Annotated in this window: 41 protein-coding genes and 1 pseudogene; 18 read left to right on the forward strand and 24 right to left on the reverse strand. The window is 44.2% G+C overall.

The genetic code is table 11. The features are described 5' to 3' along the window. Positions 1-124: 124 nt before the first annotated feature. Entirely contained in the window at positions 125-808 is a 684-nt protein-coding gene (locus A142_RS13620) for an SH3 domain-containing protein (RefSeq protein ID WP_019821929.1), read from the reverse strand. A 96-nt stretch (positions 809-904) separates the two neighbouring features. Here A142_RS13620 and A142_RS13625 point away from each other — a divergent pair, with 96 nt between their 5' ends. Further along, positions 905-1,480: a hypothetical protein gene (locus tag A142_RS13625; RefSeq protein WP_019821931.1), complete on the forward strand. Its 576-nt coding sequence runs from the start codon at positions 905-907 to the stop codon at positions 1,478-1,480. A 269-nt stretch (positions 1,481-1,749) separates the two neighbouring features. Continuing rightward, a complete protein-coding gene (locus A142_RS13630; RefSeq protein WP_017062621.1) occupies positions 1,750-1,992 on the forward strand; it encodes a hypothetical protein in 243 nt (80 codons plus the stop codon). Positions 1,993-2,161: 169 nt separating this feature from the next. On the opposite strand, the gene A142_RS13635 is transcribed toward A142_RS13630, so the two are convergent. Further along, positions 2,162-2,620: an Lrp/AsnC family transcriptional regulator gene (locus A142_RS13635; protein ID WP_019821936.1), complete on the reverse strand. Its 459-nt coding sequence runs from the start codon at positions 2,618-2,620 to the stop codon at positions 2,162-2,164. A gap of 149 nt (positions 2,621-2,769) precedes the next feature. Here A142_RS13635 and A142_RS13640 point away from each other — a divergent pair, with 149 nt between their 5' ends. Then, the gene (locus A142_RS13640) at positions 2,770-3,699 is read left to right on the forward strand and encodes a DMT family transporter (protein ID WP_029405425.1); all 930 of its coding nucleotides are present in this window, start codon (positions 2,770-2,772) and stop codon (positions 3,697-3,699) included. Positions 3,700-3,857: 158 nt separating this feature from the next. Beyond that, positions 3,858-4,322: a hypothetical protein gene (locus A142_RS13645; RefSeq protein WP_017062624.1), complete on the forward strand. Its 465-nt coding sequence runs from the start codon at positions 3,858-3,860 to the stop codon at positions 4,320-4,322. A 49-nt stretch (positions 4,323-4,371) separates the two neighbouring features. Here the strand turns inward: A142_RS13645 and A142_RS13650 are convergent, their stop codons facing one another. From A142_RS13650 to A142_RS13670, 6 genes are all read right to left on the reverse strand, one after another. Further along, entirely contained in the window at positions 4,372-5,745 is a 1,374-nt protein-coding gene (locus tag A142_RS13650; RefSeq protein ID WP_019821942.1) for a sensor histidine kinase, read from the reverse strand. Positions 5,746-5,811: 66 nt separating this feature from the next. Continuing rightward, the gene (locus tag A142_RS13655; RefSeq protein WP_019821944.1) at positions 5,812-6,543 is read right to left on the reverse strand and encodes a response regulator transcription factor; all 732 of its coding nucleotides are present in this window, start codon (positions 6,541-6,543) and stop codon (positions 5,812-5,814) included. An 81-nt stretch (positions 6,544-6,624) separates the two neighbouring features. Continuing rightward, positions 6,625-7,305, reverse strand: coding sequence for a spondin domain-containing protein (locus tag A142_RS13660; protein ID WP_019821946.1), 681 nt, complete (start codon positions 7,303-7,305; stop codon positions 6,625-6,627). A gap of 9 nt (positions 7,306-7,314) precedes the next feature. Next, positions 7,315-7,998 carry a spondin domain-containing protein gene (locus A142_RS13665; RefSeq protein ID WP_019821948.1) on the reverse strand — a complete coding sequence of 228 codons (684 nt, stop codon included), beginning with the start codon at positions 7,996-7,998 and terminating at the stop codon, positions 7,315-7,317. Then, the gene (locus A142_RS25170) at positions 7,991-8,131 is read right to left on the reverse strand and encodes a hypothetical protein (protein WP_162929959.1); all 141 of its coding nucleotides are present in this window, start codon (positions 8,129-8,131) and stop codon (positions 7,991-7,993) included. The genes A142_RS13665 and A142_RS25170 overlap by 8 nt, the downstream gene beginning before the upstream one ends. Before the next feature lie 263 nt (positions 8,132-8,394). Continuing rightward, positions 8,395-8,736, reverse strand: coding sequence for a YggL family protein (locus A142_RS13670; protein ID WP_008219317.1), 342 nt, complete (start codon positions 8,734-8,736; stop codon positions 8,395-8,397). A 254-nt stretch (positions 8,737-8,990) separates the two neighbouring features. Here A142_RS13670 and A142_RS13675 point away from each other — a divergent pair, with 254 nt between their 5' ends. Beyond that, positions 8,991-11,018, forward strand: a complete 2,028-nt coding sequence (locus A142_RS13675) for a PhoX family protein (RefSeq protein WP_019821952.1) — start codon at positions 8,991-8,993, stop codon at positions 11,016-11,018. A 238-nt stretch (positions 11,019-11,256) separates the two neighbouring features. Here the strand turns inward: A142_RS13675 and A142_RS13680 are convergent, their stop codons facing one another. From A142_RS13680 to A142_RS13690, 3 genes are all read right to left on the reverse strand, one after another. Further along, positions 11,257-11,877 (reverse strand): LysE family translocator, encoded by a 621-nt coding sequence (locus A142_RS13680; RefSeq protein WP_019821954.1) that lies wholly within the window; start codon positions 11,875-11,877, stop codon positions 11,257-11,259. Positions 11,878-12,013: 136 nt separating this feature from the next. Beyond that, on the reverse strand, positions 12,014-13,300 hold the full coding sequence (locus tag A142_RS13685) for a DEAD/DEAH box helicase (RefSeq protein WP_019821956.1): 1,287 nt from the start codon (positions 13,298-13,300) through the stop codon (positions 12,014-12,016). 182 nt (positions 13,301-13,482) lie between these two features. Further along, entirely contained in the window at positions 13,483-14,466 is a 984-nt protein-coding gene (locus A142_RS13690) for a CobW family GTP-binding protein (protein WP_017069160.1), read from the reverse strand. A 552-nt stretch (positions 14,467-15,018) separates the two neighbouring features. On the opposite strand from A142_RS13690, the gene clcA reads away from it, so the two are divergent. Both clcA and A142_RS13700 read left to right on the forward strand, forming a co-directional pair. Further along, complete coding sequence (gene clcA / locus A142_RS13695; RefSeq protein WP_029405426.1) at positions 15,019-16,425, forward strand: H(+)/Cl(-) exchange transporter ClcA; 1,407 nt, start codon at positions 15,019-15,021, stop codon at positions 16,423-16,425. A 239-nt stretch (positions 16,426-16,664) separates the two neighbouring features. Beyond that, the gene (locus tag A142_RS13700; protein WP_032545419.1) at positions 16,665-17,612 is read left to right on the forward strand and encodes a TDT family transporter; all 948 of its coding nucleotides are present in this window, start codon (positions 16,665-16,667) and stop codon (positions 17,610-17,612) included. Positions 17,613-17,771: 159 nt separating this feature from the next. Here the strand turns inward: A142_RS13700 and hmpA are convergent, their stop codons facing one another. Beyond that, entirely contained in the window at positions 17,772-18,968 is a 1,197-nt protein-coding gene (gene hmpA / locus A142_RS13705; RefSeq protein ID WP_019821964.1) for an NO-inducible flavohemoprotein, read from the reverse strand. A gap of 368 nt (positions 18,969-19,336) precedes the next feature. Between hmpA and norR the strand changes: the two genes are divergently transcribed. Then, positions 19,337-20,929, forward strand: coding sequence for a nitric oxide reductase transcriptional regulator NorR (norR, locus tag A142_RS13710; protein WP_019821966.1), 1,593 nt, complete (start codon positions 19,337-19,339; stop codon positions 20,927-20,929). An 89-nt stretch (positions 20,930-21,018) separates the two neighbouring features. After that, positions 21,019-21,378, forward strand: coding sequence for a glutaredoxin family protein (locus tag A142_RS13715; RefSeq protein ID WP_029405427.1), 360 nt, complete (start codon positions 21,019-21,021; stop codon positions 21,376-21,378). 109 nt (positions 21,379-21,487) lie between these two features. Here the strand turns inward: A142_RS13715 and A142_RS13720 are convergent, their stop codons facing one another. Then, complete coding sequence (locus A142_RS13720) at positions 21,488-22,123, reverse strand: OmpA family protein (RefSeq protein WP_029405428.1); 636 nt, start codon at positions 22,121-22,123, stop codon at positions 21,488-21,490. Between the two features lie 269 nt (positions 22,124-22,392). Between A142_RS13720 and A142_RS13725 the strand changes: the two genes are divergently transcribed. The 6 genes and pseudogenes from A142_RS13725 (at position 22,393) to A142_RS13750 (ending at position 27,812) form a co-directional block, all read left to right on the forward strand. Further along, positions 22,393-23,019 carry a thioredoxin domain-containing protein gene (locus tag A142_RS13725; protein ID WP_019821972.1) on the forward strand — a complete coding sequence of 209 codons (627 nt, stop codon included), beginning with the start codon at positions 22,393-22,395 and terminating at the stop codon, positions 23,017-23,019. A gap of 76 nt (positions 23,020-23,095) precedes the next feature. Next, a complete protein-coding gene (locus A142_RS13730; RefSeq protein WP_019821974.1) occupies positions 23,096-23,569 on the forward strand; it encodes an FKBP-type peptidyl-prolyl cis-trans isomerase in 474 nt (157 codons plus the stop codon). Positions 23,570-23,740: 171 nt separating this feature from the next. Further along, complete coding sequence (locus tag A142_RS13735; protein WP_019821975.1) at positions 23,741-24,331, forward strand: TetR/AcrR family transcriptional regulator; 591 nt, start codon at positions 23,741-23,743, stop codon at positions 24,329-24,331. Positions 24,332-24,406: 75 nt separating this feature from the next. Then, positions 24,407-25,333 (forward strand): annotated as a pseudogene (locus tag A142_RS13740) (NADP-dependent oxidoreductase); the annotation flags it as partial. A gap of 24 nt (positions 25,334-25,357) precedes the next feature. Next, entirely contained in the window at positions 25,358-25,978 is a 621-nt protein-coding gene (locus tag A142_RS13745; protein ID WP_019821977.1) for a glutathione S-transferase family protein, read from the forward strand. Between the two features lie 151 nt (positions 25,979-26,129). After that, positions 26,130-27,812 (forward strand): RluA family pseudouridine synthase, encoded by a 1,683-nt coding sequence (locus A142_RS13750; RefSeq protein WP_029405429.1) that lies wholly within the window; start codon positions 26,130-26,132, stop codon positions 27,810-27,812. Positions 27,813-27,978: 166 nt separating this feature from the next. On the opposite strand, the gene A142_RS13755 is transcribed toward A142_RS13750, so the two are convergent. The 3 genes from A142_RS13755 to A142_RS13765 form a co-directional block, all read right to left on the reverse strand. After that, positions 27,979-28,272: a YkgJ family cysteine cluster protein gene (locus tag A142_RS13755; protein ID WP_019821980.1), complete on the reverse strand. Its 294-nt coding sequence runs from the start codon at positions 28,270-28,272 to the stop codon at positions 27,979-27,981. Positions 28,273-28,438: 166 nt separating this feature from the next. After that, on the reverse strand, positions 28,439-29,623 hold the full coding sequence (locus A142_RS13760) for a D-alanyl-D-alanine carboxypeptidase family protein (RefSeq protein ID WP_019821981.1): 1,185 nt from the start codon (positions 29,621-29,623) through the stop codon (positions 28,439-28,441). A 178-nt stretch (positions 29,624-29,801) separates the two neighbouring features. Beyond that, positions 29,802-30,389, reverse strand: a complete 588-nt coding sequence (locus tag A142_RS13765; RefSeq protein WP_019821982.1) for a DUF4136 domain-containing protein — start codon at positions 30,387-30,389, stop codon at positions 29,802-29,804. A 268-nt stretch (positions 30,390-30,657) separates the two neighbouring features. On the opposite strand from A142_RS13765, the gene A142_RS13770 reads away from it, so the two are divergent. Then, positions 30,658-30,912 carry a YgjV family protein gene (locus A142_RS13770; protein WP_019821983.1) on the forward strand — a complete coding sequence of 85 codons (255 nt, stop codon included), beginning with the start codon at positions 30,658-30,660 and terminating at the stop codon, positions 30,910-30,912. A 135-nt stretch (positions 30,913-31,047) separates the two neighbouring features. On the opposite strand, the gene A142_RS13775 is transcribed toward A142_RS13770, so the two are convergent. Together A142_RS13775 and A142_RS13780 are read right to left on the reverse strand one after the other, a co-directional pair. Further along, the gene (locus tag A142_RS13775; protein ID WP_019821984.1) at positions 31,048-32,511 is read right to left on the reverse strand and encodes a sensor domain-containing diguanylate cyclase; all 1,464 of its coding nucleotides are present in this window, start codon (positions 32,509-32,511) and stop codon (positions 31,048-31,050) included. A 295-nt stretch (positions 32,512-32,806) separates the two neighbouring features. Then, positions 32,807-35,974, reverse strand: coding sequence for a chitinase C-terminal domain-containing protein (locus tag A142_RS13780; RefSeq protein WP_019821985.1), 3,168 nt, complete (start codon positions 35,972-35,974; stop codon positions 32,807-32,809). Positions 35,975-36,425: 451 nt separating this feature from the next. Between A142_RS13780 and A142_RS13785 the strand changes: the two genes are divergently transcribed. Further along, positions 36,426-38,012, forward strand: a complete 1,587-nt coding sequence (locus A142_RS13785; RefSeq protein ID WP_029405430.1) for a BCCT family transporter — start codon at positions 36,426-36,428, stop codon at positions 38,010-38,012. Positions 38,013-38,140: 128 nt separating this feature from the next. On the opposite strand, the gene A142_RS13790 is transcribed toward A142_RS13785, so the two are convergent. Next, positions 38,141-38,503, reverse strand: coding sequence for a RidA family protein (locus A142_RS13790; RefSeq protein WP_019821989.1), 363 nt, complete (start codon positions 38,501-38,503; stop codon positions 38,141-38,143). Between the two features lie 282 nt (positions 38,504-38,785). Between A142_RS13790 and A142_RS13795 the strand changes: the two genes are divergently transcribed. Continuing rightward, on the forward strand, positions 38,786-39,232 hold the full coding sequence (locus A142_RS13795; protein ID WP_019821991.1) for a DUF417 family protein: 447 nt from the start codon (positions 38,786-38,788) through the stop codon (positions 39,230-39,232). A 116-nt stretch (positions 39,233-39,348) separates the two neighbouring features. Here A142_RS13795 and A142_RS13800 read toward each other — a convergent pair whose 3' ends face one another. The 5 genes from A142_RS13800 to A142_RS13815 form a co-directional block, all read right to left on the reverse strand. After that, entirely contained in the window at positions 39,349-39,867 is a 519-nt protein-coding gene (locus A142_RS13800; protein WP_019821993.1) for a GNAT family N-acetyltransferase, read from the reverse strand. Positions 39,868-39,937: 70 nt separating this feature from the next. Continuing rightward, complete coding sequence (locus tag A142_RS13805; RefSeq protein ID WP_017082069.1) at positions 39,938-40,402, reverse strand: acyltransferase; 465 nt, start codon at positions 40,400-40,402, stop codon at positions 39,938-39,940. Between the two features lie 113 nt (positions 40,403-40,515). Next, positions 40,516-40,665: a hypothetical protein gene (locus tag A142_RS25175; protein ID WP_017082068.1), complete on the reverse strand. Its 150-nt coding sequence runs from the start codon at positions 40,663-40,665 to the stop codon at positions 40,516-40,518. A 93-nt stretch (positions 40,666-40,758) separates the two neighbouring features. Further along, positions 40,759-41,115 carry a hypothetical protein gene (locus tag A142_RS13810; RefSeq protein ID WP_019821999.1) on the reverse strand — a complete coding sequence of 119 codons (357 nt, stop codon included), beginning with the start codon at positions 41,113-41,115 and terminating at the stop codon, positions 40,759-40,761. Between the two features lie 214 nt (positions 41,116-41,329). Next, positions 41,330-42,461, reverse strand: a 1,132-nt coding sequence (locus tag A142_RS13815; protein ID WP_019822001.1) for a RidA family protein, incomplete at its 5' end; no start/stop codon positions are given.

The following is a 42,461-nucleotide window of genomic DNA, read 5'->3' on the forward strand; positions in this document are numbered from 1 at the left end:
TATATAACCTTCGATATAATTAACGTTCTAAATGGGGAGGATGAACATTATGAATAGACAAAAAATCCCACTCAACCTATGAGTGGGCTTTAGTAAATAGCATTATTAAATAGAGCGTGGGATCTTACTTCGTAAATATTTCATTTGTATTTACATCAAAATAAATTTTGTTTTCAAGGGATAACCCACCACAATAAATAAAATAAACATCTCGATTGCTGTACTTAACAGATTTCACCCATCCGCCCAATTCTTCAAAATCACTTGGGGCACACTCCCCTTCAGAGATCAGTTTAGCCACCGAATTACGGAATTTTTCTTGATGGATCTTGAGATCATCAGACTTAACCAAATAGGAATCCAATATCTCTTTGCTTTCTTTTTCCGAAATAATGACTTCATCATTCGATAAGCCTGATATAGAGACCCATTCCGCCGTCTGTGGGCCGCCATCTTTAAGGACAATATAGTCTGAGATACGAGCCCATTCGCCCTGCTTCTCGAGTACCTCAACCTTTTCCCCTTTATAGAGATAATCTGTTATCAAGCCATCAATTTCAGGTTGCTCGACCACTTCTAGTTTTCTCTCCAAAACGTAAAATTCCGTCTGCTCTGGTTCAGGCTGAAGATCCATGATGGGTACGAGGTCAGATTCAGATTGCTCGGTAGCTTCTAACGCCGGCTCTTCCGTTTTCTCTTGTGGGATTGGGTCTTTATTCATGACCAAGAAGTAGTATGCCGCTCCTCCCCCTCCGCCCAATATCAACAACACAAGTAAAGCGATCAGCGCTTTTTTCATCAAATCCACCAGCTGTTCCGTTATAGGTATGTCTCAAGTGTACATCAACTCATGCAGCTGCTCATCTATACTCTCAATAGAGCGCACGGTAAGTAGAGGAAAGTCATGAGTTTTTGGGGGAAGGTTATCATTGTAAGCGTAACTTTGAGTGCCAATGTCGCTCTAGCGAATCATTGTGACCGTGAAAACTGGCAAATGCTGCTGGATCGTCAGCTCTCTTTTGAAGGTCGCTATAATCAGTACACCAAAGAGTTCAACCAAGTTCTCTCAACCTATGAATCACAAACATTATTATCTAAACACTTTAATGAAAAGCAGATCATTGCTCTTTGGGCAAAGTACGAAGAAAGGTTTAATGTGCAGCTCAATAGTCATATGAATACCGCGTATGACGTCTCTGAGGTTTTGTTACAACAGGCATATGTTGTGTCTACAGAACTTGAAGGCGCTCAATCTCTAGCGTATTCATGGAAAGCCGTCGCCAAACACTGCACCAAAGCAAAACTCCCGCGCCAGGCAGAAAGCGCAAAGGTGCACGTACAAAGCTCACAATCACTCTCCCGAGATCTCCATACACTCAGTGAAAAATTCCGTCAGCTGTCTTCAAAATACCGCAGAGAAGCGACGATGATTGATGAAGCGCGCCACATAAACCAACCAGTAAACGATGCGTCAAACTGAAATCACCATTAGATTCTCTCACTCGTTCGACTGGACTTTTCCGATAAATATGCTCAATCCCATTCATAATATTCTAAGAACTCGTTAATCAAAGCTTTATCAATAGGTTGTAAAAGTAATGTGCTATCTATCAACAATGAAGTTCAATTTCCGACCAATGCAAGCGAGTATGTGAGATATTCATCACAAAATAGATTTACAAACGCCAGAAAATTGTTATCATGAATCTTCATATAACTTAATAACAAGAAACATTTTGGCTAGGTAATATGCAAAAGACTATGGCTTTCAACTGCTTGAGTAACACGGAATGGACTGCAGAGATAAGAGGTAAACTTTTATCTGTAGCTAAACACATGGAAGAGTTCGGTTCAGTAAGTGAGCTAGAGCTATGTAAGATATTTGGAGAGACAATTTGGAATGACGGCGTGGATTATCATTCACATGCTTTTTCATTCAGAATTAATGCACAAACTGGGGATTGTTCAATCTCTAACTTTAAGTATCACTAAGTTTTGCACCTATCATATACGGAGTACCTTTCACGAGGTGCTCCGTTTTTTATTGCCGTGAGTTTGGCATCTTGTGAAAGATCTTTGGTCATCTTCGCATTGTTATTCAAAGATCAAACCATTTCGTTTTCAGCTCATTCTGCCTTCGTGTTATTGCTCCGAGTTTGGCTTAATCGGTATAAATTGGCAGTGGTGCATTGCCTTTTACTTGTCTAATCGCAAGGTGAGTATGAATGTCTTTCACGTTAGAGAGCCTTTGAAGTTTTCTTGTAAATGCCTCGTAGGCCATCAAGTTCGGGCTAACCACTTCTAGCAAATAGTCATAAGCCCCAGATACGACGTGGCAACTGATCACCTCCTCCATCTCTACAATGGCCGCTTCAAACTTATCAATCGACACTTCTTGGTGGTTGTTTAGGCTCACTTCAACAAACACACTCATTGCGATGCCGACTTGTTCTCGTGACAAGCTCACACGATAACCGTCAATAATGCCCTTTTCTTCTAGCCTTTTGACTCGTCTTGCACAAGGCGAAGGTGATAACCCCACTTCATCAGCAAGTTCAGCCGTGGTTAACCTGCCATCTTTTTGTAGCAGTTCGAGAAGATGTCTATCAATTCTATCCATAGCAAATGCCAAACATTAGTTAAATCCGTTAATTATTTGGTTGATTTTAGCAGAAATCATCAACGATAGTTCAAGTTAGGCCAAAAATTGCCAACCTGTGGCACAACAACTATTCCATAATGAGTCATCACCCACTCTCCTTCAATATTATGAATCTTGGCTACTTATCTATTACTGTCACCCTACTCATTTGGGCGAGCTTTTTCCTGTCTCTTAAAGGCGGTGCAAATTCAGATTTAACACCTGCCGATATCGCTCTCACAAGATTTCTCATACCGGCTTTGGTGTTATTACCTTTGGTGTGGAAAGCACGCATCGCGATTGCCGTCGTCCCTAAACGATATCTAACGGGTATGTTTGTGGGTAGCGGGTTGCCTTATTTGCTTGTTGCAGGAACGGCGATGCAGTTTGTTCCAGTATCACATGGCAGTGCTCTTGTTCCGGGCACGCTCCCTCTGTTTGTCACAGGAATTGCGGTACTCTTTTTTAAGCAGCCACTCAGCCGACACCGTGTTATCGGTTTATGTTTGGTTTTGCTCGGCATACTGTTGTTTTTAGGGAGTAGCTTAAGCAGCTTCAACTTTGAATACACCAAAGGTCATTTGTTGTTTTTATGCGGAAGCTTAATGTGGGCGATGTTCACCATCTCAGCCCGTGTTGCTAATCTTAATGCGTTAGTCAGTGCCGGTTTTATTTCTCTCTGTTCTACTTTACTGTTACTCGTCCTAATCCTGACTGAAACCCTCCCAAGCCACCTAATGGACACACCAATCGATAATTGGCCCTTCACGGAGCTTGCCGTTCATTCAGCAGTGCAAGGCGTTGGGGCGGGTTTAATCGCGGCGTTCACTTACCTTTATGCGGTTAATACCTTAGGGGCTGAACGCTCTGCCGCTTTTGGCAGTGCAACACCCGCTGTAGCAACCTTGTTGGCGATCCCGCTCTTTAACGAGATTCCAGATGCGATGACTTGGCTCGCCCTTGGTTCTATTTGCATCGGCAGTTTGGTCGCGAGCAACATATTCATGAGAAACGATCAGTCCATGCAGTACCAACCGCCAAGCCAGAGCAAAGCCTGATACTGCGTTCAAACCTAAATACAGTTCCCCTAAGCATCGATTTTAGGACTTGTAGTACACAGATAAGCCTACAAACGTAGGCTTATCTAAAATCTGCTTTTTCTAAACTCGCTTCTCCATTAAACTGTCCGACCTTTTTGCAGATCCAAGAGAACACCATGCAACGCGACTACACCTTAAATTGTTTAATCACAATGCCTCGCCATGAACTAGAAGAATTTAGTTTAAGGATGATCCATCGCCTTGTTCCTGAAGATGCAATGACAGAATTGTTCACGTTCGAACAAGAAGAAGTGACCAGCGAAGAACGCATGCAGTCGGCAAAATTCGATGCAATGCTGCGAATGACGGCTATTGCACTTGGCGAAGTAAACCTAGCGTTTTCTGAGTCGGACAACTCACAACAAAACATCGAGCGTATGACTCGCCTACTGCTTTGGCACTTCTACTCGATCTCTTTCAACCTTGAAGAAGCAATCGCAATCGAAGTGCACTGTGAGAAAGTTGAGAAGATCTTAAAAAACGCACCTAAAGATGCGTTTGGCTGGGTTAAAGAATTAACTGAGCTGCTTCACTTCTACGCGAAAGTGAACGAAGGCAACGAAGACAGTAAAGACGCTTAGCGTTAGTTCTACGTAAGAACACATCAAGCTAAACCGAAGGCAGACAGAGCTATAGCGAAGGCAAGTAAAAGCTTTGCTGAAAGGAGTTCTCTGCCTTTGTTGTTTCTAGCACGCTGTGATGTAACATCAGTATCGACTGCGCGATTTTAGTGCCGATACCTAACGAACCATTCGGCGCTTCCTGTTCAACCTCATTATGAATCACCACCTTCACCCGTTTTGGATCCGCTTTAAAACCAACATCTAACGACACCGCGGTGCCACTTGGACTATGCCTCAATGCATTATCTAACAGGTTCAAAATCAATCTCTCAAGCAAATCACTGTCACCAGCTGCTTTTACTCCATCAGGTATATCAACCTTAAGTTCGACATCTTTATGGCGGTACTGACTCTGAATCGTTTCTAAGCACTCGCTAAGCAACCCATTCAAATCTATCGATGCGTATCGATAGGTGGGAACTGGATTATCATTCTTGGCGCTATCTAGCAGCGAATGGAGTTGTTCAGACAACTTGTTGCCATTACGGTAAGCAACGTCAATTAACGGGTCTGATTGCGGGTTTTGAATCTTCCACGTTTCCAAATAACCCAACACACTCGACAATGGCGTTTTCAAATCATGACTGAGCTGTAATAAGCTTTGTCTTCGGTGTGATGACTGATATTCAAGTTGCAAAAATTGCTGTTGAATGTGCTTCGCCATCAACTGATACGAGCGTGCAATCGGCACCAATTCTGGTACTTGATGAATGAAGTTCGGATCCAATCGAAAATCTTGGTCTGCTTGCTGTTGCAACTTGTTAGTTACTGCTTCTATTGGGTTTAACAGGCTACGTTTGACCAACAGATAAGCCCCAACCGCAAAACCTAAGATAGAGATCAGCATGAGCCCCGCGAGCGCGATGTATGGCGTGTCGACCTGCGAATTGGCAATCACAGTGTGACGATTACTGCCAATCAAAACGTAAAGATAGCCAACGGTCGAACCTAGCTCTTCAATCGCTGCCACAGAAAACACCTTACGAGCCCCGGGATTGATCGGATCTTCCCCCAGAATGGGATAAGGCTCGTCCTTTAAAAACTGTTGAATGGGCGCTAAGTCTATCTGGTTGGCTAACACAGTGCCTTCCGGCGCAGCATGAGTCGTAATTTTGCCCTGACTGTCGAGGAAATAGATATCGAAATCTGGCCCTATCAACATCAAGGTGTGGAATATGGATTTGAGCGCTTTAGGGTTGTAGTCGGTACCAATCATCAGAGGATTATCGTCGCGCATATGAACGGCGAGCTCTTTGTGTAGGCTCTGCTTAGTTCTTTGTTCTATAGTCTCTTTTTGCCAATGATAGGTGTAAGCAATCACCACACTCACGAGCAGAAACCACAAACTGGTGAACAAAACTAAACGCGATTTGAAACTCATGTTCTCTCCTCGATGACTCTTAGGTGTTACTGGCTTTTTAGTAAACTTCGGACGCGACACATAGACCTAAGCTTTTGACTCAAACTTATAACCAACACCCCAAACGGTTTTAATGAAATCATCATCACTATTCGGCATCGCAAGCTTGGTTCTTAGACGGTTGACTGTGCTACACACGGTATGATGATAGCCAGAGTGATGAGTATTCCAAACATGATCGAGCAGCTCGTCTTTGCTATACACACGTCCCGGGCGGTTTGCTAAGAAATGAAGTAAGGTAAACTCGGTAGCGGTCAGCGGTACGTCTTGATTATTGAGTGACACCTGATGGCGTTCAGGTTGAATAGTGAGCCCGCCAAAATTCATAATTGATTCTGTTGTCACAACCTCTTGAGTGGCTGATTCGACATGACTTAAACGGCGAAGTACGTTCCTCACTCTTGCTTGAAATTCAAGAACGCTGAAAGGTTTCGTTATGTAGTCATCAACACCGGCTTCTAAGCCAGACACCTTATCTAGCTCAGTGTCTCTTGCTGTAAGCATTAGCACAGGCGTCCAGTCTTCTTGCTGGCGTAACAATCGACAGAAATCGAGACCATCGCCGTCAGGTAAGCCTCGATCAAGCACGATCAAATCAAACTGGCTTCTCTGATATAACGCTTGAGCCTTTTCAATTGAGTCGGTTCTTACAACATCATGCCCTTGGAACTTAAGATGCATATGCACCAGTTCAGCCAAGTCATCATCGTCTTCAACCAACAATATGTTTGCCATCAAATTTACCGCAGCACTATTCATGATCCCTGCTCTATTCTGAGTCTGCCCACCTTTCAATTGACCGGAACAGAGCAGGAATTCTTTCATCGTACTTTGACCCTGTTACTCAGTTCGAGTAATGGTGATTCTTGCACCGGGGTTAAGGAAACGATGATTGGCACTTAAAGTAGAAGTCGTAAGGCCGTCATCTTGGCTAATTACGCCAGAGTGGAAACTCACCACATCGGTGTCGTCTCGTGTGGTATTAAACCCTTCACCACCGCCTGCTGGTCCTGGAATCGTTGCAGCAAGCTCATCGTTCAGCTCAGTTCCCGAATCCCACACATTCATGTTCATGGTAAAGGTATCACCCACCGCCAAGGACTTGAGCGATAAACCGGATTCGCCGACAAACGCATCATTGGTGTTCACCAACATTGAAGCGACGGAGATATACCCTTCTTGATTTGGGTCGACACGAATAGAGACTGTGTCTTGCTCACCTGAAAGAATCAGTCCATTGCCTGAGATGCCTTGATAAACATTGGCGTCACTGTCACTGAGCGCAAGCAATTGTGCATTACTGCCCCCTTCCGCCAAGTATTCAAGATCGACCGAGGCACTTTGCCCGATTTCAAACAGATTGAAGCTATTATTGTGAGTCAATACCGCGAGTGGCGACATCGGCTGGTTTGGAGTGAGGTTAGTTACACTCACATCATAGCGATAGTAATCGTCGTCATCGTCCGGACAACCTGCTAACACAGCTACTGATGCAGCAATAAATAGAATTCTAGCTTTCATACATCCCCCTTACTTCACAACAATGGTGATAGTTGCAACAGGGTTTAACCAACGATGGCTGCTGCTATCGAGGTCACTGATGCCGCCCGCCGCATCACTATCACCAATGTTACCCGGATGAATATGAACCTTAGCGTTTGATACTGCCGTTTCTACACCTGTACCACCAGCGCCAAAGGTAATGAATGGAGGGTTCGGCATGCTGCCCGCCAGCTCATCATTGGCCTCTGTACCCGCATCATAACCATTTAGAGTCACTTTGTAGGTGCCCGCTTGAGTTGGGATTTTCCAGCTATCTAGACCAACAAAGCCGTCATTGGTCGGCAGTAGCATGGCACCCAATGATAGGTACTCTAGATCACCAGTACTGATATCAAACGTAGTTGCGACGCCCGGGTTGAGGATTCCGGCCGCTGGATTCTCAACCACCACGCCTCCTGCGTTAGCAATGACACCAGATAAACCTGAAATATCGCCACCTTCGGCCATGGATTCTAGTTCCGCAGAAGTCGTTTCACCCGTTCTAAACATGAACAAGCTTGAGTCATGAGCCGCCGCTAAAATAGGGGTAAAATAGATTCCTTTCGTTGCATTGGTCACCGTCACCTCTAGCTGTGCTGCTTGAACCTGTGCTGTTCCAAAGGCCAACATAGCAGAGCTAACCACTAAGCTGATTTGAGTTCGTTTATTCATTTTGATTCCATCCTTTATCGAGTCCTATCGTTGCCAACAAAACAAATAACAGCGATATACCGTTACCTTTGCCAGAACGAATTGTGGTGTTGTTGACTCTAAGAATGGCGATCAAATCTATCAGCAACTTCATTGAATTCTCATAAAACTCTCACAAGTTTATTCAAACTTCTTACAGCTAAGAAAAGTAACAGTAAAGCGCTGATATTTATTCGAAAACCATAGTTTCACTAACTTCCTGTGAAGCTATAAAGAACAAAGTATGAAGAATAATGGGACGCAACAAACGCAAAAAGGCCGAATCGATATACCGATTCGGCCTTTGTTTTAAAGTGTTGTTGCTCATTCTAAAAGCCGTAATCGGCCTTCAAATTAAGCTAACAGCACAACATCAATTTAGAATGCGTAGTTTGCGTCAATAAGTTCGCTAACTTCAACTTTCGTTACTTCAGCACGCGCTTCAAGCCACTGTGCAACTTGCAGTTGCTCTGCTTCAGTTACTGAACGGTATCGCTCGATAGAGCATAAGAAACCTTCAAACAGCTCAAGGCCACCGCCACCAAAGCATAAGCCGATGCTGTCGATGAAATCGATGAACTCGTCAATGAACACATCGTATTGGTCAAAATCAGCAATCGATGTCTTGCAGCTTACTTCAAAACCCAGAATCGCGAATTCACCTAGGTATAGCTTTTTGCGTAGGCGACGATTTTTGTTTTCGATTTTATCTAATTTCATAACTGTCTCTCTTTTCATTTGATTAAGCATTTATACACAGTTCCAACGCAATCCCCAAGTGTCTTGTCTTGCATGAGAAGTGTTATGGCAAAAATCGTGCTACAGAAACAAAAGCTTAATAAAAACTATAAAAATCTGTCACTTAACTGCTTCACGATTGGTCACACATTTACCCAAGTTATTAACCAATTCGTTAGTACGCGGGTAAGTCATAAATAACGAATAATAAAGTCAGCCAATAGGAAGCAGTCGCGATGAGCAAGGAAACATTTGACAGCACTCGTTTTAACAAGAGTAAAAACAAACCCTTCGAAGAAGTTCTAGATGCAAACCTTTCAAGAAGAAACGTATTAAAAGGCGGTTTAGGCATCAGTGCTATGACGGCGTTCGGCGCGTTTGGTTTAGCGGGTCACAGCACAGCTAACGCCGCAACAATGCAAGCAACGGGCGCGCAGAAAAGCACCGCAACGCTAGCATTTGAATCGGTTAAAGGCTCATTAACTGACAGTGTTGTCGTACCGAAAGGCTACACAGCACAAGTGCTCGTTCCTTGGGGCACGCCACTTAACAAGCAAGGTAATGCTTGGTTAAAAGACGGTACAAACAACGCACAAGACCAAGCCAACGCACTGGGAATGCACCACGATGGTATGCACTTCTTCCCGCTCGATGGCAACAGCAATGATGGTTTGTTGGTGATCAACCACGAATACATCGACCAAAAAGCCCTGCACGCTAATGGCCCTACATACAATGAAGGCGCTCGTCCTAACATTGATGAAGTACGCAAAGAGATTAACGCACACGGCGTGAGTGTGGTTCGCGTTAAGCTTGAAGGTAATCAATGGGTAATGGTCGACAACGATCCGCTTAACCGCCGCTACACAGGCGCGACCGTAATGGATCTTTCTGGCCCTGTCGCTCACAGTGAGTTTACCAAAACCAAATTCTCACAAGACGGCAGCCAAGCTCGTGGCACATTGAATAACTGTGGCAACGGCTACACTCCTTGGGGCACTTACCTAACTTGTGAAGAGAACTGGCCAGGTTACTTCGTCAATAAAGGTACAACGACACAAGCTCAAGAACGTATCGGCATCGCTACTGACAAAACTCGCTACGGTTGGGACACGCTTTCTGGTGACAAACAAGAACGCTTGGATGAGTTTGCACGCTTTGACGTAACACCAACCGCTGATTCTCCAATGGACGATTACCGTAACGAAGCACACGGCCACGGCTACATCGTTGAAATCGACCCATACACAGCAAACTCACGTGCGAAGAAGCGCTCTGCTCTAGGCTGCTTCCGTCATGAAGGTTGTACGTTTGGTAAGCTAACCGAAGGCGAGCCGATCGTATTCTACTCAGGTCACGATTCTCGTTTCGAATACCTCTACAAATTTGTTTCTGAAGCGAAATGGGACCCACGTGACGCTGAGCCAAACAATCGCCTAAGCGCAGGCGACAAGTACATGGACAAAGGCACGCTTTACGTCGCTAAGTTCAACGACGACGGTTCAGGTACATGGTTACCGCTAGCACTTAGCAGCAAAACCACTAACGGTGGCAAGCTGGGTGATACGTTTGACTCTCAAGCTGCCCTTATCGTGAATACCGCAGGTGCAGCCGACCTTGTAGGCGCAACGCCAATGGATCGCCCTGAATGGTGCTCTGTAGACCCAATGACAGGTACCGCTTACCTAACGCTAACAAACAACAACAAGCGTAAAGAAGCGAACTCAGCGAACCCTCGCGTCAACAACAAGTTTGGTCATGTTATCCGTTGGGATGAAGGCAAAACGGCGAGCGAATTCGATTGGGATATCTTTGTATTCGGTTCACCTGCAGTGGAAGACAAGTCTATCAACCGCTCTGGTCTAACAGACATGAACCAATTCGCGAGTCCTGATGGCTTAGCGTTTGATGCTCGTGGCATCTTATGGATTCAGACAGATAACGGCGCAGACGAAGTAACTGGCTACACCAATGACCAAATGCTGGCTGTGGTTCCGTCTCAGTTAACAGATGATAAAGGCAACAGCGCGGTAATCGATGCTAACAACCAAACACAACTGAAGCGCTTCTTTGTGGGTCCAAACGGTTGTGAAGTGACTGGCTTTACCATCAGTCCAGACTTCAAATCACTGTTTGTGAACATTCAACACCCTGCAAACTGGCCATCGTCTGAAGATGCAACTGCACAAACTCAAGGCAATGTTCGCCCAAGAGCATCAACGGTTGTGATTCGTCGTGCAGACGGTGGTGAAATTGCGGTTTAATACGCAAATCTAGCTAAGGTCAGTAATCTGACTGCTATATATAGCTAGGTAAAACCAAAAAGAGCGATAAGGCCAACTGCCCTATCGCTCTTTTTCTATTCTATCAATCTTCGGTTGAAACAAGAATCTTAGCCCACGAACTCATCATCCCAATTGTTCGTCATCCTCGAGAAGGAGGAACGACTGAGTCGGGGATCTCTCTACCCGTTCTCGTTAATCTCAATACCGTTAATCACAGTTAACTCACGAACAACCACACACCTACGCCCATCATCAAGGTGCCCGCAATGCGGTTCATTAACTTAACGTTATCGGCTTTGCCCAGCATATGTTTTAAGCTCTTTCCACCTGTCGCGTACAGAGTCATGCAAACAAATTCAGAAGCTAAGATAATAGAAACCAGAATCATCAACTGAGGTGCTAAATCTTTACTGCTGTTGATAAATGGAGGCAGCAGAGAAATCATAAACGCCCAGCCTTTCGGGTTTGCAATCGCAGTAACAAAGCCTTGAACCACCAAGTCCCAATCATTGCTGACTTTGGTTGTTTGATTATCAGTACTGATCGCCAGTTTTCCTCTTGAACGCCACATCTGAACACCCAAGTAGAACAAGTACCCTGCACCCACAAACTTGAAGCCTGTAAACAGCCATGGGTAGTTCAGCATGATAGATGCGATACCCAATACCGCGGCAATAGAAACCACAGCGACACCAGCCAATTCACCGATCATCATCCATAATGTGCGCTTGTATCCAACACTCATTCCTAGCGTCAAAGCCAAAGTCATACACATACCGGGCGTGATTGATACAAAGAAAAACGTGGGAATAAAAGCCCAAAGTAGCGCGCTATCCATATTATTACCTTATCGAATTATTTTTATTTGAGTGTTCAGCTTGTTGAGTTGTCTTTGTAAGGAGCGACCTTGTATTTAGCGACACAACGAAAAAGAGCCACAATACAGTGGCTCTTTTTGAGTACCAACCGTAATTTTACTTACGACGGTTTTTAATTCGCTTCATCATAGTCAAACGACGTTCAGCACTTGCTTGATCTTGTGGCTCTTCGTTCGCGTTGTTCTTACGGCCCTGACGGTTTTTGTAAGCCGATTTAGTGTTCAGCTTCTCAATGTAAGCATCACGTTTCTTCGGTTCATAACCCGGTTGTTCAACACGGCGAATACGCTGTTGAATCAATTTTTCAACTTGAACAACAGTCAGCTCTTCTTCGCGATTAACGAAAGAGATTGCGTGACCTTGTTTACCAGCACGACCTGTACGGCCAATACGGTGAACGTAATCTTCCGCAAGGAAAGGCATATCGTAGTTAATTACGTGTGGTAAGTCTTCGATATCAAGACCACGAGCCGCAACGTCTGTTGCTACCATTACACGCGCTCTGCCTTCTTTAAAATCGTCTAAAGCACGACGACGAGCGCTTTGCGCTTTATCACCGTGACAAAGTACCGCTTTAATACCGTCTAGCTTAAGCTCTTTAACGACATCGTTCGCTGTTTCTTTGTAGTTCACGAACACAAGCACTTGGCGCCAGTTTTTACGGCCAATAAGCTCAGAAAGCAGTTCAGTTTTACGTTCTTGATCCACTGGGTAAACCACGTGACCAACAGTTGCAGCCGTTGAGTTTTCACGCTCAACACTGATACGTTTTGGTTTACGTAGAATATCAACAGACAATTGGTTTAACTGAGTTGAAGTCGTCGCTGAGAACATCATGATTTGTGGAGAGGTCTCAACATCCAACATGATCTTGCGAACGGCATTGATAAAGCCCATATCAAGGATACGGTCAGCTTCATCAAATACTAAGAATTCTAGGTTAGCAATAGACACGTTACCCGCTTCTAAGTGCTCTTCTAAACGGCCAGGCGTTGCAACCAGAATATCGACACCCAGTTCTAGTTGACGAACTTGTGAAGACATCTTGTTACCACCGTAAACCGCAGAAACGCTTAGATCCGTGTATTTAACGTAGTCTTTAATGTTTTGAGCGATCTGCGCAGCAAGTTCACGAGTTGGAGCAAGAATAAGGCCGCGAGCCGTTCCTCTAGACGCCTTTTTACCACTGTTCAAAAGGTGTTGGATAACAGGCAATGAAAATGCCGCTGTTTTACCCGTACCGGTTTGAGCAGTAGCAAAAATATCATGGCCTTTACGAGCCATTGGAATCGCTTTTTGTTGAATTGGAGTGAGTTTTTCATAACCACACTCAGTCAACGCTTTGACTAATTCAGGAGCAAAACCTTGAGAGGAAAATGACATTGTTACGGGTTCCTTAAGCAGACAGCCTACATTCTTATTTCAGCCGAGCACTATAAAGTAATTAGAGTGATTTATCTCACATTTATCGTGATATAACGCAAACTTTCTCATTTAATCTGGTGTTTATCCCGCCTTCAACGAGGTAAACACCAAGATCCTTGGTTCAAACAGCAAAAACAGGGCTATTTGATGCCACACAGCTTGAGTAGAATCTGCTCGAGATCGCCCCATGGCATGAGCTGAGAGTCGATCACTTCCAGACGAGACTCAAAGCCATCAAGCGTAATTTCGTTCACAGACACGACTTGATTCGCCACATTGAATGCGTAGCAACCTTGGTCGGTGTTCACGACGGCTTTTACACGTTCAGCGGTTAGATCCGACAACATAGAGAATAGCGCATCGAAGTCGAACTTATGCTCTGCGCCAAACAACCAACCACAACTGAAATAGCCCTGCCCTTTATTCTCTTTACGGATGAAGGCTTCACCGGGAGGAAGTTGGAATTGAGGCTCTTGTTCAGCGTGATCGTGATGATGTGCTTCAATATGAGAGGAAGCACTGCCGTATACTCTTTCAATGTCTAACACTTCCAATGGCACTTCACCGTCATGGATTAGCTTGTGGAAGACTTTTGCTGGCGTTTGATCCGTCACCCAATCGTTAAACACATCGATGTCTTCAGAATGAACAAGGTCAACCTTAGTACCAAGAATCACATCTGCACTATTTAGTTGATCATTAAAATTCTGATTCGAGGTGTACTTTTCATTAGACAGATTTCGTGGGTCAACCAAACCAAGCGTCGCTTTTAAATCAACATAAGGCGTGTACTGATCGGAAGTCAGTGTCGCAATCACTTGTTTAGGGTGACCAAGCCCTGTCGGCTCAATCAATAAACGGTCTGGTTTTTGGCGAAGTAAGGCATTAATACCTACCGACATCGGCACGCCCGCAGTACAACACATGCAGCCACCCGGCACTTCTTTAATTAAAGCGCCTTGATCTGTCATCAATGCACCGTCAATACCGATTTCCCCGAACTCATTAACCAGAACAGCCCAGTTTTCATTCTCAGGTTTATTTTTTAGCAGGTTCAAGATGGCTGTCGTTTTACCAACACCCAAGAAACCCGTAATGATGTTTGTAGGAACTTTTTTAGTCATATCAGTTCTCCTTTTTAAGGGAGTATATACTCAATCACCAAAAAGTTGACCCCAATCGATTGTTTACACTGAGATTCGTTAATAGAGGTTGGTGCGAAAACAATCAGAAGAGATAAAGCAGTAGAAGCGGAATGAGGAAATGGGATGCTCCAGACGAACTAAAGGCGTACTTACTCAGTACGCCTCACCCTCGTTACTCAATCGTGAGTTCGCGAATCAGGAAGCCTTAAATATCGACCTGAACATTTAACGAGGAACTAAAACTTTGTTTCTGAATCCATCCAAATTGTGTGTAAAACCTCACTTCTCCTTGCGGTTCGTTATGTTGCTTTACGATTTAACTATGGTTCATTTTTGGGGATATTCAAGCCACCGCCAGAGAATCGATCAAAATTGTGACGGTGATTCCACTATTGACCATAGATTCCATTTATGTAACACGTACATTCCATAAATGAAATTCAACTTTTCATCTTTGTTGCTATAGGATATGCAGAGGAAGCGTATAATTTAATGCAACCCCGCCTTAACTCATTCAGGAAACTTATCTCTATGACCAGAAGAGATAAAATTAAGCAGTCCTTACTAGCCAAAATGCCAAGGGATGCTATTAATCAATTTCTCTCAAGAGATAAGACCCCAGCTTCGGTTCTCTTTCTTTCTTGTATTGTGGGTGTACTTGCGGGTGTAGTGGGTACCTATTTTGAAGTTGCGGTTCATTTCATCACAGAAACTCGTACCGATTGGTTGAAAGATGAAATCGGTGGCCATTTACCACTTTGGCTTGCTGCTTTCCTTATTAGTGCTGCATTCGCCTTTATTGGCTATTTCCTCGTTCACCGCTTTGCCCCAGAAGCTGCTGGTTCAGGTATCCCTGAAATCGAAGGCGCAATGGACGGCATGCGTCCTGTTCGATGGTGGAGAGTATTACCCGTAAAATTCTTTGGCGGCATGGGCGCGTTAGGCTCTGGTATGGTGTTAGGCCGTGAAGGGCCAACCGTTCAAATGGGCGGCAGTATTGGTCGTATGGTCACAGATATCTTTCGAGTTAAAGATGATGACACTCGTCACTCACTGTTGGCTTCAGGTGCTGCTGGTGGTTTAGCCGCCGCATTCAATGCACCGCTAGCTGGCATCATGTTTGTGGTTGAGGAGATGAGACCACAGTTTCGCTACTCACTCATATCAATCAAAGCCGTCATCATCTCAGCAGTTTCGGCCAACATTGTATTTCGTTCTATCAATGGTCAATCTGCCGTTATTACAATGCCTCAGTACCAGCCACCTGAACTCGATGCACTTTGGTTGTTCTTGTTGTTAGGTGTGTTGTTCGGCCTGTTCGGTGTAATTTTCAATAAGCTGATCACGCTTTCCCAAGACCTGTTTGTGGCGATACACAAGAATGACCGTAAACGCTACTTGATGACAGGTACCCTACTTGGTGGTTGTTTTGGCTTGTTGCTACTTTATATACCTGAATTAACTGGTGGTGGTATTGGTATCATCCCGAACATCACGAATGGCAGCTACAGCGCCAATGTGTTGTTGTTGATTTTCTTAGGCCGAGTCCTCACAACCCTGCTTTGTTTCGGCTCTGGTGCGCCAGGCGGTATCTTTGCACCAATGCTTGCGCTAGGAACACTCTTTGGTTACGCGTTTGGGCTTATCGCAGCGGCATTCTTTCCTGAACTGAATATTGAACCGGGTATGTTTGCCATTGCTGGCATGGGAGCATTATTCGCCGCCACCGTTCGAGCGCCTATCACTGGTATTCTGTTGGTTATAGAAATGACCAATAACTACTACTTGATCCTGCCGTTGATCATCACCTGCTTAGGTGCGGTAATCATTGCTCAAATGTTAGGTGGGCAGCCAATTTACAGTCAACTGCTTAACCGTACGCTGAAAAACGAAAAACTAAGACAACAAGATCTCCCTCAGAAAGAGGAAGTACGTTAATTACAAATGACTCATGAAAAAAAAGCACACATTCAACGTGCTTAATCTCCCGATTCCGTATCAAAATCAAAAAAGCAAACGTTAAACTTGGTATCATCCACTCAAAATTAGTTGAGTGCCCTCAAAATCTATTGATGAAAGACCTACACACTCTAACTAAAGCAAATAATCTAAAAGTCTTTAATTAACTAAGTCGGAGTAAGTCGTTGAACTGGAGAAGGTTAACCCAAGTAAAAAATGTGCCGCCATCTCAGGCGTCTTTAGCACTTGGCGTTATTGGGTTAGGACAAGCTTGGGCATTATATATCCCGGGCATTGGTGAGATCATTCGCCCCTACCTTGCTGCATTTGGCGCACTGTTATTGCTACCCGTTTTACTTCGTTATCTCACCAGCTTTAATACTTTCATCAATGACATTCGTCATCCGCTTAGTGGAAGCTTGATGGCACCAATGAGCATGGCGTTATTGATTCTATGCGACTATTTAGCCGAAATCTCTCCAGTCATTGCTTACCCAGTCTGGTTCTGCGCGTTGTTATTGCATTTTACCATGATGGTGTTGTTCTTTAGTTTCCAGATCATCAACTTCAAAATGTCGAACATTGTACCGAGTTGGTTTCTGTATCCGGTGGGGTTAATCAGCAGTTCCTTAGCAGGCTCACAATTTGGGCACACCGTTTTTTCAGAAACACTTGCGGCCACTTGTATCGGTATCTATTTCCTAATGCTGCCAGTGGTGTTGTACCGCTTGGTATTCGAAGGAAACCTGCCACGCCGAGCAAGACCAACCTTAGCCATCATGGCAGCACCTGTGAACCTTTCTTTAGCGGCTTACTTGGTTAACTTCGACAACCCAGACCCGATTCTAACAGGCGCGTTGGCTGGTATTTCTATCACCATGACACTGCTGATCTACTTGTGTTACATACGATTGATGCGTCTGAAATTCCAACCTTCGATTGCTGCCGTCACTTTCCCTTCCGTGATCAGCGCTATTGCCATGCATCGTCTAACTACGTTTTTCGGCGCGGAATACCCGCAATGGTATTGGCTGCACAAGTTTGGTTTCTTCGAGTTAACCATCGCGACCATCCTAGTGATTTGGGTTGCAGGTGGTTACGTGAAAATGTACTGGCCTGAGTTTTTTGATACTGACTACATGTCTAAAAAGGTCAAACGTTCTTAGACCCAAGCTAGAAGAGCTTAGTTTGCTCGATCGAATTCTCCAATATTCGATATGTCAGACAGGAGAACCAAACCAAAAAAGGCCTCACAATGTGAGACCTTTTGAATAGGCAAGGCTTTTAATAGATCAGGCGAGTGTTAATAGAACTCTCGAGAACTATTAGAAGTGAGCGTGAGGGCCGAATACTTCGTAGTGAACGCGTGAACGATCAACGTTAAGTGCGTCTAGTTGTTCCACGATGTTCTTCATGAAACCAACAGGACCACAGATGTAGAAATCGCTCTCTTCAAAGCCTTTAGTATCAGAGATAGACGCTAGATCCATTTGGCCTTGATACGTGTTTTCACATGCAGATTCGTCTTTGTTCATGTACCAAGTTTTTGCTTCCCAACCTTTGTCGGCAACAATATCTTTAACACGAGTCGTGAAAGAGTGTTGGCCTACGTTCTCACAAGCGTGAAGGTAAAGTACTGGCTCGTTTTTATCTTCCGTATTTAGGAACTCAAGCATAGACTGCATCGGCGTTACACCAACACCTGCAGAGATAAGTGTTACTGGCTTGCTGCGCTCTTGATACATGAAGTCACCCGCTGGTGCGTATAGGCTAACTTCATCACCAACAGCAACCGTATCGTGTAGGTGGTTAGATACAACGCCTTGTGTCTCTTGACCTTGTCCTTCACGTTTGACAGAAATACGGTATTGCTTGCCGTTTGGCTTATCAGACAGTGAGTATTGACGAATCTCGCTGTATTGAGAGCCTTCAGGTTTCACTTCAATACCGATGTATTGACCTGGTGTGTAATCCAGAACTTCACCGCCATCTTTTGGCTGTAAGATGAAGCTTGTTACTAGCGCTGACTCTTCGACTTTGTCTGCAATCACAAACGCACGCGCTGCTTCCCAACCACCAACAGCTTGCTTACGCTGTAGGTAAAGTTCAGCTTCACGATCGATGAATACTTGAGCTAAGAATAGGTAAGCGGCTGTCCATGCTTCTTCCACTTCTGGAGTAAACGCGTCAGCAGCTAATTCACGTAGTGTTTCAATCAGGTGCAAACCAACAATTTGGTAGTGCTCTGGTTGAATATTAAAGCTTGTGTGTTTCTGTGCAATGCGTTCAACTGCTGTGGTTAGCGCTGCTAGATTTTCAATGTTCTTTGCATAAGCCGCGATAGCTTCAAACAGTGCTACGCCTTGGCGACCTGTTCTTTGGTGAGTCATATTGAAGATATCTTTTAACTCAGGGTTATGTGTGAACATACGTTGATAAAAGTGCTGAGTTAAAGCTGGGCCTGCGCTCTCAAGTAGAGGGATAGTAGATTTGATGATTTCGATATGTGCATTGTTAAGCATGAATTTACTCCGAACACTGAGCCTTATGACCTATATGTCATTTTGACTACTAAAAATTAAGAATGACTTATCGATTTTCTGAAACCTGAGTTATTTTTAGAAACTGAGTTATTTTGACTCGTTTTCATTTCAAAAAATCGCGAAACCTGATTAATGCCACCTGATTGATTGAGATCAAGAATAGTCTGTTTAATCAGCGCTATAATTGGGCTTCGCTGTCTCTTTAGCACAATCAGTGCCAACTTTATCAATCCCCGTCATTACTGGTTTCCCTTTCAAAATACATCTTATAAAAATGTCAAAAAGACCTTTTTTTTAAGTCAATAAGACTCTATTATGTAGATAAACACACACAGTTAGAGTTTTTTATGCAAGATATCTCCGCATCTACCCTCATGGAAATGACCATTGGCCTCGCAAGTGGTGTGAACGATCAAGATCGTTTCAATCGCCTGATCGATGCCATTCGCAAAACCATAACGTGTGATTGTGTCGCGCTTTTAAGCCTTCAAGGCGACACGCTAGTACCTATAGCAATGCAAGGGCTCAGCCGAGATACATTCGGTCGTCGCTTTATCATTTCAGAACACCCTCGTTTTGATGAGATTTGCGCATCACGCTCTCCTGTTCGTTTTGATGCTGATAGCTCGCTACCTGATCCTTTCGATGGCTTACTGATCGATCATGACGGCGATCTACCAATGCACGCCTGCATGGGTTTGCCTCTGCTGTTTGGTGACAAATTGTTAGGGGTGCTAACCCTGGACAGCCTAAAACCAGATGTATTTGCGAATATTCCTGCCCGCAACCTTGAGGTTCTGGCAGCTATTGCAGCGTCAACTATGCAGATGGCACTGACCTTCTCGCAACTTGAGCATCAAGCAAAACAGTCAAAGCAATTACTGGAAGAGTTGAACGTCGAAGCGTGGGAACGTGACGGCGGCGAGTTGATTGGTAACAGTGACACCATGGCCGCGCTTAAGAACGACATTGCTGTTGTCGCGCCGTCTGAGTTTAATATCTTGATTCATGGTGACACCGGGGTTGGTAAAGAGCTTGTGGCTCGTACCCTGCACCATCAATCTCAACGCAAGCGTAACCCACTCGTCTACGTAAACTGTGCTGCAATTCCTGAAAACTTGGTAGAGAGTGAACTATTTGGTCACGTTCGTGGCGCGTTTACTGGCGCAGACAAAAACCGCTTAGGTAAGTTTGCGTTAGCCGATGGTGGCACACTGTTCTTAGATGAGATTGGTGAATTGCCTTTGGCCGCGCAAAGTAAACTACTACGTGCTCTACAAAACAACGAAATTCAACCTGTTGGCCAAGACAACATTCAAACCATTGATGTGCGAGTATTGGCAGCGACTAACCGAGATCTAAAGCAAGAAGTTGAAGACGGCCGATTCAGAGCTGATTTATATCACCGACTGAGTGTGTACCCTATCGCGGTGCCTGCACTGAAAGATCGTGGTGACGACATCAGCCTATTAGCGGGTTTCTTCTTAGAACAAGCGCGTCGTAAGCTTGGTATCAACCAAGTTAAGTTCCGCTCTGACGTTCTTTCGTTCCTAAACCGTTATGGTTGGCCGGGTAACGTACGTGAACTTGAGCACGTGATCAGTCGTTCAGCATTGAAAGCGTTAGCGCGCAGCACCAATAAAAACTTGGTGACAATCACCAAGGAAGATTGTGGTCCACTCGACCAAGACCAGCCTATTGCGACGACACAGGTGAAAAACACACCATTATCGACACCAACGATCGACCTCTCTGCAGGGTTGCGTGGTGCAACTGACGATTTTCAACGCAGTATCATTACTGAGGTATTGGAAGATGCCAACTTTAACTGGGCACAAGCAGGACGAGTTCTGAAAACCGACCGAGCAAACCTGACTCGACTGTCGAAGCGTTTAGGGCTAAATGTGGCTAAGTCTCACACGATCGAACGGACAAAATAGATATTAGCGGTTTGTTGCGAGCATCTGACAAAACTTGTGTATATAATGCTGCAAATTGTAACGCTAATTTTAAATATGTAGAGAGAGTTATGAAGTTTATCCGTTGGTTCTTAGGTCGTGTCATCTTGTTATTGAATTTTGTTTTCAGCCCACGTGGTGTAAAGCGTTCTCAAGAAGAACAAAGCAAAGTGAATGAGCAAGCAAAAGCGCACACGTTATACCAATTCGAAGCGTGCCCATTTTGTGTGAAAGTGCGCCGCGCGATGAAACGTCAGTCGGTTCAATTTGAACTTCGTGATGCAAAAAACAACGAGCAACACCGTGCAGAGCTTGAAGCTGGCGGCGGTCGTGTGAAAGTGCCTTGTCTACGTATCGAAAAAGACGGCAAAACTGAGTGGATGTACGAATCTTCAGATATCGTGACTTACTTAGAAAAGCAGTTTGCATAAGCAATAAAGCAACAAAATCTAGATACAAAAAATCCCTCGAATATGAGGGATTTTTTATGTCTGTTATTTGGCGTTAATCGCTTCAAATTAGGCGCGAAAGTTCAAACCACTACTTCGCAACAATCAGCATCAATTCCACACGGCGGTTACACGCCTTGCCTTGCGCAGAAGCGTTGGTGCAAGCTGGTACGTATTCGCCAAATCCACGAGTATAGATGGAACGACTCGACACATAGTTACTCTCTAATCGAGCCTTCACTTCTTTTGCGCGCTGCTCTGAAAGCGGATCATTGATTCGATCTGTGCCCGTGTTATCGGTGTGCCCTTCAATCACCACATCAATATCTTGGCGCTGAGCAAGGTAGCTGCCTAGCGTATCTAGCCATTGATTATAAGCTGGCTCAGGGAATGCTGAACCTGTTTTAAAGTTCACGTGCTGCTCAAGCTTTACCATCACATGGTTACCCGGCAACACTTCAAAATCGATACGGTTTTGTCTTAAAAAGACTTCCAGTGGGTCGTTAGTCGAAACGCCACGTCCGTAGTTGGTCGTGATGGTTCTTTGTTGATGAGTGCTGCTCTGAATTGAGTACCCACGATTGCTTGCTACATGAGTCGTTTGAACCACACCCCATTCAGGATGCATCAAGTCGTAATCGGTTTGCGGCGCAGTTTCTAGCATATCATCACCCAACATACCCGTTGGTAATGTCGTTTCACACCCTGCCAAAGCTATGCTTAACATTATTGCTAAATATCTCATTACTTCACCAACCACTCATGCAGATAAACCATTCACTAATGTCTATATCGGCACCGAGGGAAAAACTTTAGACGAAAACTTTCGACAAAAGAGCCTGCATCAAAAAAAGTGCTATTGATCACAGTTAACCGTCAACTAGACTGTCTTAACTCGCTAGTTCGAACTGTTTGCATTTATTTACCTTATAATTGTTTTCCAATTCGTACTAAATAGTTAGAATCTCACGACTTCTCAACGCTAGAGCAAACATTATGTTTAAACCATTTACTAAATTCATCATAGCACTCGCTGCCGTACTTATCATCGCGGGTTGTAGTGAAACAGACGAGCCACAAAAAGGTGTTCAATACGAAGCGCTTCCTACTGCTCTAACCGAATTTAACTTGTCTCCGATCACTGAAATCTTCTCTCTTAACTGTGGTCACTGCCGTCAAATGGAAAGTGCCATTCCAGAGATTGAATCTCTAACAGACCAAACCATTGGCAAGATGCACGTGACGTTTAACGAAAGCGCTCAAATCAGCGCAATGATCTACTACACAGCAGTGATGCAGCTTGATGCGACGCCTGACCACGCGTTCATGGACGACCTATTTGGTGCCGTTCAAATGGGTGCAGATGCAACACCTGAGCAGCGTCAACAAGCGCTGGAGACAGCGTTTACTTCTCGTGGTTTGGTTAGCCCATACCAACTGAACAAAGAACAGCAAGTCGCTCTTTTCGACTACGTTAAAAAAGCAGAAGAGATCTCAGTGAAAGGTCAGATCAACTCAGTACCAACCTTTATCATCAACGGTAAATACCAAGTGCTGACAGCTGGCCACCAAGACGTTGCTGGTATCGCGAAAACGATCAACTACCTTTTGACTCAACCATAATCACGGCTTAAGCCGACTGATTAACACATTCAGTATTAACTACGAAATTCAGCACTCAATATAAATAGGTTTTACTATGTCTAAATTTGTCATCCCGGTCATTGTCTTTCTTTTGGCGGGTTTCATGATTTACCGTACTTGGACGAATCATAAGTCTGGTGCAGAAAACTTCGAACAAGGTCAACAGTTCCTTATCGAGAATGGCGCTAAAGAAGGCGTAATTACGACTGAAAGCGGCCTACAGTACCTTGTACTTGAAGAAGGTACTGGCACAGAACACCCAACTAAGAACAGCAAAGTAACGGTTCACTACCACGGTACGCTGATCGACGGTACTGTTTTCGACAGCTCTGTTGAGCGTGGCGAGCCAATCTCATTTGCCCTTAAGCAAGTAATCAAAGGCTGGCAAGAAGGCTTGACTTACATGGTTGAAGGCCAAAAAGTTCGTCTATTCATTCCAAGCACTCTAGCCTACGGTAAAGGCGGTTCAGGCCCTATCCCACCATCATCGACTCTGATTTTTGATGTAGAACTCATCTCTATCAAATAATCGAAGTAACTGATTTAAGCCCCAACATACGCGCTATGTTGGGGCTTTTTTATATCTGAACATTTGAAGCCTCTTTAGATATTGAGCTACTTAGCTACTTTAACAACAACCAAATATACCCTCGAAACCGACCACTAGACGACTGGTCTAATTTAACTTATAGTACCACCCATGAACGAAAAAACGAATGACACACGCCTGCATGTTTTAAATGTTGGCTATCAATTAATAGTGAACAACGGCTTCAATGGCGTTGGCCTATCACAATTGCTTAAAGAAGCGGACGTACCGAAAGGATCGTTTTACCACTACTTTAAATCTAAAGAGCAATTTGGCGAGGCGTTGATTCAGCACTATTTTGAAAACTACATCACTAAGATTGAAGCAATTTTAGTGCACGGTGAAGGTAATCATTATCAGCGAATCCTGAGCTATTTTTCGCTATGGGCGAAGACCGAAAACGGCACCTGTAATGCTCATAAATGCTTGGTCGTTAAGCTCAGTGCGGAAGTTTCTGATCTCTCTGATCCAATGCGCCAAGCGCTGTTAAAAGGTGCTGAGAAAGTCACGAATACCATCGAACACTGCATTGTTGGTGGTATTGGAGATCGCTCTATAAGGGTTGAAGACAGCCAAGAAGCAGCTCAGAACCTATACTCAATGTGGTTAGGCGCCAGCTTATTAAGCAAGCTGAGCCAGAGTTCGCATAGCTTACAGTCGGCTTTGAGCCTAACCGAACGCATTTTAAAAGGTGAAAGCTAATATCGCGGAATGCGCTTTATTCGCTTTTACTTGCTTTAACTTAAAAGAAATCACCCGCCCTCTTATCAATTTGATGACGGCGAGATGTTACTTCGCTCGGTTTACCTATCTCTTGATCCTTACATGCGTGGTCGAATGAGCGATGCGAAATCTTACGCAGACCCAGTTGCTATTGATGATGTGATGGTTGGTGCAACCGTGTGTCAGGTTGAAGCGTCAAACAACGCTGATTTCGAAGTTGGCGAATGGGTATTGGCGTACACAGGTTGGCAAGATTATGGTGTTTCTAACGGCGAAGGTCTTATCAAATTAGGTAAAGAGCCAAGCCACCCTTCTTATGCACTAGGCATCATGGGTATGCCAGGCTTTACCGCTTACATGGGTTTATTGGATATCGGCCAACCGAAAGGAGGCGACACGTTAGTTGTGGCGGCAGCGACAGGCCCTGTAGGCGCAACTGTTGGACAAATCGGTAAACTGAAAGGCTGTCGTGTCATTGGCGTGGCTGGCGGTCAAGAAAAATGCCAGTACGCAAAAGAGGTTCTTGGTTTTGATGAATGTATCGACCACAAGGCAGACGACTTTGCAGAACAACTGGCGAAAGCGTGTGACAACGGCATCGACGTTTACTTTGAAAACGTTGGCGGCAAAGTATTCGATGCAGTAATGCCTCTTCTAAACACAGGCGCTCGTGTTCCTGTTTGCGGCCTTATCTCTCAATACAACGCAACATCGCTTCCTGAAGGCCCAGATCGCATGTCTAGCCTAATGGGTACTCTTCTCGTTAAGCGCATTAAGATGCAAGGCTTCATCATCTTTGATGACTACGCACACCGTTACAACGAATTTGCAACTCAAATGACCGAATGGCTGTCTCAAGGAAAAATGCACTACCGTGAGCACCTAATTGAAGGACTAGATGAAGCACCACAAGCATTCATGGGTCTTTTAGAAGGTCAGAACTTCGGCAAACTTGTTATCAAAACTAACGAACCAAAATAGCTCAAGGATAGAATAGGCAGAATTATGATTACTTTACATCACCTGAACAAATCGCGTTCGAAGCGTATCATCTGGCTACTGGAAGAGCTTGGTGTCGACTATCAAATCAAACCTTACCAACGAGACAGTGTCACGTTTTTAGCACCACCAGAACTGAAGTCTGTTCACCCTCTTGGTAAATCTCCAGTCATTGAAGACGATGGCATCGTGATCAGTGAATCTGGCGCAATTACTGAGTACCTCATCGACAAGTTTGGCGAAGGCAAATTTGCACCGGAACGTGGTACAGCTGAGTATGTTGAATATTCACAATGGCTACACTTTGCTGAAAGCTCAGGTATTTTGCCAATGCTGCTTAAGATTTTTGTGATGAAAGACGGCTGCAAGACAAACTTCCTTGGTGGTTATGCCGACGACGAAAATCAAAAGATCTTAACCTTCGTTAACGAAGCACTTGAAGGCAAAACTTATCTTGTAGGTGAAATACTCACTGGTGCCGATTTCATGATGTCATTCATCGTAGAAATCGTGGGTAACTTTGGCGCTACTGCGCTCTACCCTAATATTGCTAAGTACGGTGATCTTTTAGCAAGTCACCCTGCTTACCAAAAAGCGGAGCAACTAGAGTTAGAACACTCTAACTAATCAAGATTTGTTCCATTCAATGCTCCCATAGCATGAACATAACAATCTAAATGAAGCCAAAGCTGATTTATCTTCCGCTTTGGCTTCTCATTTGCCTTCATTTCGACAACAATATCGAGCTCTACCAGAATACCCATAGAGTTTGATCTTCATGTCAGCAAACCTTGCTCAATACACACCACTGCGCACGTTAAACCAAACAGCGAATCAAGCGTTGGCTCTGCCAGAGCGTTTTACATTCCCGTATTACTATACTCCGCATCCAGTGTGCGAATTAGCGATGCAGCAGCTTCAACAGTCACTGCTGGACTGTGGTGTGAATGAAACATCGCAAGGTAACCTCTATGCCATTCTTCTGGTTCAACATCCTCAAACTCAAGAATTGGGTTACCTTTCTGCGTTTGCAGGTTTGCAGCTAGATTCATCTTTGGAACCTCAGCTATCGAGTATCGCCTTCGTTCCTTCTGCTTTTGATAAGCAGCAGTTTGAAGCCCTAAACACGCAAGGATTAACCCAACAAGCGACATTAGCTAACGACATTGCCAACCTAGAGCAAACTCACAACCTAGAAGAACTAACATCAACGCTGAACGAACTTAAAAACGACGCGGGTAAAGCAATAGAAGCCTTTCAGCTCACTATGGCTGCCAACAAAGCACAGCGTAATGAGCTTAGAGAGCAAGCTAACCGAGAGAAAGAACTGGGGAACCTAGAGTCTGCGGCTGACCTGCTTAAACAGTTGGGCAACCAAAGCAGCCAAGAGAAGCGAGACTTAAAAGCACTTCGAATTGAGTGGAAACAGAAGATCGCAGAACATCAGTCACAAGTTGATGCCATAGAAAGCGATCTCAAAAGCCGCAAGCAAGACTACCAAACAGTTTCAGCTGAGTTAGAAACGCAACGTTTGTCTCATTATCGCTTTATCAACCAAGCAGCAGAGCCAAAGAGCCTGCGTGAATTATTAGATGGCAAAGACGCACTAGAGGGTTCAGGTGACTGCTGCCTACCCAAGCTGCTTAATTTTGCCTTTGAGCACGGTTTTAAACCTTTAGCTTTGGCTGAGTTTTGGTGGGGATTGCCGCCAACGGATATCATTCGACAACACGGAAACCTTTACCCTGTTTGCCAGAGCAAAAGCTTCGAGATTCTCGACCACCAGCTAAGCGGTATTGAGTTAGAAGATAATCCGCTTATCGTAAACCCTGCGGTGGGTAAGTCGTTTGATATTGTTTATGAAGATGACGAGATCGTGGTCGTGAACAAGCCTGAGGAGTTCTTGTCGGTTCCGGGTAAGTTCATCGAAGACTCGGTTTACACTCGCATTAAAGCGCGCTACCCGAATGCCACTGGCCCTTTGATCATCCATAGGTTAGACATGTCGACATCAGGATTGTTGATATTGGCGTTGACTGCCGAATCCAACAAACACATCCAAAAGCAGTTCATCGATAGAACAGTCGAGAAGCGTTACACAGCTCTGCTTGATGGTGAAATCCACGGTGATTCTGGTGATATTAGCTTGCCGTTACGCGGCGACATCACAGACAGACCAAGACAACTGGTTTGCCATGAACACGGCCGAAACGCAGAAACCCATTGGCAAGCGGTTGGCACTCATAATGGGAAAACCAAGGTTCACTTGTACCCTAAAACAGGGCGAACCCACCAGTTGCGAGTGCACTGTGCTCATCCATTAGGGCTTGGTGTTCCGATTCGTGGTGACGACTTATACGGATACAAACGCGATCGCTTACACCTGCACGCTGGCTACCTAAAGTTGATTCACCCAACAACTGGAGAATGGATGGAGTTTGAAGTGCCTTCTGAGTTCTAAGTTATTTTTATCGAACTAAAACTCTTATCTCACTAAATATTCGATCTCGTAAAACGCATCAAGGTTCTACATCTGCTTAAGATATAGAACCCTGATATTTAATTTTTAATATGCTTATCAAAGCTCAGTAGCGTATTTTCGTTACTAACTTCAATACTGCAGACGCCTAGCCCATTACATCTTTGCGCTGATCAACGCATTCAAAAGAGCCCATTTCGAACTCACGACAGATCCATGGTCGGTTTTCATAGATAGTACACATCAGTGTTTCTCTATCTACGGCGGAACACCAACCGTCATCTAAGCGCTTCATGGTTTCACCGCCCCACTCATCGTAAGCGATGTGCTCTTCAGGTACGCCCGTATCTGTGATGATCATAACCTCTAAACGACAACAGCATGCCTGACAATTGGCACAGGTTACTTCGGGTTCGGTGATGTTCTTTATCTCTATCGTCATAAGTGACTACACTGCTAAATTTTGCGTATAGTAATCGAAACCGCTCTCCACGGCTAATAAAGAAAGCAGCCAACACGGTTTTCGGGCTGACAAAATTAAAAACGGGCGTTGTGATTGACTCACAACGCCCGTTAGGTTTTTCGTTTTAACTAGGTAGAAGCGCTATCTAGAATAGGCTCGCGAAGAACAGCTTAACGTAGTCCATTAAACGTTTGAACAAACCGCCCTGCTCAACCGCTTCCAGCGCGATCAAAGGCTGAGTTTGAACATCTTCACCATCAACGGTGTAATGAACCACACCTAGAGTTTGACCTTCTGCAATTGGCGCTTTCAGTTCAGAGTTAAGCTCGATGGATGCTGTCAGCTTTTTGCTGTCTGACTTAGGCAACGTAATAAACGTGTCTTCTGCTACACCTAACTTCAATGTGTCTTGATCACCAAACCACACCTTCTCTTCAGCCACTTGATCACCGCCTTGATGCGGATTTAGTGTATCGAAGAAACGGAAACCATAGCTCAACAACTGTTTGCTGTCTGACTCACGGCTCTTAACGCTCGATGCGCCCATAACCACCGCGATAAGTCTCATTTCACCCTGTGTCGCTGAGCTCGCTAAGCTGTAGCCAGCCCCAGATGTGTAGCCTGTCTTCATGCCATCAACGGTTAAGCTTCTATCACGAAGCAAGCCATTACGGTTGTGCTGTGTGATACCGTTGTAGCTAAAAGAGCGTTCGCTGTATAAGCCATACACATCTGGAAGATCTTTAATAATCGCTCGACCAAGAAGCGCGATATCATAAGGAGTCGAATAGAGGTCTTCGGCATCTAGACCGTGTGCGTTAGCGAAATGGGTATTTTCCAATTTCAGAGAAGTCGCCCAAGAGTTCATCAAATCAACGAAAGCATCTTGTGAACCGGCTACGTGCTCGGCAATCGCAACACTGGCATCGTTACCCGATTGAATGATCAAACCACGATACAGGTCCATCATCGCCACATCAGTATTAACTTCAATGAACATCTTTGAAGAGTCCGGGAAGTTCTTCGCCCACGCGTTTTCACTGATACGAACTTGGTCGTCCGCAGAGATGTTGCCTCGCTTCATCTCTTGGCCAGCAACATAGCTAGTCATCAGCTTAGTTAGGCTTGCTGGGTTTAACTTAGTGTGTGCATTTTTTTCTACCAGCACATCACCAGAATTAAAATCAATTAACACATACCCTTTTGCCCCTAGGCTAGGTGGGCTTGGTACTATAGAAGGTGCTGCGATAGCTGCATTACTTACCATCGCTGCGTTACTTACAATGAATATACTTAATAGAGGGAGAGAGTATTTGGAAAACAGTTTCATTGAATCAAACCTAAGTTAACGTTTTGAGCAGTATAGACAAATGCTAGCAAAAGAAGCGCGAACTTTACGTTGCTTTACGTATTTGTACCGTTCGTTACAAATAAAAAAGTTTAATCTGCGATCTGACCATATTTTCAACAACTAATATTGACTCAACGAATGTGTCCAACACCTAACTCTATCGCTCAGGAATGCGTCTAAATAACATTTCAACAAAGCCAGTAGCGCGCTGTTTTCTTTCGCTTGGCTCTAGATCAGTTTGGATGCCAGACTGTGCTAATGCTTGCCATTGTACGACCTCAGAGTTAGGCACGAAAAACGCAATGTACAAAGAGCCTTTCTCGGCTACTTTACCTTCACCATCGTAAAATGGCACACCAGTAGATAACTTAATCGTATCGAAGATCGACTCATCGTTCAGTTCCGATTCTTCCGCCAACCCAAAACCGACAACAACATCGCCGACACCATCCTGTTTTAACTGGTAACCTTTATTAGAGAGTTGCTCTTGAATCGACTCACGCACTAAATCGGTAACCACAGTTTCATCGTATTTTTGAGAAAGGTAAACCTGCTCTGATTCAGGGTGCCACGAGTACGTCATCACTCCGTGTTTCATGAACTCAAAATCACCACTGGTGACCACACCATAATTGTGCGTTGGCGGCAATTCTTGAGTGGTACATGCTGTCAGTCCAATCGCTATCAAAGCTAGCTGCGCTACTTTTCTTATGCTTTTTGTTGCACAAATGGATCGTTTTATCATTCGTGGACCCCTTACCCATATAAGAATAACTATCAATTCAACCTCCAACATAAATAGTAATTATGTTAATAGAAAGGTCATTAAACGTTTGCGTAATCGCTAACCTTCACTTCTGTCTGTTTTGGGGGTTTAATCACAAAAACAGAGTTGGTATAGTTCATCCCGTTAAACAAAACCAGACCATTCGAGGCACGGAGCTTCCTCAATCATCTCATGAAGAGAAGAATTGGTACCGACAAAGTATCGGCAAATTTAAGAGGGTCAAACAATGGAATTCAATATGGTTGAAATTTTAGGTTACGCTGCGTCTATTATGGTCGCAATTTCATTAACAATGAAAGATATCGTTCGTCTGCGTGTCCTTAACTTTGTTGGCTGTACACTCTTTACAGCATACGGCGTTATGATTGACGCATGGCCAGTTGTCGCGACCAACGGTTTCATCGCTTGTGTAAACATCTACTTCCTTGCAAAAATGCAAAAGGAAAAAAAAACGGAAGCGATGAAAGCAGCGAAAGCTTAAATTAGCGATTAGCATTTCAAATAATTCTGAAGAAGCCCAAATAGAGCAATCTATTTGGGCTTTTTTGTATCTGTCAGCTTCAAAATCACGATTTGTGTGCATCAAATCTTTACGTGCATCGAGGGTTTCAACCTATCACATGTAAGCAACGCGATATTCGCTCTCTCGATACGCTTGAGTGTTATTGCGGCCACTCTCTTTGGCTTGATAAAGCGCTTTATCGGCTTTGTCGATAGCGGTTTCAATATCAGTCAGTGCCGGAGCATGGCAACACCCAACGCTGATTGTCACCGGAGACACCAAGCCTTGAAGTTGCTCAACATATAGCCGTAACGCCTCTGATAGTTCAAATAATTCATGTTCATCACAATCAAACGTCACCAAAATAAACTCTTCACCACCATATCGTGCAATCAAACGACGGCGGTTAGCAAATCTCTGGAGTGATTTTGCGACCGCACAGATAACCCGATCGCCTTGAGCGTGACCATATTGATCGTTCACCCGTTTGAAATGGTCAATATCAAGCAAGATGACACCGATATTCGTTATCGGATAAGGTGACTTCTGAGTAATTTTCAGTTTTAGCTGCTCGATAAAGCTCCGTCTGCTAGGCAGCCCTGTTAGGTAATCAAGATTCGCAACATCCAAAACTTTGAGATGGCGATGCCGCAGGTAAAGCACCAACACGATAATAATGCTCAGTAAACTTACAACCAAAGCCATCAAACTAATAAACAGGAGGCTGTGATTTCGATTAAGCTCTTGTTCTAAGATACCTGCAGAAATGACCCAATTCAGATAAGGGTAAAACTTGTAGAAGATGTTTTTATTTGTCGTGCCACTGTCACTGGAAATCGAGTAACTGAAGTGCCCTTCTGATTTGGTGGCGATTCGATCAATAAGCAGTTCAGACGAGTAACCTATTAAGGATTTCAATGATTTATGTTCATAATCTGGATGAAGCACTAAGTTACCTTGCAGATCGACAATGTACACATATCCGCTATCACCAAACGCGTACTTTCTAAGCTTGTCTTTTAAACCTTCAAGATCGACCAAATACATCAATTCTTCTTTATAGGTCGTCGCAACCAAAGTGTTGCCACTCGGGAGCCTCATCGAATAAGCGACTTTGGCTCTGCGGCTTATTTCATGAGGATTCGCGTGAAAGTACTCGATCATGCCAGAGTCAATAGTGAGCTGTTTTTGGATATGAGTAAGATGTCCGCGCTTCTGACCTTGCAAGAATGGATGATAGAGGTGGACACCTTGTGGAGACATTAAATAGATATAACCCGATTGTCCAATGTGTAATTCACGGGCAATTTGGCTTACCTGTTCAACTTCTTGTTCTGGCTTGGTATGCCATACGTGAGACGCAACGGTATCCGTAATTCCTTTGAGATATGTCTTTATCGCCTCATTAACTGTGGTGTCGACAATATCGTAACTCGCGTTCACAATCGTACGAAAAAACAGTTGGTTAGATTCCAACAATGACCTTTCAGTTCGATTAAATTGAAATGCAGAAAGAATCATCGACACGACGGCGAGCGCAATTGAAAAATTAAGAATGTATTTACGTCTGACTTTCAAGATTACCCCGTAGATTTATAATTTCAGGTAACGCTGTGACTTCTCTTATATACAGACTGTTTTATATCATGTTTTTATTTTTTACTGAACGAGTGTCGATATTTTTAAGGGTTTCTATACGTAATCTGTGACTTATAACAAAAACGCCGAACTGGATTCAGTTCGGCGTTTTAATTTTACGTCTAAATTGATGACTTAATTTATATTAAAGTCCTGATAGATCGACTTAAAAGCATTCGCATTTATTACCTATTACTACGCTCTATTATCTATAAATAGATTGCTTAGCATTAAATTAAGAACAAACTTGAGTCCAGCTACCATCGCTACCCGGTTCAGAACTTGTCCACCAGTTTGCTTGGTAAACACTACCGTTATGAACCACTTGGTCGCCTGTGTTTGCATGGCTTGGATTACCCGCCCAATCTTTCTGAGGTAAGTCTGGGTAAACCGCTAAACCCGCTGTATCACATGTACCTGGATTAGTGCCGCCATCGCCAGGGTTACCGCCACCTGAACTGATATCACCTAATGGTAGATCTGGTTGCTCGAAGCTAAACGCGTAATCAACACCACCGACATTTACCGCGTAGTTAGCAGGGCCAGAAATTGGCAAGTAATACACCATATCTAGCTCATACACACCGCCAGCAGGAAGCTCTTCCCATGTTGGCAAAGTAAACGCTACTCGGTGCATGGTTCCATCTAGTCCACCGATGTTATCCGCACGAGTATGACCCGAAGCAATCACAGACAAACCACCACCCGATTGATCTTTTGCATTATCAGGCGCAGACACAGGAATATCGAACTGGAACTCGGTACCACCCGGAAGTGCTTGACCGGTGTTGTTTGTAAACGTGATCTTAGGATTGATTGGGTAGTTTTGGTCACCGACTTTGAAGCCACCAACTGAAACCGTAATATCTAACGCTTCTGTCGGGATAGCGCCAGTCGCCACTTTGTTTCCGTATGGAGTCGCAGACTTAAACTTATCGTAGATAGCTTTCGTCATTGTATTACCCATATGGAACTCACCGTTACCGCTATTACACGCTTGTTCGGTCGTATCGATAGACGTTCGGTTGCCACTTGCATCGAGTACATAACAGTTATAATCCCCTGCTAGTTCCCAGAACATGATGCCGCCGATCTCTTTGTCGATAACGTAGTCTGCTTTCACATCAATAGACTGTTTATCTTCCGTTGAAAGGAATACGCCCTTCTCTGCATTCCACAACCAAGGAGCAACCGCCACGCTGTCATAGTTACGCGTGTAAGTGCCTGCTAAAACATCAGATGGATCGTTCACAGGATCAAGCTTGTAAGCCTCAGCGTAAGAGCCCCAAATACCTTTCTCTAAGTTCTTAGCGTGCCACATTGGGTTAGAGCCCGCGCCCATTTCGTTGCCCTTCGGATCGGTATCGTGCCACATGTTGTCGATACCAATTGCACCATGACCACAATTGTTCTTCTCACCTTCACCGGTACCTGCTGAACATTCAGATTGGTTTGGAAGTGCAGCTCGGCCCCAAAGACCATTTTCGCCTCCGGTTACACCTTGCCAACCACGTGTGTAGTAAGGCACACCGATGTTAATACGACCTGCTGGCATAGAACCACGGAAGTAATGGTAAGCCCAATCCGTGTTCAGATAACCGATACCACCGTAAGCCGCAGTGCCGTAAACGTTCCACTGTGCTAACTCTGAATCTTTACCTGTATCAAACAATGCAGCGTTATGGCCAACGTGATCGTTCCACGCACCGTGAAGGTCATAAGACATGATGTTTACGTAATCGAGATATTTGGTTACGTCGAATGTTTCCATACCGCGCAGTAGGTAACCAGAAGAAGGAGCTGCGATAGTTAACATGTAGTGATTGCCATCTTCCGCAGACGCCACGTCAAGCTTCTCACGCAGCACTTTCATCAATACTTGGTACGAAGCCCATAGGTACTGACGACGTGGTTCCATGAAGTCTTTGTCGTATGGGTTACCAGCACCCGCCATTGAGGTTGGGTATTCGTAATCAATATCCAGACCATCGAACTGGTACTTACGTAGCATTTCAACCGCTGAAGTTGCGAATGTTTCGATACCTTGATGGTTGATAGAGCCGTCAGCATTTGTCGTCATAGTGTAGAAACCACCATCAGCAACTCGACTGCCATCAGTCGCGAAGTGACCACCGGTTTCAGCCCAACCACCAATAGAGATTAGCGTTTTAACACCGTGTTTTTTCTTCGCTGTCGCTAACGCACCAAAGTGACCTTTGAAGCCTAAGGTAGGATCAACTTCAACGCCCGGCCACTCTTTACCAACCGCTGCGTTTTCAGGATCGTTTACATCACCCACATTTACTTTGCCATCTGAGCCAATGCTCACGAAAGCGTAGTTAATGTGTGTAAGTTGCTCCCAAGGAATATCATTTACTAAGTAAGCAGCTTGTGGGTCGTCCCCTGCACGCCAACTTGTGAAGTAACCAATCACACGACGTGGGTGATCTGCACCCATCTTCTCACGACCTTCATCATCGTAAATCGTACAGTAAGGTACATCGACACCTTGAGTTTGATACAGGCCATCAGGACGACAAGTGCTCACCGTTGGAGCTCCGTTAACCGTCAAAGAAGCCAGCGCTGAATCAGCCATTGCGCCTTGGTTGTCGGTTGCTTTCGCGTAAACCGCTAAAGAACCGGCTTGAGTCGTTGTGTAGTCTAATGTGTATGGGCTTGTCGCTGCTGTACCCACAAGGGCACCTGCTACGTAGAAATCAACCTTATCGACAGTGCCATCACTGTCTGCTGCTGTTGCAGTAAGCGTTACCACACCACCAACATCGACCGCGGCTGCTGAGAGCGCAACTGAAACTGTCGGTGCTTCATTACCTGGTTGTGCTGAATCAACAGAAACAGAAACCGCACTTGTAACACTTACTGAGCCTTCATTGTCCGTTGCAACAACTGAAATCTGATGGTTACCAGACGTTGCAGCCCAAGCCGCTTCAAATGGTGCCGCTGTCACAACCGCGACCGAAGAACCATCAACAAAGAATTCTACTGAAGCAACACTGCCATCAGCGTCCAGTGCTGTTGCACTTAATACGACGTTGTCACCCTCAACAATCACATCTGATGCCGTTGGCGTTGTTAACGAAGCCGTTGGTGCTTCATTTGGTGTACCACCGCCTCCATTGCCACTACACACATCCAGTTTTTTCCACTGTGCATAGTCACCTTCAAATTGGCTCGGATTGTTGTTTTGATTCCAGTAATTTGCTGAGTACGCGCTGCCGTCATGTGAAACCTGATCACCACCGGTGTACACCGTGGCAGAGTCCCACGTTTCTAACGTTGAACAATCAACAGCCGCATAACTGTTGAACGCCATCAAGCATGACGCGGTGAGAGTACTGAGTGTAAAAACCTTCTTGGCCACTCTTCCTTGGTTTAGGTGCATGTTAGCTATCCCTTAAGTTGTTGTTTCAATATGTTTAATTTAAGTGGCACTTTCTTCACCACTTAAATCTCTTCGCAAAACAACTGTAGGTAACAGCGCCAATTAAACACCTAAAATATTCAGTATTTATAAAATGACTCGCATTAATTTGTTTATAGCATGCAATGAGTCGACACTTATTTTGCACCAACAACTAATATTAATTTATTTCGGAAAGCTAAAAAATAATATCTCAAAAATCGGAAATGTGATTTGGATTTGAGAAAAAAATCCGTATCAAAACTAGCCAAAAAGTAGTGATTTAAAGGCGATTTGGGATTCTTTTGGGAATTCGCCCACTTTTTGATAACAAATGTGTTAGTATCGGCGGCTTTTTTGACGAACCTCACATTTCCATGCAAGTGTGGGAGAAATACATAGGCTTGAAAGAGCCAAATATAGCGAAGAAATAATGTCCAACTTGACGCAAGTCGCCAACGAAAACATCAACGCAGAATCTACTTCTATCGATTTCAATAAAGCTCAATCTCTGGGTGAAAAACTGGAACTCGGAAACCCAGTCTTTTGGCTTAGTGGCAGTTTTTTAACCCTCTTTGTCATCCTCGCTTTTACCAACACCTCCGTGTTGTCCGAACTTGTTAACATTGGCTTCAGTTACTCAACTAAGTGGTTCGGTGCTTTCTGGCAAGTCCTACTACTTCTCAACTTCATTATCGGTTTAGTGCTTGCACTAGGTCGCACCGGCCACGTTCGCTTAGGAACGCTTGCCCTACCTGAAATGACCACCTTCAAATGGATGTCTATCGTCCTATGTACGCTGCTAGCTGGCGGCGGTGTGTTCTGGGCAGCTGCAGAGCCTATTGCTCACTTTGTTTCGGCTCCGCCACTTTATGGCAACGCTGATCCACAAGCGATGGCGTTTAACGCTCTATCACAATCTTTCATGCATTGGGGTTTCCTTGCATGGGCAATCTTAGGTGGCTTGTCTTCTATCGTGTTAATGCATCTGCATTACGACAAAGGCCTTCCTCTTAAGCCTCGCACTCTGCTTTACCCTCTACTTGGCGACAAGGCAATCAACAGCTGGGTGGGTAACGTAGTAGACGCATGCAGCATTGTTGCTGTAGCCGCAGGTACTATCGGCCCTATCGGTTTCCTTGGTCTACAAATCAGCTACGCATTGAGCGAACTGTTTGGTATTTCAGACAGCTTTGCAACTCAAAGTGTCGTTATTATCTTTGCTATCGCTATGTACACATTGTCTGCATTAAGTGGCGTGAACAAAGGAATCCAACTGGTTAGCCGTTACAACATCATCTTGTCTGTGTGTCTAATCGGCTACATCCTTCTAGTAGGCCCAACAAGCTTCATCGTTGACGGTTACCTACAAGGCATGGGTGAAATGATTGATAACTTCATCCCAATGGCGCTTTACCGCCAAGATACAGCATGGCTAGGTGGCTGGACTGTGTTCTTCTGGGGGTGGTTCTTAGGTTACGGTCCAATGATGGCTATCTTCATTGCTCGCATCTCTCGTGGCCGCACTATTCGCCAAATGATCGTATCTATCAGCATCGTTGCACCGCTTGTAACGTGTTTCTGGTTCAGCATCGTTGGTGGTAGTGGTTTAGCGTTTGAATTAGAGAACCCAGGTGTGATTTCTAGCGCGTTCGAAGGGTTCAACCTTCCAGCAGTTCTTCTAGCAATTACTGCGCAACTGCCGTTCCCTACTCTGATTGCGATTCTGTTCCTTATCCTGACGACCACATTCATCGTGACGACAGGTGACTCAATGACTTACACAATCAGTGTAGTAATGACGGGCACAACAGAGCCGAACGCAGCAGTACGTACCTTCTGGGGTATCATCATGGGTGCGGTAGCTATTGCACTTATCTCGATGGGCTCTGGCGGCATCTCTGCTCTACAGTCGTTCATTGTGATCACAGCCGTTCCTGTATCCTTCATCTTGCTACCGTGTTTATGGCACGCACCAAAGATCGCAAAACAGATGGCAAGAGATCAAGGCATCGCTTAATACCTAATCCGATTTAGTATCGGTTAGCGTGTAAAACGAAAAAGCCACTCAAGTGATTCACCTGAGTGGCTTTGTTTTATCTGTTCGTTACTTGTATTAACGAAGCTTATTTCTACCGATAGTTCGGCTTATTGAAACTTCTCACCCGCAGCAACCATAAACGACATCTCAACCAACAGCTCTGGGTTTGCCAGTTCAGCTTTGACACATGCACGGCTTGGCGCGCTGCCTTCAGGGAACCACGAGTCCCACACTTCATTCAATGCATCAAAGTTTGCGAAATCTGTTAGATAAATCGTCACCGACAATACGCGAGATTTGTCGCTGTCTACCAAACTCATCATTTCTTCGGCTTGTTCGAAGATTTGCTGAACCTGACTCTTAATTCCTGCTGTTGTATCCGTCTCTGCCACTTCCACAAAGCTTGCAATACCGTTAAAAACAGTTACATCAGACCAACGTTTGGTCGGGTTAATTCTATGAATTTTCACTGGTTATACTCTTCTTATAATTAGGGTGAACATCAGCGTAATCTAATCCAAATCGCGAATATTGAAAACAAAAATTGGAAAACTCGCGGTACCTTTTGAACAGCACTATCGCTTCCCCATTGCTTTGGTTCTCAACATCACTAGCGTTTAAGCCCCTATTGAGACAATAAGTCGCCACGTGTCAAATCTCTAGATAAATATATTAAATTATTATTCTCAATGCGAAATTTAATCTGAACTCTTGCGGTCATATTCAAGGATTTTATTAAATGGAGTACTTTTATGCATGTTCAAACCTATGATTTAAAACAGAGTAATGTGGGGTATAACCTTGGAGTGGTTGGCGTAGCATTGGTGTTAGCTTGGATTGGTATTTACAAGTTCACACCAACTGAAGCGATGCTCATTGAACCGCTAATCGCAAATCATCCTGCAATGAACTGGCTTTACAATCTGTTCTCAGTCCAAGCTGTGTCTAACATGGTGGGTGGCGCGGAGATCATTGTTGCGATTGGACTGATCGTTGGATTTAAGAAACCGACAATTGCTTTCTATTCAGGCATTGCTGCATCGGCTATCTTTGTTGTGACACTGAGCTTTCTAATTACAACGCCAAACGCTTGGAAAGTATCGGATGGCATCTTAGTCACTAACTTCTTCCTAGTGAAAGATATCCTGTTTTTAGCGATCGCAATTAGCGTAATCGAACGTAATAAACCTCAGAAGTAACTGTAAATCTAGAAATGGCCAAAACCTAGAAGTAACCTTAAACCTTGAAATAAAAAGACTCGAAGCTGGCTAGAAGGACGCTACCAGCTTCTAATGTATAAGGCACTGATAGTCACCTAGTCAGCTAACACCTTACGATAATAATTGGCATCTTGATGTTCTCCTTTAAACACCGCGTAGCTCTCAACATACTCGACCAATTCAAAACCGGTATTGGATAAGGTTTTGTTGGAACCGATATTGCCCACTAACGCATAGGCATCAACATATTTAAGGTTGGTCTGTTCCTTCAAATAGAGTAGAAACTGCTTTACTGCGTTAGACGCAATACCTTTGGAACCAAATGTGTGACCGACTCGATAACCGAGTTCTCCACTTTCAGCGTTCTGGTCGATATCACGAACATTGATTCGCCCACAAATAGTGCCATTAGCGTCTTTGATCAACATAGGAATCATCTCGCCATTGCCATACTCTGTTAGAAAACTCGTGACTTGCTCAGCAACGCCCGCATTTGAATAGAAACTGTCTTCCCGAGCTGGGACAAATTGCTCAAACCACTCTCTATTTTCGACTTCAAATTCCAATAAAGCACTAACATCATTTGAATGAAGCAAATGCAAAAATACATCCATGATTAATACTCTAACGCTTAACTAAAAAGCCGCACCTTATGATTCATACAGCGCAGCTTCTATTCTGAATTTAAGGTAGGTCTCTTAACTTCTTAGCAGGGTTGCCTGCATAGATACCTTTCTCGGTGATGTCTTTGGTCACCACGCTGCCCGCGCCGATTACCACCCCTTCGCAAATGCTGACAGACAACACTGTCGCATTGGAGCCGATGGTAACGTTATTTGCGATAACAGTTCGTCCCCAACTGTCTGGGTTTGGATCTGGCTTGCCATCTTTAAACAAGTCATTCGCGAACATCACCCCGTGCCCAACAAAGCAGTCACTTCCGATCGTCACATACTCACAAATAAAGGTATGAGACTGAATCTTACTTCTGTCACCGATAACCGAGTTCTTTTGAATTTCTACAAAAGGGCCAACGAACACATCATCTTTAAGCTCACAACCATACACATTAGATGGCTCGATGATAGTGACATTTTCGCCACACGTAATATCAGTAATCTGCGCCTTTAAAACTCTAGGACTTGCCATACTTCCTCTCGACATTGGCGTCATAATTCAACCTAAGCGATTGTGCCGTATGCATTAAAACGCAGCAAATAGAGATGTTGAGAGTTGGTAATAGATCAAAAATTCTGCATAAATTAAAACAAGCCAACCAACACGACTGACAACAGTATGCCTCCGACAAAACTTGGGGCATGAAATGGGCGAGCTTTAGATTTTACGTACTCTTTCTGAAGCTCTTCTTGATAAGTTTTGACGGCAAGTTCTTTTACGTAGTTATTTTGCATAATAAGCTCCTTTTCAATGAGTAAGAGAAGCTTAAGACTTGAAGTTAGGTTGAGGTAAAGTGAAAATTCAAATTAATCTGCATGTTTGTCTTGCTACTCAATAATGACTCTGAAGACATCGTTATTCACACCGCCAATATCCACTAACTCTCCGGGCTTCATAATAAGCGAAGTATTTAATTGTCGAGTTGAGCGTGGCTCTTTCTTTTCTCGAATCACTAACATATCGACGAAGTAACCAGAGTCTTGCTTTCGTATTGAGCCCGAAAACGTAACGCTTTCAACCCTATCGGCAAGGACTGAATTGAATGTTTTATCCTCTAAAACACCTGTGGAAATGGATGTATCACCATAAAATAGCGTGATGGTTGTTGGGTCGGGTACCAACTCTTGATTGGACGAACACCCTATTAAGGTAAGGCATAGCAGTAAAATGACTCGAAATTGCATAAGCTGGTTTTCTTTATTACGTTAAGCGTCTGTTTTTCCTATTAAAACACTTCAACCTTATAAATACCATGTTTACGGGATAAGCTTAGGTGTGTCGCTTCGATGGATTTGAGTAATGAGGTGAACGGATCAGATCACGGCCTGTTGAATCTGCTCCCTGTTTGGAAACTAAAGCCGAGATCTGATCGATATTATCGAGAAGGGTTCAATTGATTTAAGCAACCACGTCTTGTGGAGGTGTGCCTTCGCAGTTAGAAACGACGGCATCAATTTGAATTAGAGCATTCATAGGAATCTCTGAAACCCCTACCACCGTTCTTGCCGGTAAGTCAGCATTAAAGAACGTCGTGTAGATCTCGTTCACCGCATCAATATCTGAAACATCTTTAAGCTGAATATTAATTTTCACCGTATCGTCCATGCTGTGGTCAACACTTTCGATTATCGCCTTAATATTTTGTAGGCACTGTTCAGCTTGTTCTTTTATACCACCAGCAACCACTTCATTGGTTTTCGGATCTACAGGTAGTTGACCAGAAATATGATTGTAGTGAGAGAAAGCAACGGTGTGTGAATAAGACATAAATGGCGCATCAACAGTATTATTCGCTTCAATAACCAGTAAACGAGTGTCTTCTGGTAATTGTGGCGGTGTACCGTCGCCATGTGCAACGGATGTATCGATTTGAATTAAAGCGCCCATTGGTAGTTCAGCGGCATTAACAACCGTTCGCGCAGGTACGTAACTTGGGAAGAACTTAGCGCAAACTTCGTTTACCTTTTCTGCATCTTCAACATTTTTAAGGTAGATAGTGGTTTTAACCACATCATTCATGACATGACCGATACTCTCTAAAATCGTCTTAATGTTTGCTAAACATTGTGTCGTTTGCTCTGTGATACCACCTGAAACCAACTCACCTGTATTTACATCGATAGGCAATTGAGCCGAAAGATTGTTGTAGTGAGAAAAAGCCGCTGTCTGCGTCGATACAGCACTCTGAGGTGCATTATCTGTATTTCTTGATACCTTAACTAGTGCGCAAGGTGCTTGTGGTTTAGTGCCTTCGCCGTTAGAAATCAGAGCATCCATTTGCACTAGCGCATCGCTGTTTGGCAGTGCAGCTACACCCACAACGGTACGTGTAGGCAGGCTGTTGTTAAAGAAGCTTTTGTAAACTTCATCGATAGCTTCAATATCAGAAATATTCTTAACGAAAACATTAATCTTCACCACATCATCCATAACATGGTCGATGCTTTCAACAATAGCTTTAATATTATTTAAGCATTGTTCTGCTTGGTCTTTAATATTACCGATTACGACTTCACCTGTTTTAGGGTCA

Origin of the sequence: Vibrio splendidus 12E03 (assembly GCF_000272105.2) — a bacterium.
In the GTDB taxonomy this organism is placed as follows: domain Bacteria; phylum Pseudomonadota; class Gammaproteobacteria; order Enterobacterales; family Vibrionaceae; genus Vibrio; species Vibrio splendidus_I.

What these genes read in the sequence shown, in the direction of transcription:
- A142_RS13625 (WP_019821931.1), top strand. Translation starts at nt 905, where the DNA reads ATGAGTTTTTGGGGGAAGGTTATCATTGTAAGCGTAACTTTGAGTGCC.
- A142_RS13630 (WP_017062621.1), top strand. Translation starts at nt 1,750, where the DNA reads ATGCAAAAGACTATGGCTTTCAACTGCTTGAGTAACACGGAATGGACT.
- A142_RS13635 (WP_019821936.1), bottom strand. Translation starts at nt 2,620, where the DNA reads ATGGATAGAATTGATAGACATCTTCTCGAACTGCTACAAAAAGATGGC.
- A142_RS13640 (WP_029405425.1), top strand. Translation starts at nt 2,770, where the DNA reads ATGAATCTTGGCTACTTATCTATTACTGTCACCCTACTCATTTGGGCG.
- A142_RS13645 (WP_017062624.1), top strand. Translation starts at nt 3,858, where the DNA reads ATGCAACGCGACTACACCTTAAATTGTTTAATCACAATGCCTCGCCAT.
- A142_RS13650 (WP_019821942.1), bottom strand. Translation starts at nt 5,745, where the DNA reads ATGAGTTTCAAATCGCGTTTAGTTTTGTTCACCAGTTTGTGGTTTCTG.
- A142_RS13655 (WP_019821944.1), bottom strand. Translation starts at nt 6,543, where the DNA reads ATGAATAGTGCTGCGGTAAATTTGATGGCAAACATATTGTTGGTTGAA.
- A142_RS13660 (WP_019821946.1), bottom strand. Translation starts at nt 7,305, where the DNA reads ATGAAAGCTAGAATTCTATTTATTGCTGCATCAGTAGCTGTGTTAGCA.
- A142_RS13665 (WP_019821948.1), bottom strand. Translation starts at nt 7,998, where the DNA reads ATGAATAAACGAACTCAAATCAGCTTAGTGGTTAGCTCTGCTATGTTG.
- A142_RS25170 (WP_162929959.1), bottom strand. Translation starts at nt 8,131, where the DNA reads ATGAAGTTGCTGATAGATTTGATCGCCATTCTTAGAGTCAACAACACC.
- A142_RS13670 (WP_008219317.1), bottom strand. Translation starts at nt 8,736, where the DNA reads ATGAAATTAGATAAAATCGAAAACAAAAATCGTCGCCTACGCAAAAAG.
- A142_RS13675 (WP_019821952.1), top strand. Translation starts at nt 8,991, where the DNA reads ATGAGCAAGGAAACATTTGACAGCACTCGTTTTAACAAGAGTAAAAAC.
- A142_RS13680 (WP_019821954.1), bottom strand. Translation starts at nt 11,877, where the DNA reads ATGGATAGCGCGCTACTTTGGGCTTTTATTCCCACGTTTTTCTTTGTA.
- A142_RS13685 (WP_019821956.1), bottom strand. Translation starts at nt 13,300, where the DNA reads ATGTCATTTTCCTCTCAAGGTTTTGCTCCTGAATTAGTCAAAGCGTTG.
- A142_RS13690 (WP_017069160.1), bottom strand. Translation starts at nt 14,466, where the DNA reads ATGACTAAAAAAGTTCCTACAAACATCATTACGGGTTTCTTGGGTGTT.
- clcA (WP_029405426.1), top strand. Translation starts at nt 15,019, where the DNA reads ATGACCAGAAGAGATAAAATTAAGCAGTCCTTACTAGCCAAAATGCCA.
- hmpA (WP_019821964.1), bottom strand. Translation starts at nt 18,968, where the DNA reads ATGCTTAACAATGCACATATCGAAATCATCAAATCTACTATCCCTCTA.
- norR (WP_019821966.1), top strand. Translation starts at nt 19,337, where the DNA reads ATGCAAGATATCTCCGCATCTACCCTCATGGAAATGACCATTGGCCTC.
- A142_RS13715 (WP_029405427.1), top strand. Translation starts at nt 21,019, where the DNA reads ATGAAGTTTATCCGTTGGTTCTTAGGTCGTGTCATCTTGTTATTGAAT.
- A142_RS13720 (WP_029405428.1), bottom strand. Translation starts at nt 22,123, where the DNA reads ATGTTAAGCATAGCTTTGGCAGGGTGTGAAACGACATTACCAACGGGT.
- A142_RS13725 (WP_019821972.1), top strand. Translation starts at nt 22,393, where the DNA reads ATGTTTAAACCATTTACTAAATTCATCATAGCACTCGCTGCCGTACTT.
- A142_RS13730 (WP_019821974.1), top strand. Translation starts at nt 23,096, where the DNA reads ATGTCTAAATTTGTCATCCCGGTCATTGTCTTTCTTTTGGCGGGTTTC.
- A142_RS13735 (WP_019821975.1), top strand. Translation starts at nt 23,741, where the DNA reads ATGAACGAAAAAACGAATGACACACGCCTGCATGTTTTAAATGTTGGC.
- A142_RS13745 (WP_019821977.1), top strand. Translation starts at nt 25,358, where the DNA reads ATGATTACTTTACATCACCTGAACAAATCGCGTTCGAAGCGTATCATC.
- A142_RS13750 (WP_029405429.1), top strand. Translation starts at nt 26,130, where the DNA reads ATGTCAGCAAACCTTGCTCAATACACACCACTGCGCACGTTAAACCAA.
- A142_RS13755 (WP_019821980.1), bottom strand. Translation starts at nt 28,272, where the DNA reads ATGACGATAGAGATAAAGAACATCACCGAACCCGAAGTAACCTGTGCC.
- A142_RS13760 (WP_019821981.1), bottom strand. Translation starts at nt 29,623, where the DNA reads ATGAAACTGTTTTCCAAATACTCTCTCCCTCTATTAAGTATATTCATT.
- A142_RS13765 (WP_019821982.1), bottom strand. Translation starts at nt 30,389, where the DNA reads ATGATAAAACGATCCATTTGTGCAACAAAAAGCATAAGAAAAGTAGCG.
- A142_RS13770 (WP_019821983.1), top strand. Translation starts at nt 30,658, where the DNA reads ATGGAATTCAATATGGTTGAAATTTTAGGTTACGCTGCGTCTATTATG.
- A142_RS13780 (WP_019821985.1), bottom strand. Translation starts at nt 35,974, where the DNA reads ATGCACCTAAACCAAGGAAGAGTGGCCAAGAAGGTTTTTACACTCAGT.
- A142_RS13785 (WP_029405430.1), top strand. Translation starts at nt 36,426, where the DNA reads ATGTCCAACTTGACGCAAGTCGCCAACGAAAACATCAACGCAGAATCT.
- A142_RS13795 (WP_019821991.1), top strand. Translation starts at nt 38,786, where the DNA reads ATGCATGTTCAAACCTATGATTTAAAACAGAGTAATGTGGGGTATAAC.
- A142_RS13800 (WP_019821993.1), bottom strand. Translation starts at nt 39,867, where the DNA reads ATGGATGTATTTTTGCATTTGCTTCATTCAAATGATGTTAGTGCTTTA.
- A142_RS13805 (WP_017082069.1), bottom strand. Translation starts at nt 40,402, where the DNA reads ATGGCAAGTCCTAGAGTTTTAAAGGCGCAGATTACTGATATTACGTGT.
- A142_RS25175 (WP_017082068.1), bottom strand. Translation starts at nt 40,665, where the DNA reads ATGCAAAATAACTACGTAAAAGAACTTGCCGTCAAAACTTATCAAGAA.
- A142_RS13810 (WP_019821999.1), bottom strand. Translation starts at nt 41,115, where the DNA reads ATGCAATTTCGAGTCATTTTACTGCTATGCCTTACCTTAATAGGGTGT.